The following is a 44545-nucleotide window of genomic DNA, read 5'->3' as shown; positions in this document are numbered from 1 at the left end:
TCTGGCTAATTGGTGTATGTATGGTTGAGACGGTATTTCATAATGCGTGGTAGGTTGTTTTTGCAAGCAGAAGACGGCATACGAACATTAAAGAGTAGAATTCCACGAGCTAAAATCCATTCAATATCAGTTAAACAACACAGTTGACTATATTATAATAAGTGACTCAAGAGAAAAGAAATATACATATAAAGCCAACGGACAGAAATCGAGCACACATGAATGTACCAACAAACGCCATTTCATCTCCTACTACAACAACACCCCTAGATGAGCAAGACAATAGTACCAACTCAGACGAATCTTGTGTCCATACGGATGAACTTCCTTCGTTATATAAGCTCTTACCCCTTGATGAACAGGGAAATCTTGAACACCTTGATCCAGAAACGGCGCTTGAGCGATTTATAAACTGGGCAGAGGATTCGGGCAAAGCACTCTGGGATCATCAAGAAGAGGCGCTTTTAGACCTTGCAAGCGGCAACCACGTTATTTTAGGAACGCCTACTGGTTCGGGAAAATCGATGGTTGCCCTTGGAATGTGTTATTTTACCTTAGTTCAAAATGGTGTCATGTACTATACCGCTCCTATAAAAGCACTGGTAAGCGAAAAGTTTTTTGAACTTACTGCCCTCTTTGGCAAAGACTTAGTAGGTATGATTACCGGTGACGTTGTTATCAATAGCGAAGCTCCTCTTATTTGTTGTACGGCAGAAATTCTTGCGTATGACGCTTTGCGTTTTGGATCGAGCTCTGATATTTCGGCAGTGTGTATGGACGAATTTCACTACTATGCCGATAAAGACCGTGGCTGGGCGTGGCAAGTACCTCTGCTTACCCTTCCGCATACACAGTTTCTCCTTATGAGCGCCACACTTGGCAATATGAGCGCGCTCTCAGCACGTTTGGAGCGCATGACCAAAAGACACGTTGACGCGGTGCTCAATGCCCCTCGTCCTGTACCTCTGCGCTTTGCCTACGCTACTACATCCTTAGAAGCAAGTGTTAAGGTAGCCTTGCAAGCACAAGAAGCTCCTTTGTATATTGTGCATTTTGCACAAAGCGAGGCCGAAAAAAGCGCTCGTGCGCTTGCCAATTTTGGTATTTCTACCAAAGAGGAGCGCGAAAAAATCAAAACATTTTTGCAAAACGTTCGTTTTACCACGTCATATGGTAAATCGCTTAAACACTTGCTCACATGTGGGGTTGGCATACATCATGCAGGAATGTTGCCACGCTACAGACTTTTGGTAGAAAAACTTGCGCAACAAGGACTCTTACCAGTTATCTGCGGAACAGATACCTTAGGCGTTGGAATCAATGTTCCAATCCATACCGTGATTTTTAACTCGCTCACTAAATTTGACGGACGGCACCTGCGCCATCTGAATGCGCGAGAATTCCATCAAATTGCAGGTAGAGCAGGTAGGTGCGGTTTTGATACCGAAGGCGTGGTGCAGGCGCAGGCAACGGTGTATGAAATCGAACGCCTTAAAGCACAGGCAAAGGCGCAAGGCGATCCTAAAAAACTTAGACGCATAAAAGCGCCTTCTCAACCAGCAGGATTTTTGAGTTGGAGCGAAAAAACGTTTCACAAGCTTATTGAAAGTTCTCCAGAAGAGCTGCGCGCACATCTTAAAATATCGCATGCACTTGTACTTGCAGAAGTTATGCAACAAGGCCACGCTTTTCGCCGCATTGTATTTCTCATTATGAATTCGTTTATCCCCGATGAAGAAAAAACTCAGCTTTTGGGAAGAACGCAGGAAATTTTTGCGACGCTTCTTGATTCGGGCGTTATTGAACAGGTTTGTCAGGATTTTGATTCTAATGTAACAGAAGTGACAGATAAAGCAGACGCGACAGGCATGGCAGACACAACGAGCGCAACAGACGTAACGGATGTAACAGACGCACTAAGCGCAACGGACGCAGCATATAAAGAAGATGACCTTGACACAAACCCGCTTTTTGCGCGCGTAGCCGAGCCCAAACGCTGGATACAAGCTACCTATAAACCCACCATTGAAATCCCCGAGGATTTTGCTCTTAATCAGCCACTTGCGCCATTTGTTCTTGCGGCGCTTGAATTATTAGATCCTTTAAGTCCAAGTTATGCACTTGATGTTGTTTCTCTTGCTGAGTCGGCGCTTGATAATCCACCGCAAATTATGAAAGCATTGCTTAAAAAGGCAAAAAACGAGGCTATGAGCCGTATGAAGGCAGAAGGTATCGAATACGAAGAGCGGCTGGAGCGCCTCGAAGACGTAAGCTACGAAAAGCCTTTAGAATCGCTTATCAAAACTGCCTATGAAAATTATAGTGCTCAAGTACCCTGGGCGCGTGATTTTGCGCCTATGCCAAAATCTATCGTAAGAAATATGCTTGAAACAGCATGCGATTTTAAAACCTATGTGCACGTTGTAGGCATCATTAAAAATGAAGGAACGCTGCTTAGATACTTATCAGACGTATGGCGATTTTTAGCGAAAACAATTCCTGAGTCCAAGCTTGATGATAAACTCCACGATATTATTTCATGGCTTCACGTACTCATTAGTACAACCGACTCGTCGTTACTTGATGAATGGCAAGGTAACAGCCTTATACACGCAGCTGAGCCGCCGCGTATGCCTCAAACGCAAGATCTCGTCCCCGATAGACGCGGACTTATGATCTTTATTCACAATGCTTTGTTCCAGCGCGTTGTTAAAGCCGCTCAACATGATGCTTCGGCTTTAGGCGAACTCGACGGCGCATGGGGCTGGCACGCGCGACAATGGACGCGTGTATTGGACGAATTTTATGAGGCTCACGACCAAATAGAGCTTACTGCAGACGCTCGATCAAACACCTATTGTACCTTTGACACCACGGACGAAAAATTGGGCACGTGGTGCGTGCGTCAAATGTTTTTGGATAGCGACGGTGATTGCGACTTTGGTATGAGTGCAGATATCGATATAGCACAAACGCTCGACACAGCAGATCTTGTATGTACGCGCTATTGCGCGGGTAACATTGATGACCTTTTGGAAGACGAACAAAACGCAAGTTAAGAGCATGACTAAATTGCGCGTATCAGCCAAGAACACGTGTTTATTATGACACGCTCGCCCATTTACGAATTTTTAATGTATGCGCATAGAAGATGTGTATAGAACAATCGAATAAGGAAATAGAAACTATGTACCTAAGGAAAGGTAACGTAAGTCATGTTTTTAGGAGGAACACATGTCTCTTATCGGAAAAGAAATTGGCGATTTTTCAGTACAGGCTTATCAAAACGATACATTTTCGGTAGTTACCAAAAATGATGTTATCGGCAAAGACAAAGACGGCAATGAAAAATGGTCATTGTTCTTCTTCTATCCTGCAGACTTTTCATTTGTATGCCCTACCGAGCTTGAAGAGCTTGCCGAAGAATATGATAATTTCAAAAAAGCTCACTGCGAAATTTATTCCGTTTCATGTGACTCTCACTTTGTTCACAAAGCATGGCACGATCACTCAGATCGTGTAAGCAAAGTGCAATATCCTATGCTTGCAGACCCTGCCTGCGTTCTTGCACGCGACTTTGACGTGTTAATTGAAGAAAGTGGTTTAGCAGAGCGCGGAGCATTTATCGTAGATCCTGACGGTAAAATTCAGGTATACGAAGTGACTTCGGGAAGCATTGGACGCGAGGCAAAAGAATTACTCCGCTTGCTGGAGGCTGCACAATTTGTACGCGCTCATGGTGACCAAGTATGTCCTGCAAAATGGCAACCCGGCGAAGATACGCTTAAGCCAAGCCTTGACTTAGTTGGGCAACTTTAATCGCGTGTAAAGAGCTTATATTCGCTCGCATACTCAGTAAAAGCCCGTTGCAGTTGCGCGGGCTTTTATCGTAGTTTTAAGGATAGCTCGATTTCAAATCACCAAATTGCAAACCGCTTGATATTAACCGCTTGATATTAACCGCTTGATTTCAAACTGCACGATTTCAAACCACGCTTGCTTAAGTATTACCTCGTTACACGCATAACGACCATATTTTGCACTGAAAGGATTGTCATGGATCAAAATAAACATGCTCTAAACGACGCTCTACCAAACAATACGACACAATCTAATACACCACAGCTTGACACGCTCTACGACGCAATTATTGTAGGTGGAGGACCTGCTGGATTAACTGCAGGTATTTACCTCGCGCGCGCTCGGTATCGCGTCTTAATTGTTGAGAAAAAGCAATTTGGTGGGCAAATCACCATTACCAACGAAGTTGTTAATTATCCTGGCGTTGAGCGCATAAGCGGAAAGGCACTCACCGATACTATGCGCCGTCAAGCAGAATCTTTTGGCGCTGAGCTTATGCTTGCAGAAGTAACTCGCATTGAATCAGACGGCGACATAAAAATTGTACATACCACCAAAGGCGATTTCTCAACCTTGAGCATTCTTTTGGCAATTGGTTCTGCACCTCGAAAAATTGGATTCCCTGGTGAAGAGAGGTTCCAAGGTCACGGCGTTGCATATTGTGCAACCTGCGATGGTGAATTCTTTACGGGCAAAGACGTCTTTGTGGTAGGTGGAGGCTTTGCTGCTGCCGAAGAAAGTGTATTTCTTACCAAATATGCAAAGCACGTACATATTCTTATTCGCGAGGATGATTTTACCTGCGCTGCAGCCTCTACCGATGCGGCGCGCGCAAACGAAAAAATTACCATCCATACCAATACCGAAGTGGCCGAACTCACCGGTGATACCATGCCTTCTAAATTGGTAACTAAAAATAATAAAACTGGTGAGCTTCATACCTATGAAGCTGCGCCAAACGATACCTTTGGTGTCTTTGTTCTTGCAGGGTACGCGCCCGAAACACAACTTATGCGCGATATTGTGAACTTAGACGCACGAGGAAACATCATCACCAATGCCCAAAAGCAAACAAGCGCTGCAGGTATCTATGCTGCAGGTGATGTATGCGTTAAAGATTTGCGCCAAGTGGTAACCGCAACAGGTGAAGCCGCAATTGCAGCTACCGAAATGGAGCGCACGATTGTAAACCAACAAAAGAAAACAGGCCTTATTCCTCGTCGTCCATCAACGCGTGTAAATGATATGCAACAACAACATGACACAGGCGCTACCGATACATCTACAGCAAAAGCAAACGCTCTCTTTGACGCTGATATGGTTGAGCAACTCAAAGGCTTGTGTGCACGCATGGAGCGCTCGGTAATTCTGCGTCTTGCGCTTGATGAAACAAACCTCTCTCAAGAATTGCGCGCATATTGCACAGAATTGCATAAGATTTCGTCCAAAATACAAGTGGAGATCCTTCCTCAAGAGCAAGCAAACAAAGAAGCATATCTTCCCTGCGTACACGTATGCAATGACCAAGGCGAAGATAGCGGACTGGCGTTTCACGGCGTTCCTGGAGGTCACGAATTTACCTCATTTATGCTTGGTTTGTATAATGTTGCAGGCCCTGGTCAAAAACTTACTGACGAGCAAAAACACGCTATTGCTGCATTAGGTGCCACCAACGTAAAAATTCTTGCAAGTCTTAGCTGCACCATGTGTCCAGATACCGTAGTTGCTGCCCAGCATATTGCTGCATGTAATTCTTCTGTTTCGGTTGACGTATACGACATTGCTCACTACCCTGAACTTAAAGCACAATATAACGTTATGAGCGTACCGTGCATTGTGGTAAATGATCGTGATAACGTTGCGTTTGGTCGAAAAGACATTGATGCCATGCTTGAGCTTATGCGCTCCTAACAAAGACATGTTACGCACAACACCTTGTTCGCGGTATGTAATCAGCAAGCGCTTTTTGCGCAGGTTTGTTAATCAAGCGCGTTAATCAAACGCGTCCAATTGAGCTGTCTTGAATTTTGAACTATCTACCACTCAAAGGTTTGGTAAAACAGCAAGGCACGCTTTTGAGCATTACAGGCGCTCAAGAAAGGATTACCTATGAGTTCTACCATTAAACTTGTAGCAAGTGATATGGACGGCACATTTTTACGAGATAACAAAGAGTTTGATGAGCCTCGTTTTAAGCGCATTCTTCATCGCATGACACAACAAGGTGCACGCTTTGTTTTGGCAAGTGGTAACCAGTATATTCAGCTTAAACAGTCTTTCCCTGGCTATGCAGACACACTTTCATATGTAGCCGAAAATGGCGGATATGTTGTTGATTCGGGCGAGCTGATTTATACCGCTCATTTGGACGAAAAAGATCTACGTGCCATTTACAATACCGTTATGCCCGACCCCAATTTGTACACTATTTTTTGTGGAGAACACGCGTCGTACATAGAAAAACGCCATGCAACGCCAGAATTTATAGGATTGGTAAAATATTATTTTCCATCTCTTGAAATTGTTGATAATCTTTTAGAGATCAACGATAACATTCTTAAAGCGTGCGAAGTTATGCAACCCGACGATACCGACTCGTATTATCAGATGCTGCGCGCACAGCTTCCCTCACACATTATTCCTACTACAAGTGGTCACGGGTCTATTGACCTTATTTTAACAGGTATAAATAAAGCGTTTGGAATAGATTTACTGGTAAAACGCTGGAATATTACGCCTGAAGAATGTATTGCATTTGGCGACGCTGCAAACGATATAGAAATGCTTTCGTATGTAGGCTGCGGATATGCGATGGCAAACGCTATGGACGGAATAGCTGATTATGCTCAAAAACAAGCACCGTCAAATAATGAGGATGGTGTCCTTGAGGTTCTTGACAAGCTTTTTTAGGCACACAATACGCGAGTTCATCTTGTAACGCGCGCTTGAGGACAGGCTCTTTTTACGAACTTTTTGCACTCGTGTGTAAAAAGTTCTTTTTTTGATATAAATGTGATATCATATTCATATCGGTTAGACAGCGTTATAAGCAATATAACAACGTCATTGATAACTTTGCGAGAAAGGATCTGAGATGACGCAAGAAAAAGAGATAAAAACGCTCAACGGATGGATAGTTGTACCTTTTGTGATTGCAGGCTATGCGCTTGCACTTTATGCCCTCATACAGTTTATATTGGAGGCCATTCAAGCAGACAAGCTTCAGCAAATGCCTTCATTCGCATCCTTGTGTATTGCACTTGTGCTCTTAGTTGCTACGTTTATAGTAAACTTGGGGCTTTTTTCACTCCAACCTGGACAAGCGCGTATATGTATCCTCTTTGGAAACTATAAAGGAACGGTAAAAACAGACGGCTTGCATTTTGTAAATCCGTTCTTTGCGCGCAGCTTAAGCTCATCAGTAGAATATAAAGCATACAATCTATCAGAATCTAATAGCAATTCCTCGTCATCTAACGAGCAAGTAAAAGTTCGTAAAACAACTATTTCACTTAGAGCACGCACACTTACGGGCGATCGTCTTAAAGTAAATGACAAGATGGGAAATCCCATAGAAATTGCAACTGTTATTGTTTGGCGTGTTGTTGATACAGCTAAAGCCGTATTTGATGTGGATAATTACGATGCATATGTAGACATGCAAACCGAAACAGCAGTTCGTCACGTTGCAAGCTTATATGCCTATGACCACATGGAAGATGATGATGACACCAACACCGCTATTACGCTTCGCTCCAATATCGAAGATGTATCGCAAAGACTTCGCCAAGAACTAAGCGCTAAGCTTGCTCCAGCAGGCGTAACAGTTGAAGACGCTCGACTCACACACCTTGCATACGCACCAGAAATTGCGCAGGCAATGCTTCGTCGTCAGCAAGCAGAGGCAGTTATTGCTGCTCGTAAGAAGATTGTAGAAGGTGCGGTATCCATGGTTAACATGGCGCTTACCTCTCTTGCAGAAGAAGGCGTAGTTGCGTTTGATGATGATAAAAAAGCAGCTATGGCAAGCAATCTTATGGTAGTTCTTTGTGGCGAATCAGAAACCCAACCCGTGCTGAATACAGGATCGCTGTATCAATAGTAAATCTGGTGTATACCGCTTAAGAAATTGATTGCTTGGTACTATTTGGACAAACACGATCAATAAACGGATATGCACACATGCAGGTACAAGATATCCCACTGTATTAACTGTCACAAACACGAAAGCTCAAGGCATATGGCAATAAGAAAGCAATATCCCTTACGCATACACCCCGATATATGGAATGCGCTCGAAATTTGGTCGCGTGATGAAATGAGAAGCGTTAACGGACAAATTGAATGGATATTATGCGACAGCCTTAAACGCGCAAAACGATGGCCACCTCACAAACGAGAGTTAGGCGATGGACACACAACAAACGAGGGCAAGTCCACCTAAGAGGCCCATGTAAGCGTGATGGAGTATGAACAAAAATAAGGCTTTGGAGTAATCCAAAGCCTTATTATGTAGTTACATATTGTGTAGTAACTAAACTATATAGGAGCTCTCAACATACGTGCTTATTGTGCGCTTGCGGCAGCAGCATTAGACATGCCGCGCTCTTCGGTGGGTTTAAGCCTATTTTTAATCGAAGAAACAATAAGGAATATCACAATTCCAATAACAGCAGCTACAACAATTGCTCCACCAGGACGAACATCTTCAAAGTACGAGAAAATAAGTCCTACCATCGTGTAAATGATGCCCAAAATTACAGACAACACGCAGGTTTGGAAGTATGAGCGGCTGATAATAAGCGCAGTTGCAACGGGAAGTGCAACAAGAGATACAACCAAAAGAGCGCCTACAACTTTACAAGCTAAACCAATCATAATGGCCGCAAGCAGTGTAAATACACCATTTACCAGCGCAACTTTTACTCCAGCAATACGAGCAAGCGTTACATCAATAGCCAGGTCTAAAAGACCTGCATAACAAATAATGCTCACCAAAAGCGTTGCCACAAAAACAACTGCGGTGCTTATAAGATCAACAACCGTTACCGCAGAAACCGAACCAAACAAATACGATTCAAACGTATTTCCACCAGGTGCAAAGTCGGCAAGTACAACTGCCATACCAAGCCCTGCGCTCATAATTACTGCAACCGACATATCGCCAAACTGAGGCATTTTTGCACGAATTCCTTCTATAAAGAATCCTGCAACAATACACGTACATACCGCACCAATAACGGGGTCAAATCCAAAAATCAAGCCTAAACCAACACCCATAAGCGAAACATGCGACAGTGCGTCTGAAACCATTGACGTTTTGCGGTTGATCATCACGATACCAATAAGCGGCAAGGCAATAGCAAGCATAAGACCCGCAGCAAGCGTTCGGCGCATAAATTCAAATTGAAAAATTGAAAGAAGATCAAACATGAGCTATCCTTCCTGAATTAATACGGTAGGTTGCATCAAAGTTAATATGACGTGATACAAGTTCAAGTTCGTGAGAAACCAAAACAGCAGTAATATTGCGCTCTTGTGTAACTGTTTCCAAAAGATCCAAAAAGCGAACTTTACTCTCGTTATCAACGCCTGCCGTTGGCTCGTCCAAAATCAAAAGACGTGGATCATTGATGAGTGCACGTGTAATCATAACGCGCTGCTGCAATCCACCAGAAAGCTCGTTAAATGGCGTGCGAACATATTTTTTCAAACCCATGTCAACTAAGGCCTTTTCTGCGCGTTCAAAATGCTTTTTTCCGGGGAATTTAACAGGGCCAAACGAGCGATATAAATTGATAGCCACCATTTCTCTACAGGTAGTAGGAAACGCGACTTTATTCATAACGCTGTTTTGAGGAACGTAACCAATATCCTTAAAGTCTTTAATTGAGTTAATTGCATTTCCAAATAATTTAACGCTTCCTTCAAAATGCTTAAGCTCGCCAAGCAAAACTTTCAAAAGCGTCGATTTACCCGAACCATTTTCTCCAGTTATACAAATAAATTGTCCCTCGTCAACACAAAGATTGACATCTTTGAGCACCAACTCGGATGTATATCCAAAATTGAGGTTCGAAACATCTATTATGTGCATGAACCCTCCTTAGGCTTCAAACAATTGTGTACCAAACGTGCAAATAGATACGCTAAACAAGTGACTGATATATCTTTTCAACGTTGTCTTTCATGATTTCAACGTAGCCGTTCATCTCGGCACCTTGCTCTTCGCTTACGTACTCCATCGAAGCCAGTGGCACCGCCTGACCGCCAATTTCTTCGGCAACAGTATCGGCACCTTTAGACGATGCTCCAAGCTCGTAAAATACAGTGGTTACATTGTGTCGATGGCAAAAATCAACTGCCTTACGAACAGTTTTAAGCGCTGGTGCCTCGGTAGAGGTAAGTCCTTGCAACGGAAAATGTTTAATGTCCAGATCTCTGCACAGATACGAATATGCATTATGCGTTACCACAAATTCGCGGCGCGTAAGAGGCTTAAATTTCTCCTTATACTGCGCACCCAATTCGGTAAGACGAGAAACAACATCAAGCTTATTCTTACGGTATTCCTCTTTATTGGCAGGATACATATCGCAAAGTTTGTCATGAATAGCTGCACAATACTGTTTAGCATTCATAAATGAAATCCATGAGTGAGGATCATAGGTAATTTTGTCGGTACCCGATGAAGAACCTTCCATCAGCGGCGTTACTTTAATTTCGTCACCATTTTCTGATTCAACTAAACGATACGATAACAAATCGGCACTCGCTCTATCAGAGAGCACAATCCAACTTGCGTCTTCGGGCAGGGTAAATCCAATATATCCGCTCTCGTGACCCATCTCAAGTGCATACACTTTACCGTCTTCAACATCAATTGTTTTATGCTGGGCAATAACCTCGCCTTTTTGCTGCATAATCTGACGGCCGCGTTTTACCAAATCTGCAAGTGGGGTAGATTCGTCTGCCTTAAAGAACGCAACACGCATAATGTCTTGGTGCGTGTGGCCAAATTCAAAACCGTACGTACCGCTTCTTACGCCAAGACGCGCTATGTACTGAAATTCTCCCATTGCAGCACCACCACGATAGGTAATTAAGTCAATACCATCAGAAAGCGTTAATACAGGTAAATTGGGCAAGTTGTCACGAACTTGATCAATCCAGTGTTCCATATTGGCACCATTTACCACGAGGAGATCGGCTTCGCTTAAATCGCGCAAGCCCTTTGGCGTTGGCTCCCAAACATGAGGGTCTTTATTAGGTGGCATAAATGAATGCAGTTCAACCGTATCTTGAGCAACTTCGCGAACTAAGTCAAATACGGGATAAAAAGACGCATAAATAACGGGTTTAGCATGCGATCTTCTGCGGCATGCGCCCAACATGCTTGCGCCAAGCGTAGCGGAACAGGCGCCAGCACAAAGGCCCAAAAATTCTCTTCTTGAATATCTCATACGATTTGATACTCCATATAGGTAAGCAAAAAGTCCCCGCAAATGCGAGGACTTTTAGAAATTATTAAATCAAATTTACTCTTTAACCTCGTCGGCAATTTGATCCATCGTGCTGTTTGGTTTAACAAATGTTGGGAACCAACCGTCTTTCTTAAAGAGTTCATCAGCATTCTTACCATAGCGCATGTGGAAGTGAACAAGCTCTTCCTCACCGTGAACAGGCATCATGAGCAGTACAGGATATTTAGCATCTTTATCTTCTGCTTCAAAGACATCCCACTCAAGTTCCTTACCACCGTGTTGAACTTTCTTGGAGTCTTTAAACTTATAGGTAACTTTACCGATTTCTTTTCCGCCCTTGTCTTTAAAGCCATCAAGGAAGGTGATGGTGTCACCCTTGATCTCAAGACCACCAAAGTCTGAATGACGACGCTCTTTAAGCTCTTTCTTAATGTCCTCAGGTGACTTACCTGCTTCTTTTGCCTTCTCAGCATAAGCGGAATCAAGCTCTTTATCATCAAGATACTTGCTAAAGTCATTCCAAGTGCCTTCCCAGCCCTTGAGATCCTTTACCGCTTCTTTTTTATCAGCAGATGCACTTTGAGATTGCTCGGTCTCAGCGTTTTGAGATTGTGCTTTAGGAGCGCTTTGTTGTCCTGCGCAACCAAAAATAGAAAATGCTAAGCCCACGGAAAGAGCCGAAGCTGCAATAGTACCAAACTTGTTCATGCAAACCTCCAGACAACGAGTGGTTATAGAGAAAACGATTTCAAACACGCTTTGTAGCTCTGTAAATACGTGTTAACCACTGCTAACTTTTTGAATCGATGTTATTGTACAACAAAGTTATATTCAGTTAACTTTCAGCTTCCATTTTATGCAATTTGGGCTCATCGGCAATCTTACCAATATGGCAATCCCCTCTTGTTTTCGCTGTTAGCTTAGATATTTATTCGATTTACGGCAGTGAGTTAGCTATTATGTAGGTATTGTGAGAGCGCGTTTTGACTCTATGAGCTTATAAGGCGCTACGTTGTTGCGCACATATTCTTGTTACAATACGTAATGCTTATGGTTCGCGTACACAGCACTTATCGCGTACACAGCGCATACGTTATTGAACACGCACGAGATGAAGAGAACAAACATGAAGCATATCCTGCTTATTGCCACAGGAGGCACCATAGCCTCTCAACCCATGGCAGAAGGTCTTACTCCCACACTTTCGGGAGAAGAGCTTGCACGCTATGTACCACAGCTTAAAGATATTTGCACGTTTAAGACTACACAGCTTATGAATATTGATTCAACTAATATGCTGCCCGAGCACTGGTTGCAAATTGCACGCTGCATTAAAGATGCCTACGATGATTTTGATGCATTTATCGTGCTGCACGGCACCGATACCATGGCATATACCGCAGCCGCACTATCTTATCTTATTCAAAACAGTCCCAAGCCTATTGTGCTTACTGGTTCGCAGCAGCCTATGACAGGTGCTTTTACCGATGCAAAACTTAATCTTTATCAGGCAGCACTTTTTGCGTGCGATGATAATTCCTACGATGTTAATGTGGTATTTGGCGGATCCGTTATGTGCGGAACACGTGCGTGTAAGCAAAAAACCATGAGCTATAATGCGTTTACCAGCATAAATTATCCCTTGATTGCTATGATTCGCGCAAATAAAATTGTACGACACAGCTCTTGCAACCAAAAACCCCAAGAACACAGAAGTGCTTTGCAATTAGCCTTATCCACACCGCATGCACCAATGGCATCGGAATGTAGCAACTACAAGACATCGCAAGAAGGTGCGTACTCATGTGTGCGCTTTTATGAGAATCTTAACGATCGCGTTATGTGTCTAAGACTTACCCCAGGGCTTAAACCCAACATTTTTGACGCGCTTGCTAAAGAGTATGATGCACTTATTCTAGAAACATTTGGTATAGGCGGCATTCCCAATTCTCATCAACATAATTTTGCGGCTGCGCTTAAAGACTGGATAGAGCAAGGTAAAACGCTTGTACTTACCACACAAGTTGCTGAAGAAGGTTTAGATTTAGGCGTATACGAAGTTGGACAAGCATTTGCTCATAACGAAGGTGTTCTACGTGGTGCTGATATGACCACCGAGGCGCTGCTGGCTAAAACTATGTGGGTATTAGGACAAGCTCACACGCAAGACGAAATCAAACGCCTGTTTTATACACCTATTAATCACGACCGTGTGCAAGAATAAGAGCTCATTTCTATAGGTAATGAGCAAAAGGGCTTAAGATATAAACTTTCCAAAAGCTTACAACTAAAAAGCGTGCACGCTCTTTCGAGACATGCACGTTTAATAACAATCTTTATGTACATCACATTCAGATACGCATTACCACTAACGCTTTAAGCATACAAACGTTATATATGTAACTTTGTACCCGTCATGCGATTAGTACATTCCGCCACCTTGCTGACCTGAAGCAGCTGCGCGAGAGATAGCTTCTTCAATAGAAGTATCTTTTGGCTCGTCTGAAATAGTAGCCTCGGTAATAAGAATCAACGAAGCAACTGAAGATGCATTTTGCAAGGTAGTACGGGTAACCTTAACTGGGTCAAGAACGCCCATCTTAATCATGTCGCCCCACTCGCCATTAGCAGAGTTAAGGCCTTCACCTGCAGGAAGGTTAGAAATCTTCTCAACTACAACTGAACCTTCATAACCGGCGTTGGTAGCAATCTTTTTAACAGGAGCCATCAAAGCTTTGCGGATGATGTCAACACCAAGTTGTTCATCGGCTTCTGAAGTTTTAACGTTATCAAGAGCTGCTGCAGCTTGCAAGAATGCAACACCACCACCAGCTACAATACCTTCTTCTACAGCTGCACGAGTTGCTTGAAGAGCGTCTTCAATACGGCTCTTGATTTCTTTAAGCTCTGCTTCGGTAGCTGCGCCAACTTTAATAACAGCTACACCGCCAGCAAGTTTAGCCTTGCGCTCTTGAAGCTTTTCTTTGTCAAAGTCAGAAGTAGTATTTTCAAGCTCATTATTGATTTGTGCAACACGCTCATTGATAGCATCTTTAGAACCTGCGCCATCAACAATGGTTGTATTGTCTTTCGTGATCTTAACTGACTTAGCGCGACCAAGCATCTCGGCTGTTACATCGGTAAGCTCTACGCCAAGCTCTTTCATAGCTGCCTGACCACCAGTAAGAACAGCAATATCTTCGAGCATACGCTTACGACGGTCACCATAACCAGGAGCCTTAACAGCGCATACGGTAAGCGTACCACGGAGCTTGTTAAGAATGAGCGTTGCCAATGCTTCGCCGTCTACATCTTCTGCAATGATAAGAAGAGGTGAACCGCTCTTTTGGATGCCCTCAAGAACAGGAAGAATATCTTGAATGTTAGAGATCTTTTGATCGGTCATCAAGATGTAAGGATTCTTGAGCTCGGCAGTCATGGTGTCATTGTTGGTTGCAAAGTAAGGTGAAATGTATCCCTTATCAAATTGCATACCCTCAACGGTATCGATATCAATACCAAAGGTTTGAGAATCTTCTACGGTAATAACGCCGTCTTTACCAACAACTTCCATAGCGTCGGCAATTTTGTTACCAATTTCGGAGTCTACTGCAGAAATTGTTCCAACAGAAGCAATTTGCTCTTTAGTAGAAACTGCCTTAGAAGCACTCTTCATTTCTTCTACAGCAGCATTAACAGCTTTTACAATACCGCGACGAATGGCAATGGGGTTTGCACCTGCAGCAACGTTGCGCAAGCCTTCGTTTACAATAACTTGAGCAAGAAGCGTTGCTGTGGTAGTACCGTCACCTACGGTATCATTGGTTTTTGTAGCAACTTCTTTAACAAGCTGTGCGCCCATGTTTTCGATAGGATCTTTAAGTTCTACTTCCTTTGCAACGGTTACACCATCGTTGGTAATGGTAGGAGCACCGTAAGAACGCTGAAGCGCAACGTAGCGACCCTTAGGTCCAAGGGTGGTGGTTACAGCGTCAGCAAGTGTATTTACACCGTGAGCAAGTTTGGCACGAGCATCGGTACCAAAAACAATATCTTTAGCCATTGAGCTTTTCCTTTCAATTTAAGATACTACTTTTCGCAGGTACATCATGTGTTTTTGCTACTTGAGCAGATATGTGCCTGCATGTGTTTATAAGAATTTACTTACTCGCACAAAATTGCATAGATGTCATCGCTGCGAAGCAACAGATATGTTTCGCCATCGATTTTAACTTCATTACCGCCAAATTTGCCGTAATAAACTTGATCTCCCACTTTAACGTCTAAAGCAATGCGCTCGCCTTTGTCGTTTAACTTACCAGCGCCAACTGCAACAACTTCACCACGTTGAGGCTTTTCTTGTGCACCGCTTGAAATATACAATCCCGAAGATGTTTTTTCTTCTTTTGGAGCGGGCTTAACTAAAACTCGGTCAGCCAAAGGCTTAAGTGTCATGATATGAACCTCCTTTTGTATGCACAACATACGTGCAAGGAACCTAATACAAATTTGAGGATGAACAAATGAAGTATTGCAACTTGCTCATCAACTATTAGAAAGCATACCCATATTTTTTTTCTTATACAAGAGGAATAACAAAATCTTAATAAGTACACTTAGATTTTCTTATTGTCTTCACAACAGTAAAACTCATACTGGCTTGTGCGAATTGCTAAGATTAAACCTGTAGATACTCCTGCACACACCACGAACTAATCTTTTAAGCGCGCAAGATTTGCACGTTGATAGAGCCCCGCGTCCATAAATCCTTGCGAGCGATAATACTTGCGTGTTCCAATCGAAGAAATAACATTTATCGATGTATAGCCTGCTTCGCGTGCAATAGATTTTGCACGACTAATAAGTTGCTTACCCAAACCATGGTGCTGAGCCGTTCCAGCATGACCTTCGATTTGAGCCGTTGTGCCGTATACGTGGACCTCTCTAATCATTGCCTCATGGGGCAAAATAGGAAAATGTTCACATGCGCAATATTTGTCAAGCGCAGACCTATGCGGAAGAGAAAGCCTCAAAAAGCCTGCTATACGGTTATGGTCATCAACCCACTGCAAAAAATACTCGGTAGAAACGTTTGTAGCATACGGAACAACTTCCATATGAAGCGTGCGCGGATCAAGTATGCTTGTTGCAATTTCGCGCATACGAATTTCGCAAGGTTGCGTAGTGCTTTGTGCAATTTTTTGTTCTACTAACTGACGCAAATTACCTTTTTTATTGCCCGAAATAATATCGGTAGACGAAATGTCTCTGATCATACGCGAAATACGCGTAAAACATGGCGTTGCCAGCACATCGCTTACCAGCACATCTACCAGCTCTTCTTCGGTGTATGCCTGCCAAAGACCACGCTCATAGCATGCTTTTAGTCGAGCAGAATCTACCAACACACACGGATAGAGTTTTACTTCATCGGGCAAATACAAGCTGTCATGCACCAACATTTTGAAGTCTTTTTTATCGATTTCTGGCGTTGAGCCCAACAGATTAACCATTGCATGCACATGAATCTTAAATCCAAATAAACGCAGCAGCTCAAAGGCTTGCTTTATATCATCAAGTGAGCCTTTGCGTAAATTACGTTGACGAATTTCTTCGTTGAGCACCTGAATACCCATTTGAACTTTGGTACAACCAAGCGCGCGCATAAGGTAGAGATGTTCAACGTTTATGGTATCGGGTCGCGTTTCGATAACAAGGCCAACTACACGATGATGTGCGCCTTCGTTTATACGCTGCTGTTCGCGAACTTCATCCATAGAAGCTCGCTGAAATACGGCTGCTTTAACCCAAGCTGCGCGAGCTGTATATGCTGCACTAAATGCCTCATTATAGGTAAGTTTTCCTGCGTCAATATCGTGTTGAGTTTGCTCATAATGAATTTCACGAGCGTGCGGGTCAAAGCGCAAACCACAACGCTCGTACCGTGCGACAATGTTATTTCTTTCTTGCTGTGTTGCGTAGCCCATATTGAGCGCGCGAAAAACTTCGCGGATGAACCAGCACTGATATGCTGTAGGATATTCGCTCCATGTTCCGCCTAAAATAATAATTTCTATTTTATCGGTTGGATGACCCATATTCACCAGCGCTTGTAGGCGCAAGGTTGTTTGTAAAAATGGATCGAATAAACACTGCTCTGCACGCTGGCAAGCAGGTTCTCGGCTCATATAACTTTTTGGCATACGAATATCGCTTGGACAAAAAATACAATTTGAGCTGCATGGCCATGGTTTGGTAAGAAGCGTAATAGTAGCCACGCCCGAAGCAGAGCGTCTGGGCTTTATACGCAACGTTTGAATAAGTTTTTGTTCTGTTTCATCGGTTACGCCCCAAGATTTCCAGAGCTGGTGTTCATAATGCTTAACTTCCATATACCGAGGAATAAGCTGCTTTTTTGACGTTTGTTCTTCGTGCGCGGTAATCCCACGGTTACATTCGTTAAGAAATGCATTGAGCTGAACAGACGTAAGCGCGCCTGTTTTCTCAACGCGCTTGATAAGCTTAAGAAGAACATCGTCAATTTGTGGCGTGTTATGATATATGTATTCTGGTGCAGTAGTCATAGTATTAGTGTAGCGCATATGCTGAGCATATGAGAGCAACAGATGTGCCTGCGAGAAAAAACACCAAGCACCAACAAGCTTGATTCCGTGTAGAACATTTGCACACAAAAGATAGAGCGAGCAGAAAGAACGGAAAGAAAGAGCATTGAACAAACAAACCATGCAAACATTGGCTAGTCTTACCAATGACTTTTACAACAAGGAAGCTCAGTCGTTTTCTGATACGCGCACCCGTCCATGGGATGGATGGACATATGCAATGGATTACCTGCTCAAACACGGTTTGCTAACGTTTGGTAACAACAAGGTATCGGTTGCACCAACACTATTTGAACAAACACCGTTAACACAAACACATCTTTGTGACTGCATTGATGTGGCATGCGGAAACCTGAGATTCTTAGATTTTCTCATCAACTACCTGCACAACAATAAAGGTTACCCCAATGCAGGCACCAAGGGTGCGCTATCTTACATTGGCATTGACAAACAATCAGCACTTACACAACTTGGCATGCAAAAGCTCTCGCATACGCTTACACAGCATGCATGCGTAACTATTCATACCACAGATGTGTTATCACGACTCATGGAAGAACATGACCCCTTAGCAGAGCTTACACATACCACAAGCCTCATGGTATGCTTTGGCTTTATGCATCATATTCCCAGCTTTAAGCTTAGACAAACGTTTCTCTCAACACTTTGTAAGCATGTGCGCGAGGGCGGCATTATCGTGCTTTCGTTTTGGTGTTTTGACAACACCGAACAAGGACGCACCAAAGCGCAAGCGCAAACGAAAGAGGCTCTATGCGCGCTGGCGGCACAACAAAGATATACGCTTGACGTGCGCGAGCTAGAAAACAACGATTACCTGCTTGGATGGAAGCATACGCAAGGCGTTATGCGCTATGCCCATAGCTTTTCTGAACAAGAAGTATTCAACCTTATAGCCAACACAGCAACGCTTAAACTTCTTACGTATTGGTATGCCGATGGCAAAGACAAACATTCAAATTTGTATGTTATTGCACAAAACGTTACAGCTACACATTAAGCGGCATGCATACAAGCACGCGCAGCGCAGACAACACTAAAAAACGATATATGCCTATTCGCCTTACATCTATTCATCTTGTTGATGATTATTTATCCAAGCCCACGTAGGCAGCCATGCAGATGTTCGCGGATCAACTAAATCCATGTGATCGACATCTGCAACAATATGTGCATCAACATGCCCATACAACTCAGGTGCCGAAATATAATCAAGCGTGTGCGTAAGAGCAATCTCGGGGTCTTGTGCACCATGCACAATAAGTGTAGGAACAGACGGACACGATTGATAACGAGGAGATGCACTTTTAAGCAACTCCTGCGTTGCGTTTGAACCAAAATATTTCTCCGCAGCCCTATCCCCTTTTCCTTCTTCATAGATTCGTGCAGCATCGGTAACAGGTGCAAGCGCAACCACCACATCAAACAGGTGAGACGCCAAAAGAACAAGCTCTCCGCCTACTGAATGGCCAAGCGCCACAAGCTGTGAATGAGGGTAGCGTTTACGAAGAAAAGAAATTGCATGCTGTACATCTAGAAGTGGCTGTGGCCAGGCTCCATGTGCACCACGACGATATTCCACACATACAACTGTTTCTTGTCTATCAATAAGCCATTTAGCAACATCTAAGCGGCGGTGGCAATCGATATTTTGTCTCCAATACCCGCCATGCACAATAACAAGTACGCGTTGAGGCTGATTATGTGCATGCGTATCGGCTAAGTTGGATGAATCATAGATGTCAACAAAGCAATCAGGATCATCATCGTAATAGACGGTATGTGCCTTATCAAGCAGCTCTTTAATAACCGCAGGATCTGTTGGTGGATGGATTTTCATACTACCCTCTCCTTAAGTGACACAAATGTATAGCACACCCTTGCAGCAAACTTGCCACAAGGGTGTATACATGTTGTAAATACTAAGCACAAACTAGCACGCAAGCCATGCAAGCGCAGCTACAACTGCAGCTTCAAAACCACGATCAAGCGTTGGCTGTAAATCGGGCGCAAAATGCGGGCTATGGTTTGCAGGAGCATTATTCATATCCGCAAAGCCTCCCAGCGTCCAAAATGTATAGGGACAACCCCATTCATCAGGGATATAAGAAAAGTCTTCCGATACGCTTTGCGGTTCGCCTTGCAATGATTGCTTAGCAAAATACGAGGTAAATGCTTCTTGAACGCGCTCGGTGGTGTCTTTGTCATTGCTTGTAAGAGGTCCTCTATCAAAATATTCAATATCGGGCGCAATCGTGCAACCTGCCGCCTCGCATTCTGCACGAACAATGCGCTCAATTGCTGCAAAAAGGCGCTTTTCAAGCTCGGCATTATAGGTTCTGGTATTAAGCAATAAGACTGCATCATCAGGTATGATATTCGCTTTATTTCCTGCCGATACAGAACCAATGGTAAGCACGACACGTTCATCTGAGGGCATCTCGCGCGACACAATAGTTTGCAAACGCATAATCACACTTGCTGCTAAAACAATTGGATCGATTCCTAGTTCGGGCATACTACCGTGAGAACCCTTACCATGTAAGGTAATGCGAATAGAGTATGCTGCCGAGAAAAATGCCCCTACTTTTGTTGCCACACAGCCTCCTGGCAGTGTAGGCATAACGTGCTGACCTAAATACACATCGGGCTTGGTAAACTGTGTACATAAGCCCTCGCGAATCATAGACAACGCACCTTGACCTACTTCTTCGGCAGGTTGAAATACGCCAAGATAGGTTCCTTTCCAAGCGTCTTTATGCACACTCAGCGCTTTAAGTGCAGAAAGCAGGCTCATAATATGAAAGTCGTGACCACACGCATGCATGGTGGGAACACGGGCACCAGTTGTACTGTCTTGTACGGTATACGTAGATGCATAGGGTTTTTGTGACGCTTCTTTAACAGGCAGACCATCAATATCGGCACGCATAGCAACACACGCGCCCTCGCCATTTTGGATACGCGCTACAAGTCCCGTTTTACCAATACGAGTTACCTCAATATGTGAGGCCTGTAACTCATCATATATCCGCTGAGATGTCCACACTTCTTGAAACGCCGGCTCGGGATGTTGATGAAACTCTTTATACAAGGCAACGCGCGCGTCCCTTGTTTGATCAAGCCCGCTTAATACCTGCGAAGCACTGGCTTTTACCTGCGATTTTGTAGGTAATGCTTGAGTAGTTGTATGAGTGTTAGATGTCATAATAACTTCGATTCACGTCACATGTGTTAGGCGACTAGAGCGTATGCAAGTCTCATAAAAACGTCTGGTAAACCACCAAGAGCTGATGCAACTTTAAGCGGCTTTGTGCTCAAACCAAGCACAGAACACAAAGCCACGTATCTGAGTTGTTTTTGCTGCTCTAGTCTGTACTGACCTAGACTTTTATACTGCTCTAGACTTTTGTACTGCTCTAGACTTTTGTACTGCTCTAGACTTTTGTACTGCTCTAGTCTTCTTGATTGTCTTGACGAGAAGAAATTTGAGTTTGAAGCAGTGCAACAAAATCATCAAACGCATATTGCTTGGTGATGTTGGTACGATCTCGTACCGAAATATTGCCCGCTTGAGCCTCTTGCTCGCCTACGATAAGCATGTAGGGAACGCGGTCAATTGAGCGCGCCTCGCGAATCTTATAGCCAATTTTTTCATCGCGATCGTCCAGCTTTACTCTAATCTTAAGATCGCGCAGCTTCTGCGTAAGTTCGCGTGCATATGCGCGCGTTTTTTCGGAAACTGGCAAAACTTTTACCTGCAAAGGTGCCAGCCATACAGGGAATTTACCCTCGTACTGCTCAATAAGCATACCAATAAAACGCTCAAACGAACCAAAGCCTGCGCGGTGAATCATAATTGGACGCTTCTTTTGACCGTCTTTGTCAACATATTCAAGGTTAAAGTTGTGTGGGAATTGGAAGTCAAGCTGAATAGTTCCACATTGCCACGTACGACCTAAGCAGTCTTTAAGATGGAAGTCGATTTTTGGCCCATAAAAAGCGCCGTCGCCCTCGTTAATCGTATACTCAAGACCCATAGTTTCCAAAGCGTTGCGCAAACCGTCTTCTGCGGTTTTCCAATCCTCATCTGAACCCATAGAATTTTCGGGGCGTGTAGACAGCTCAACTTTATACGGAAATCCAAATTGCTTGTAGTATGCGGTAATAAGGTGCGTAACCTCTGCAACTTCATCACAAATTTGATCGGGACGAATAAAGAGGTGCGCATCATCCTGCGTAAACTCACGAACGCGGAACAAGCCGTGAAGCGTACCTTTAAGCTCGTGACGGTGATCAAGACCTGCCTCTGCCAATTTAAGCGGCAAATCACGATACGAACGAGGTTTGTTCATATATACCAAGCATGCACCTGGGCAGTTCATAGGCTTAATGGCAAAATCTTCTTCGTCAATTTTTGTGGTGTACATATTTTCTTTGTAGTGATCCCAGTGACCAGATGTTTCCCACAATTTACGCGAAAGGATAACAGGTGTTTGAATTTGCTCGTAACCAAATTTTTCTTGCATTTCTTGCCAATAGTTCATAAGGGCATTGCGGATACGCATACCATTGGGCAACCAAAACGGAAAACCAGGACCTGCTTCGTTGACCATAAACAGATCCATTTCGCGACCAATCTTTCTGTGGTCACGTTTTTCTGCTTCTGCCATAAGGCGTTCATGCTCGGCAAGCTCTTCTTTTGTTACAAATGCAACACCGGATATACGGGTAAGCATTTCGTTATCACTATTAGCTTTCCAATATGCACCCGAAACTCCCGTAAGCTTAAAAGCCTTTGCCATCTTGGTGTAGCACACATGCGGGCCTGTGCACATATCAACGTATTCACCTTGCTTATAGAAGGTAAGACGTGTGTCCTCAGGAAAATCGCCAATATGTTCTACCTTAAATTTCTCGCCACGCTCTTCAAGAAAAGCAATTGCTTGGGCGCGTGGCAATTCAAAAGTTTCAACTTTGAGATTCTCTTTTGAGATTTTTTTCATTTCTGCCTCAAGAGCAGGTAAATCATCTTCACTGATTTTTACGCCCTCGGGGAATTCCATATCATAATAAAATCCTGTCTCGGTTGCAGGACCATATGCAAAGTGAGCCTGGGGATATAAACGTTTAACTGCCTGTGCCAACATATGTGCACATGAATGACGAATAACGTGCTCTTCCATGTCTTTAGGACATTCTTCCACGCGTCCATCGTTATAGAGAATCTTCATACTCTGCCTTTCCGCAGACAAGCATCCACAACATGCTTTTACTGCTTAAGCGAACTGTATAGGTACACATGCTGATTTACCGTTCAAACAATAGTATGTATGGCTTACGCTCTATTGGCTTGTACTATCAAAAAATTGCTACGTACGACAACTACGTAACAAACATTTTTGACAAAACCCATTGCAATAAAAGGATTGTTGTACATGCAAACGGTAAGCAAACATGTATTCGTATTGCGAGTTTATCACAAGTCATGTGCTTTACGTCTTAAATACTCACTCGTATAAGGTACCTCCACATTGCATGATATGCTTACCTAACATGACAGTGGTTACTAAACACTGCGTACTTTAGGGAGGTTTTCATGAATTTTATGCACAGCATTTCTTCTGAAGATATTTTTCGCGCTCATCACAGCTTTGTTGATGAACGCGCAAATCAAGTTGCAAAAAATGCAGCAAGTTCTAACGGTGTACGAAAAGCAGCGCGCGTGCCCGAGGGCGTTGCACAAAATACGCTTGATTTTGATATCGAAGTAACGCAAGGAAAGCGCTGCAATCAACAACGTTCTGGACGTTGTTGGATGTTTGCGTCACTCAATACCATGCGCTACCGCATTATCAAAAAGTATAATCTTGATACCTTTGAGCTTTCGCAAGCATATCCCCTCTTTTGGGACAAAATGGAAAAAAGTAACTGGTTTTTGGAGAACATCATCGACACCGTTGACGAAGATCTGCACGGTCGTCTTGTTTCATTTTTGCTCACCGACCCTATTGGCGATGGTGGTCAATGGGATATGTTTAAGAGCTTGGTAAAAAAATATGGTGTTTGCCCCAAGGAAGCTATGCCCGAAACAGCAAATTCGTGCAATACATCAGACATGGATCGCTATTTAACTCGTTATTTGCGTGGTTGTGCGCATAATTTACGTGAAACGCACGAAGCAGGAGCTACAGACGAAGACCTCTACGAGATGAAAAAAGAGATGATGAACAACGTTTATCATTTGCTTTCCATTTGTTTGGGTGAGCCTCCTGTAACGTTTGACGTTCGCATGCGCGATAAAGAGCACAAGCTTGTACTCTCAGGAACATTTACACCACATGAATTTTTCAAGCGTGCTGTTGACATGAATCTTGATGATTATATTTCTCTTATTTCGGCACCAACTGCAGATAAACCGTTTGGTCATACCTACACGGTTTCTCGTTTGGGCAATGTTTGGGAAGACCATGGTGTGCGCTATCTCAATTTGGAGCCGTCCGAGCTTAAGCGTGTAGCTATTGCCCAGCTAAGCGATAACTTGCCCGTGTGGTTTGGTTGCGATGTGGCGCAATCATACTTGCGCGATGAAGGTATGATGGATCTTGGCGCACTTGATGTAGATGCGTTATTTGGCTTTGAGGTTGAAGGCTGCATGGATAAAGCTACACGCCTTGATTACGCAGAATCACTGATGACTCATGCTATGGTGCTTGAAGGTGTTCGTTTAGACGAAAACAAAAAGCCTGTTATGTGGAAAGTTGAAAACAGCTGGGGTAAAGACCACGGTCGTGACGGCTTTGATACCTTGTCGGATGCATGGTTTGACGAATATGTGTATCAGGTTGTTGTAGACATCAAGTATTTAACTGCCGAACAAAGAGCTGTATTTGAGCAAGAAGAAGCACGCGTACTTGAGCCGTGGGATCCTATGGGCTCACTTGCACGATAGTTTGTATGATAGCTTGTGCGCGCCTACTTGCGCGATAGCTTGCACGATAGTTTGCGGTCCTATTCATGTATACGCAGCACTTGCATAAGCGTGACATCCTAACAGGATATCTTCATTCTTTTCTGATTTTTGTATATGGGCACATCGAGAACATGACGATGTGCCCATATTATTCACATGTTGAACACACACAAAAAATCCTTTAGGAAATATTTAGTTGCTCATGTAAACTATTTTTCCTAGTGTAAAGCAAACGATCCAGATAAGGATGAACATGAAAAATATACACCGAATTGGAGCAGTTATCGCAGGTTTAGCTCTTGCATATCCGGCACCGCTTGCTATGGCAGCTACTAAGAGCGCGACAGACAATCAAGCACAAGCTATCGTTGCCTCACAGACAGCACGAGCTGTTACTCAAGATGAGGTTAACCAAGCACAAAAAAAGCTTGAAGATGCCAACAATAAAGTACTGCAAACACAAAAAGAGCTTAAGGATGCTCAAGGAAAACTTGATGGTGCTCAAAAAGATTTAGCAGAAAAGCAAAAGCTTGCTCAAACTGCTGAGGAAGAAAATAAGCAACTTCCTGCGGTTGATGAAGCTGAGTTGAAAAAAGAACAGGGCGAATTAGACACGCTCAAAGCAGCACAAGAGCAGGCGAAAAACGACAAAGATGCCGCCGATAATGATGTGAAAACAAAAGAGGAAGCCCACACAGCGCTCGCAGAGAAAAAAGATAAAACCCAAAAAGACCACGAGACAACCGTAGAAGCTGGTAAAAAGCTTGCAAGTGATAAAAACGATGCGCAGGAAAAAGTAACTCAAACTACAAAAGCTTTAGAAGAAAAAGTTAAAGAGCACGAAACTAAGCTGAATAAGATTCAAGAAGAACTTGAACAAAAAACGAACGAGTTCAACGCTCTTGAGCAAGATAAAACTTCTAAAGAAACCGAACTCAAAGCAAAAGAAGCTGCGCTGCAAAAACAAGAAGACATTTCAAAAGCAAAAGATACAGAAGCAAAACAAGCCGAAGCTCAACTGCAAACATTGAATGCTAAAACGGCTGGATTAAATCAGAAAAAACAGCAAGCAGACACAAAAGTTTCTGACATAGAAAATGGTCGCGATAATACTGGTGCAAAGCTTGTGGATGCACAAAAAGAGCAGAGGCAAGCACAGCAAGCAATAGACACCAATAAGAAGGACATTCAAACACAAACACAAAAGAAAACAGATGCTGAAGAGGCAAAACGTCTGGCAGATGTAGAAGTTAATAAACTTAAGCCAAACGTTGAAAGTCTAAAAAAGGATGTCCAAACGGCTAAGTTTAAAGCCAACTTCAAGAAGGCAGTTAAACAGCAAAAAGAGACCGAGCTCACTCAAGCACAAGAAAAAGCAAATCAAGAAAAGCAGCCACTTGAAGCAGCAAAGAATAAAGCAGACGCCAAACTTGCAGACCTTGCTCAACAAGTAGAGGAAAATGCGCGTCTTGCGGCTCAACAACTTGCAGACGCAAATGAAGCAAGCACCCAAGAGGCAGAAGCCGCACGTCAGCTAGAAGAAGCTAAAACCACGGCACAGACTGCGCAAACTACGCTTGAACAAAAATCACAAGCATACAAGGATAAAAAAGACACTGTTGACGAAATGCAGGATAGATTTAAAACTAAAGCTGCTGCTCAAAAGAAAGAAGATTTTGCTAAAAAAGATGCTGTAGAAGCTCAAACAACACTTGATACGCTGAATCAAACAATAACAGCTAAAACTGCGGAACTCGAGACTGCAAAACAGGCTGCAACGCAAGCGCAAACCGCTTTTGAGCAAATTAAACAGCAGGCACAAGCTCAACAAGCACAAACTCAGCAAAACCAACAGCACCAACCAGACCAGAACGGCAAACAAAGTCAAGGCGCAGCAGATGGAAAGCATGATGGCAATAACGACAAACACACAACTAACAAGTCGTCTCAACCTAAACACATGAGCAGCTCTCCCAAAACGGCGGATGCAACTTCCATTTCGCTTGGTTTTGGTCTGCTTTCGCTTGGTATGAGTGCAATAAGCTTGGGTCTTATGAAAAAACGCAAAAAGTAATCAAATTGCTTGCTTACACACTATGCGCAACTTGTAACGCAACAATCGCTCATGGGCAGCTTTTTGGTTAATGCGATATGTAAATTTTTATCCACCCTTTGCTAGACAAAGGGTGGATTTTTATAGAAAAGATATTCAAAGCGCAGGAATCTTTTCTATCATACCCATGTATCAATCACCGCAGCAACTCTATGCACCATAACTCTTAAGAACGTGTTTGTTCGTTCAATCATGCATACCACAAACAAATATAACCACGCATATTTTCTAGCATTTTTTTGTTATATCTATGATGTGCGAATTAAACCCGCCAAACTAGAGCATTCTTAACTATGCACCTTTACCGTGTAAAGGACTTTTTAACGAAAGGATGCTCGCTTGTCTCAACAAACCTCTTCGAGTACGTTTACGCATGAGCTCAATCAATCTCACGCACATACGCATGACACCACCGCAGACTCTCAGCAAGAACCTGCAGATGAAATGAACGCACACTCTCAGCAAGAGCCCGCGGCGGCTATGAACGTAAAGCCTCACCAAGAACCTGTACAACCTAAGAGCGCAAACCATCCTCATCAATCCATTTATACGCGCGATGTAATTTTGGTTATGGCAGCATCGTTTTTCTTTATGTTTTCTACTATGCTGGTAACGCCGCTCATTAATGGCTACGCCCTTACGCTTGGCGTAAGCGCAGTTATTGCCGGAATCATTACCGGATCAATGAGCGTAGTTTCTCTTTTCTTGCGTCCTATAGCCGGAAACATTACCGACCGTTTTTCTAAGTATCGGCTATCTTGTATTGCAGGAGTGCTTATTTTTATAGGTGTTGTTGGCTATTGTATTGCTCCTAACGGATTTTGGCTTATTATCTTTAGACTTATTAACGGTGCGGGTTTTGTGCTTGCAACAGTATGTATGACTACGTGGTTAGGTTTTCTTGTTCCGCGTAATCACGTGGGCGAGGCTATGGGCTTTTACGGGCTTATGAATGCTCTTGCTATGGCAATCGCTCCTGCAGTTGGAATTTATTTTTATAAAATTATCGGCTACCGAGAAGCCCTTATGTTAGCAGCTGGTGCCGCATTCATCATGCTAATTGTTATCCAATTTGTAAGCAATCACGCATATCCTTTTGTACAACAAAAAAGCTGCGCGGACTCTACAAACGCGTGTTCTACTAAATCAAAAGCGCCGTGGAAAAACGTTAAGATCCTTCAAAAAGACGCGTTTCCTATTACGTTATTTATGATTTGTTTTTCTATACCCTACTTTGCAACGCAAGCCGATTTGGTTGAATACGTGGCGGACGCGTCACTTGAAGTATCAAGCGGTCTATTCTTTATAATATACGCAATTGCGCTGCTCATCATACGTATTGTCTTCAAAAAATACTTTGATTTAGTAAGGTTTGGCATATGGTTTTGGATAAGCACCATTGCTATGGCAGGATATTTGCTTATGATGTCGTTTATGTCTAACGACATTCTTATGAGTATTGCCGCGATTTTGTTATCAATTGGATACGGCGTTATTTATTCGGTAAACCAATCAACTGCCATGATGCTCGCTCCTCGAAGCGAACAAGGTCTTGCAAGTTCAACATTTTATATTGGTCTTGATATTGGCATGGCTACAGCACCAATGATTGGCGGTGTATTGGCAACGTGTGTTCCTCACGCACTATTTTTCCCTGCTATGCTTGTGTTATTGCCGCTTGCTTGTATGGTATATGGGTGCTATCACACGCGTTTGAATAACGCTATTAATCACGATTAACGCACCATCAGCTAAAACCGCCAGCAGCCAAAGCCCGCAACAAGCAGCGCGCTCTAATCTTGAGCCAAGCTTGGATAAGACGTAGCTGCAGGGTCATCGTAACCGTGTTCAAGGGTAAAACGATACAGTTTTTCTCGACGTGCAAGAATTTCTTGGCGCGCAGTTTCCCATAACGGTTTTGCACAGCCGTGAACCGACGCTCTTTGTGCATTAAGAATTTGTAACGCATGAGCTGCAAGCGCAAATCTATCCATCTGGTTCATATGAAGCATATCAAAAAACGTTGTTGTTGAACCTAAGTCTTGATAGCCGTGTACGTAAAAATTACTACTATGAGGACGACCCCATATGAGGCGATATATGGTTCCTACATACGCGTGAAACGCAAACAAAACGGGTTTATCGGCTGAAAAGAGCTCAGTAAACTCCTCGTCGGTAAGCGCGTCATCATTTTCTTCATGCCTTTGAAGCGCGCATAAATTAAGCACATTCACAAACTTAAAATGAACACCTTGACGGCGCAGTATATCTGCAGCTGCTAAAGTTTCGATAGTAGGAACATCACCGCAGGTTGCAAGTACCAAATCAAAGTTGCCGTGCGCGTCTGTATGCGATGCCCACGTCCATTCAAGCGCACCACGTGCAAGTTCCGAACGTGCTTCGTCAAGCGTAAGCCAAACAGGAATTTGCTGCTTTCCTGCAAATATCACATTGACGCAATCGGTGGCAGTGTAGGCTTGTTGCGCCACCGCCAACAAAAGATTGGCGTCACATGGGTAATATATATGTACAACATGCTCGTTATTACAAGATTTATTCAGAAGCGTGTCCACAATGCCTGGATCTTGATGCGTAAAGCCGTTATGTTCCTGACGCCAAACGTGAGAGGTAAGTAAAATATTGAGCGAAGAAATGGGCTTGCGCCAAGAAACCTCACGTCTTAGCGCTTCAAGCCACTTAATATGTTGGCTGATCATAGAGGCTGTAATCTGCGCAAACGCCTCATAGCTCACCCAAATTCCATGACGACCTGTAAGCACATAGCCTTCCAATAAACCTTCGCACTGGTGCTCGGAAAGTTGCTCAATAACACTACCAGTTTGCGAAAGTTCTCCGTCATTTTCGAGGTCTTTATCTTTGTCCACATACCATTGTTTTTGAGTTGCACGATAAATTGACTGAAAACGATTAGAGGCAATCTCATCGGGACCAAATACACGAAACATCTGTGGATTGTTTTGCAAAAGCTTGGCGGTATACAAACCAAGTACATACGTTGGAGAAGCACACAGCGTTCCTCGCTGCGATGTGTCAACTGCCATTTTGCAGGAATCAAGTGACGAAAGCGTAAGCGCGCGACGAATACGTCCTGCGTCTGCACAAGGGTTGGAACCTATCCGCAGGTCACCTTGTGGCAAAATACGAGTAACTTGCTTAGATAGGGTACCATCTTTTTCAAAAATCTCTTGTGGACGATACGAAGACATCCACGCACAAAAATCATCAAAATGCGTGAGCGTTTCGTCTGCCCCGGCAAATGGTACCTGATGAGAACGCCAAGAGTCTTCAAACTTTTGACCATCAATATATGTTGGACACGTCCATCCCTTTGGGGTTTTAAAAATAAGCACGGGATATGCTGGCCGCTCGTAAAAGCCCTGCTTTGCACGCTCTTTGATTGAGCAGAGCTCAGCAAAAATTTCTTCAAATAACGCTACAAAGCGTTTATGAATTGACAATGCGTCTTCTTCATCAAAACCTGCAACAAACGTATATGGACGATATCCCATACCTTTAAAATAATCATCGCGTTCCTGCAGTGAAACACGCGCCAAAATGGACGGATTTGAAATTTTGTAACCATTGAGGTGCACAATTGGCAATACGAGGCCATCAGTTTGTGGATTTATAAATTTATTGGTTTGCCAACTTGCAGCTAAAGGTCCTGTTTCGCACTCGCCGTCGCCAATAATGGGAATTGCCAACAGCGAGGGATTATCCAAAACAGCACCATACGCGTGGGAAAGAACATAGCCGAGCTCTCCCCCTTCGTGAATTGAGCCTGGCGTATGCGGACCATGGTTAGAAGGAAAGCCCAAAGGAAATGAATACGCGCGACAAAGCCGCTCCAAACCTTGCTCATTTTGAGGAATGTCGGGATACACTGCCGATAGGCTACCATCGATAAAAGCCTCTGCATTTCCTGCAGGTCCACCATGACCTGGTCCCATAAGTACAACCGTGTTTTGACCATGATCACGAATAAGCCGATTGATGTGCGCATACAAGAAATTAAGCCCGGGAATGGTTCCCCAATGCCCCATAAGCCTATGCTTTATGTCGCGTGGGCTTAAGCCGCCCTTCATCAAAGGATTGCTGAAAAGATAGATTTGACCTGCGCTTATATAATTTGCACATCGCCAATACGCGTCAAGTGACGCTATGGTTTGCGACGACGAACACTCCTGTTTACGTATGCCGAGCGGCTTATACCAAGGTGTTCCAAGCACGGGCTGAGCCAAATCTTTCCCCTCCTTTTACAACAACAAACGCTTTTAGCACCATACGCTTTTAAGCAAAAACTTAAAATTCTACTCACAAAAATAGATGCCTTGCAACAAACACCGCGCGCAAAGGCGCTGATAGTAGGTATCAATCAGCAAATGCTAAGCATCAGCCGCAAATGCACTACACAAAACAGCACACGACAGACGCAAAACCGCAGCTGTTAGACGTCACAACCGCAGCGCATTGCAACGTATGGATATATAAGAAATATTATACGTATTAGCAGACCAAGATGAGAAGTTCTCACATACGCCTCATAACAAGGGTGCCCACTACAAATTTTGAACACTTGCCTTTTCTACCAACACGGGATTAAGCATAATATCAAAAGGAGCACGTGCGGCGTCCTCATCGCATGCGTTGGCTTCATCGCATGCGTTGCTCTTATCGTGTTTGGCAACACATACCCGTTTAAGCATGGTATCAAACGACGCTTGAGCCAACTCAGAAACGTTTTGCTCAACAGAAGTTAAGGCAGGCTCAAACAGCGCGTCAGCTGCAGAGTTGTCGTAACTTACAACCGAATAATCGCGCGGAACTCGCAAGTTTGTTTGATATAAATAGCGAAGCAGTCCTAAAGCAATATTATCGCTACTTGCAAACACAGCCGTTGCACCAAGATGTGCCAACGCATGAGAGGCATTGTATGCATCTTCGATATAATATCTGCTTGGCAAAATCAAAGAATCATCAAAAGCAACACCATATTCTTGCAGCGCGCGCTTATAGCCATTAAGGCGCCTTTGACCCGTTAGGGAATCTGCGTTAATAAGCGCTGCAATGCGGCGGTGATTATGAGCAAGTAAGTAATGCGTGGCAAGATAGCCGCCTAATTCATTATTGAAGTACACCTTATCGCACGCAAGACCAGCAATAGTACGGTCAACCATAACGTAAGGAACGCTTAAGTGCAGAAGCGTTTGCTTGAACTCTTCGGTAGCAGATAGTTCATCAGAAGAAATAATAAAAATGCCATCTACGCCGCGCTGAATCAAAAGCGAAACAAGCTCGCTATCATGCGTGGAACTTTCATCTGAATTGGTGATAAACAAGGCATAACCATTTTCGCGACACTTAAGTTCAAGATGTTTAGCAAACGACGAGAAAAATCGGCTCTCAATATTAGGAACAATAAGACCCAAGGTGTGCGAGTGTTGAGTAACCAAACTCCGTGCAATTTGATTGGGTTGGTAGTGATTTTGGCGCGCAATGTCTAAAATAAGACGACGTTTTTCATCGCTTACCCGAACATCGCGGCCGTTAAGGAGCAGCGAAACCACCGTAATAGAAACGCCTGCTTGCTCGGCAATATCTTTAAGACGCAATTTCTTTGCCATAGAGTTCCCACATTCTTGGTATGCCTACCTGTTGACTTTCATGCAGTCAATTAACTCGTTTGTATAGTATAGCTGTTATAGGATAGCTTGTATATCGTCTGGGATAACACCTATACGCTATACAATACGAATTGAGTGGTCAGTATGGATAAAGATTTAGTTTGCGTTGATTCCAAAACTTAGCCGAACACGTAGCCTAACATTACAGGGCGGCGCGGACAAAAAGCAGGATGGTTTGGCACTTGGCACACATCGAGTATGTAGCACAAGAAATAGAAATTTCATCTGTTTATCGCTTGACAACGTATACCGTTCGTATCATAGTCGTATTAAAAGGAGCTGATACTATGGCAACAAGTCCTACTCAAATTCGTATTGATAGTACTGTCAAAAAAGACGCAAATGAACTGTTTAGCGAACTCGGCATCGATATGTCAAGTGCTGTAAACATTTTCTTGCGCCAGTGCATTTTGCGTGGCGGCCTTCCATTTAAAGTAGAAGTCCCAAAGTATAATGCCGAAACACTGGCTGCTATGCAAGAAGCACGCGATATCATGTCAGGTAAAATTCAGGCAACATCCTATAGCACCACAGATGAGCTTTTGAAAGCTCTCAATGCGGAGGATTAGGGCATATGCTTAAACTTCAAGCAACTTCTAAGTTTCGCAAGGACTACAAGCGGATTAAAAAGCGAGGCCTTGATATATCTTCACTTCAAGAGGTGCTTGACAAACTCTGTGCTGGGGAAACACTAGACCTAAAACACAAAGACCACGCTCTTGCTGGATCTTACCAAGGGTTTAGAGAATGTCACATTCAGCCAGACTGGCTTTTAATCTACGTTGTTAGCGAAGACGAGCTTATTCTTGTTGCTTCCCGTACGGGTAGCCATGCAGACCTGTTTAACATGTAAATGACCATCTAACTTGAGGTGGTCATTTTTGTTATGCCAGCGATCTCCACGCTTAGCATGAATTTTAGAGTGACAAGATTTGCATAGAGAAATAAGATTATTCCTCTCATGCGTTCCGCCTTCAGCAATCGGTTTAATATGATGAACCTGCTCAACAGAAACAAGCACACGGTTCTTAAAGCAAAGCTCGCAGAAAGGATGCTCTTTCACATAAGAATCCCGCACTTTCTGCCATGCTCTGCCGTAACGCTTGTGAGCATTATAAGGACGCTCGTATTTTTCGTAGCGTCTGCTCTCTTGTTTTAAGTGTTCCTCACAAAACCTGCCATCAGTTAGGTTCGGACAGCCTTGATAAGAACACGGTCTTTTAGGTTTTCTTGGCAAGACTTATCCTCCTTTCAGCAAGCTTGCGCGTATTATATAATTAGTAGGACAAAACAGTTCATGGAGTAGATGTAATGAAAAAATGTAAAACCGTAGCAAATATCCTTTGGGCATTAGGTGTTTTCTCATTACTTTTAGTGATTTTAGAAGAAAGTAACATTACGCATTTTCTTCCCATATACTTAGTCCATAAGCCTACAACTACAGAGCAAATTAACCTATCCAATACGCTAACGCTATCCATTTGCTGTATAGGCTATCTTCTTTTAGGCATATCACTAGTTCTTAAAATCGTTACCGCTACATCAACAAAGAAACTGCCTCAAACTAACAAGCCAATATATATAAAGATCATACTTATCTCATTAAAAGTAGTAGCAGTCATTTTCACACTGCTCATAATTGCCTTCTCCTTATTATTTGCTTTCTTTTCCTTCCTAATTTTAGTTGTTGATTTTAATACTCCGCAATAAGTAACTCGAAATAAGAAGGAGTTCACAGCATTAAAATGCTATGAACCCTTTTTGTCCTATAGCTCTAAAAAGGGCGACTCACCGCCGCCCTCATCGTTAATATTCTGTGCTCAATAGAAAATCTGCAATGTGCATACTCTTGATGCCTTGGTAATTGCCTCCGGCAAATTCATCGGTTCTCAAAACATACTTCGGATAGTTATCCCGGATTTCCAGCAGTCGTTCATATTCACGCTTTTCTGTTTTTTTGGATTTGATCTCCTGTGTTACCTGTACATACAACCGGTCATTCTGCTTCTTCGCCACAAAATCGACTTCACCATCCGGTGTTTTCCCAATCGTCACGGTATATCCTCGTCTGCAAAGCTCCAGATACACCACATTTTCCAGACTGGATGCGACGCTGTCCGGTGTATAGCCCAGCACGCTGTAACGCAAAGCGGTATCAGCAAGATAAAACTTCTCCTGCGTTTTCAGAATCTCCTTTCCGCGCAGGTCGTAGCGAGAGCAACGATGAAGAAGATACGCTTTCTCCAACTTTTCCAGATAGCTGTACACCGTTTCATTGTCGATAGAACGATGCTCCGATTTCAGATAATCCGAAATTGATTTTGCTGAGAAAGAATTTCCCACATTCGCAAATGTGTACCGAACCACCCTTTCCAGCTGGTCGATTTTACGAATCTGATTTCTCTTTACGATATCCGAAAAAATCGTGGAATTATAGATGTCCCGGACAATCGTATAAACCTCATCCTGTGAATACTCTTGCAGGTGTGTTGCAGGGAAGCCACCCAAGCGGATATAGTCCGCCAATTCAGCATGGATATCCTTTACCTGTGTATACTGCTTTTTGAATTCCAGATATTCCTGAAACGAAAGCGTATAGATACGGAAGGAAACATATCGTCCGGTCAGGTAAGTCGCAATTTCTGAAGACATCATTCTAGAATTGGAGCCTGTCACATAAAGGTCAACATCATAATCCGTTGCCAGGGAGTTTACTACTTTCTCCCAGCCTTCAATCTCCTGAATCTCATCCAGAAAGAGATACGTTCTCCCAGTTGGATTTAGCTTTTCTTTGACAGCCTTGAACATCTCCTTCGCTGTCATATCCTCATAATCCATGGAATCGAAACGCATACTGACAATTCGCTCAGACGGAATGCCATACTCCTGTTGCAGCTTCTCCATAATCATTTTAAGAACTGTGGATTTTCCGCAGCGGCGAACACCCGTCAACACTTTTACAAAAGGTGTGTCGGTGTATGCCACAATCTTATTGACGTAGAGCGGTCTGTTTATCATAAGAACCACCTCCATGGTGTTATGATACCGCAAGCGCATAAAAAATCAATAGGTTTTGCGATTATAAACCGCAGCTTCTATTGATTTCTACTGACTTTTTCGAATTGTGCCGAATGCCGTTTCCTTTCAGTTTCAGAGTGCTTCAGTTTAACCAAAAAGTCCAGAAAGCAGCGGCACCAAAGCCGTGCCGATCAGTGCCACGTATCGCCGCTGCGACAATAACAACAAATGGCAGCTACGGCTGGGTAGATGAGAAAAAGTATCGGTACTAGCCCCATCATATGTTTAGTACTTAGCCCCGTTCAAGATGTCCACTCCCAGAATCATGGAATTAATAAAATAAGTTTAGATCATCTAACTGTCAAGCTATTTGCCAGGCTTGTTTGCCAGGCTTGTGGGAAACAGTTATACGTCAGAAATGATAATGTCCCGAAATGGTAGAATCATGCTACTGCCTTAGCTAAACGTGGGCACGCTTCAAAAACATGCGCAATTCTGGTACACGCGCCGCAAACGCGCCGCCAAAACACACCACCAATGCTGCAATACCACTAAGACAAATATAGGCAAATAGCTGCGCTAAACTAAGAGAAACGCCTGCGTCAAAAAAAAGAGCGCATGCATGTGCAAAGCAAAAAGAACACCATACGCTGCAGGAGAAATTTTTCTAACTCTATGATACACATTTGTGCGCACAATAGAAATATACTTGAGAATCACCCCCGCGCATGCGGGAATTACCTCGGCAAATAACGGCATTGCAACCTTACAGCGCGAACACCCCCGCGCATGCGGGAATTACCTTCGCGCAAGCACTCGGGCTCGCTTTTTTCGTGGATCACCCCAGTACATGCGGAAATCACGCATAGATACCCTTATATTATGCATCTTTTCAGCGTAAAGATCACTTTTGTACTCACTTTACTATAACACTTGTTCCCTGCCCAAAAGCCCATTCGCCCTTTCCATATCCAGAACATAATCACAAGTAACATTTAAAAATTCAAAATCATGCGAAGCGATAAAAATTATTCGCTGTTCATTTCTCAACCCTCTGATGCAGTCAGAAACGGCGAGCATATTTTTGTAATCCATGCCGCTTGTCGGCTCGTCGAAAAACATAAAATCAGCCTCATCGATAATGCCAACTGCAACCGCCACCCGCTGCTTTTGACCGCCGGATAAGCTCATCGGATGCACCGTCTTATATGGCAACAAGTTCAGACTGCTCAGCACAGAATCGATTTCTGTCTCAGGTACGCGGGTATTTTTTAGCCGCAGTTCTGTTTCCACTGCCTCGGTAAACAATTGCGCATTGACATCCTGCATAACCAGATAAGAGCGGCGCAGTCTGGCCCGCTTGTTCAAAATCTGCCCTGCGTAATATACAGATTCCCGCGATTTTTTAAGCACCCCGATCAGAGCTTTCAAAAACGTTGTTTTGCCAGAGCCATTACGGCCGATAATGCCGTAAATACAATTATTTTTAAAATACAGATCTTCAAGCTCCAGCCCTGAAGTCGGAGTGAAGGCAATATTCATTTCTTTAATATATAGTTCGCCAGTTGCGGGGCAAGGCTGCAGCTTAATACTTTCCGGTTTTTTGTCGCGTAGCCCAGCCGCATGCAAGTCGTTTGAAGCAAGGCGGCTAAACTCCTCTTTAGTGTAGATTTTGGCAATCTCTCCCCCCTTAAGAAGGACTAAACGGTCGAAAAGTCCGTTCAAATAATAAAGACGATGTTCGGCAATTACTAACGCGATTTTTTCCGCGCGAAGGGTCTCGAGCATTTGCCGGAGCACGTCGATATATCGGTGATCCAAGTTGGAGGTTGGCTCATCAAGCAAAATGAATTTACAGCCAGAGATATAAGCGCTGGCCAGACACAGAACCTGTTTTTCCCCGCCGGATAGTTCAAAAATGCTGCGGTTGAGCAAAGCCTTAATCGGGAAAAGCTTGAGCAATTTGTCAAGACGGCGATCCATTTCTGCCCGCTCCAAGCCGATATTTTCCAAAAAGAACAGCAGCTCCTGGGTAGTATTAACATTAAAGAAATGGGTCTTAGGATTTTGAAAAACGCAGGCCACCAGCTCAGAAATTTGATACGTCTCCAGGGTTCCTACATCAGCGTCGTCAACGGTCACACAGCCTTTTGTCCTCGTGTTGGCGTATTTCTCGCCCAAACCGTTAATGGCATTTAAAAGTGTCGATTTACCGCTCCCACTTTCACCGGTCAGCACGACGCACTCCCCGTCCTCAATTTGTAAATTAAGGTGTTTCAGCACCGGCGTGTCACTGTAGGAAACGGTTAAGTCTTCAATTTTGATCATAGAAGCACGCCTCCCGCAAGCAGAAGCAGGGCCAAGGCGGGATAGATAAAATCGATCAGCCGGAACTTAATTGCAAAATACCTAGTTTTTTTGCCCGGAGCCTCGATGGCTTTGCACTCTGCTGCTTTTGCAATATCATCGGCGATATTCGTCGACAAAATCAACAACGGAACGAAAACATATTCAGCATATTTCAGAAAATTTTTCCGAGAAACGCCCCTTATTTTCATCGCCATTTTTATGTTGGCCTTTTCTTCCTGGAAAGATGGGAAAAAGCGGAACATGACTGCTAGTGGAATTGACACCTGCTGAGGAATTTTTAACAAACCCAAAGAGCTGATAATCGAGCTCACATCTGATGTTTTAATCAGAAGATTCCCGGCCAAATAAGGCAAAAAGAACATGCGGACGAGCAAGGCCAGACCAAGGCTCATTTTTAGCAGGGCGGGCAGCTTTTCCAAGTCGGGAAAGCTCGGCACAAGTGTCAGTACCGTATATATGAAAAAAACCTTTATGGCGTACATGCGATACCCGTTGATAAAGAAAAGCAAGCTCAAAAAAGCCGCCAGCAAAATCTCGGTATGAACCACATGAAAGACAGTGAAGCTCATGAGGATCAACACGAGAAATTTGCTGATAGGGTTAGGGTTAAGGGCTGATTCCCGATAAACGAACATTAGATAAGACCTGCCCGAATAAAGTGCTTTTTAAGAATTTTTTTGCCCAATAAAGCTCCTATCAGGCCACCGACAAAGGCGCCAAGAAAGACGAGAGCCAAGTTCGGATAGGTTATCAATTCTGCCAAGGCTGGCCCATAACTATCGCCCATCATTTTACACATTTGAAGATATTTTTCACGCGCCAAGACCATTTGACTTAGGCTACCGCCGATCCACATGGAAAAAACGGCGTAAGATAACATGTTGTATTTTAGGCTGCGGTAGTTTCCCAATTTGCGGATCAGTTCCGCGATCACAAGTATTATCGCCGCTACGACAATAACAACATACGTGTGCCCCCCAAGCAGCATAATTACGGGCATAATGAGGCCAAAAATAGCCAAAGCCATTGGTTTCGGCACTTTGGCCATGAAAAGGAGCACTAAGGGACCGCAGATAATGGCAGCTACGGCAGGGTAGATGAGAAAGAGTATCGGTACTACCCCCATCATACCGACAGCAAACATCATGACAAGGTATATGACAGCATATACCCCGATCAGGACGAGATCTTTTAATTCCAGCTTATTGCTGATTTTTTGATTATTCATAATTCCTCCTATTACATATTTTTTCGAGTGCTAACGTTTAGTACACAAAATCTTCCGCAGCCTTCGTTTTTTCAATAAGTCGGGCATAGCTTGGGGACGTTTTTAAAAGTTCATGATGGCGACCGATTTGCTCTACCCTTCCGTTATGCAAAACCACAATCTCATCCGCATTTTCAATGGACTTCATGCGGTGGGAAATAATGATTACCGTCTTTTCGGCAATCAATTTATTCAATGAGCACTGAATCTTTCTTTCGTTGTCCACATCCAAACTTGAAGCGATTTCGTCGAGGATCAGAATGGGCGCATCCTTTAAAAAGGCCCTAGCAATGGATATTCTTTGCCTTTCTCCGCCGGAAAGCTGTTCACCGTTTTCGCCAATGGTCGTGGCAAATCCGTCCTTCAGCTCATTGATAAAGTCGCAGTTGGCGAGGCGAGCCGCTTCCTTAACCTCTTCATCCGTGGCGGTTTGTCGACCGATGCGGATGTTTTCCATAATCGTGGTATTGAACAGTTTTACATCCTGAAAAACGATTGATATATTGCGATAAAGACTTTCGGTCGATACTTGCTTTATGTTTTCCCCACCGATCAAAACCTCACCCTTATCAAAATCATACAAGCGTGAAATAAGGCGCAGCAGCGTCGTTTTTCCGCAGCCGGACTCACCAACCAGAGCCGTCACCTTGCCTTGCGGTGCCGAGAAACTTACCCCGTCCAAGACTTTCTTCCGTCCATCGTAGGAAAAATCCAAATTTTTCACATCAATGTCGAACCGCGAAAATTGTGTATCCCGGCCGGGCATCACCTTAGCTTGGCGAATTTCATTGATCCGTTTGACTGCTGAATCGACATAATATATTTCCATGAAAAATTCCATATTCGCATCGACAACATCCTTTATTTTTATTGTGGCTAAAAGGTAGCCAAGCAGGTACAACAAAGAAATTTCCCCGCGCTGTAAAAGAAGCACGCCGACAAGAATAGTCAGAGCCAAAGAAAAGTAAGAAAATATCCTTGAAAACAACATTATCAGTCCATTACCACTTTCCGTTTGCCATCGAATCTTCTCTGAATCATCCAGACGGGTATAGAGCTTAGCCTTGATTTTTTCCGATATGTTGAAAGCCGTTATTTCTTTTGCTAGCTCGATACGCTCCTGAAAGGCCTCGGAATTGCGTCGCAGGCGGACATAGAACTTATCAAACAAACGTTTTGAGGTGTTTTTGGCCAATAGAATCAGCAAAAATGACAGCAAAGTCGGACCTACGGCTGCCAACGTCATCTTCCAGCTTCCCAGCAGCATCAAAATCGTCATCAACGGCATAAAAAAGGCAAAGCCGATGGCAGCTGGCACCGCATGGCTGCAAGCATGCTCGATACTCGCCACATCAGCCATGATACTCTGCGACAGATCGGACAAATCATGGGTATAGAAGTAGGACATCTCCAATTCGGATAATTTCTTCGCTATACCTATCCGTAAATTGGCTGACTCTTTATAGGTTTCGTTATATTGCAAGTCGTACTCCCGGTTCAAAAGAAAGAACATGACAACCAAGGTCAGAACCGCAGCACAAAGATAGAAACCAGTTGATCTAACATGATGCAAAAGCAGTTGATCCAGCCAAAGCATGAGTATAAATGCCGGGAAAAGGTTAATAACAAAAACAAAGAAGCTGGCTATCCCGGCTTTAAGAACCCCTTTTGCGCCTTGATCTGTAAGGGCAAAATTACGCATGAGAAATTGTTTCATCACTGACCCTCCATTCATTCGCCGCAGTATACATATTGTAAAGTTGCTTATATTTCCCTTCGCGTGCCATTAATTCGTCATGTGACCCTCTTCCGGCAATTTTGCCGTCTTCGACCAGTAAAATCTCGTCTACGCCTTTGATGGCAGACAGACGATGTGCAATCATAACCACCGTTTTGCCGTGCATCAAATGCTTAAAGGCCTTTTGCAACTCATGTTCATTATCCGGATCTACCGAGGCCGAAGCCTCATCCATAATGACAATCGGTGAATCTTTCAAAATTGCTCTGGCAATCGCCACCCGTTGCGCCTCACCGCCGGAAAGCCGAATCCCGTCGCTGCCGACGCGGGTTTGTTCATGCTGTTCCAAACTAGCCAAAAGGCTGTCCAGTCCAGCCAATGACATGGCCCGCATGATTTCATCGTGTGTAGCATTTTCCCGCGCCATGGCGACATTATTATAAATAGTGTCGCTGAATAGCTTACTGTCTTGGAAAACAAAGGAAATTTCCCTGATTAAAGCTTCCTGTGTGTATTCTTCTACTCTTTTGCCGCCAATCAAAATTTCGCCATCTTTAATGTTGTAGTAGGCACAAATAAGCTTAGCGATAGTCGATTTACCGGAACCGGAAGCCCCAACCAAGGCATAAATTTTGCCTTGATCCAGTTTGAACGAAAGATTTTCCAGAACATTTTTGTCGGCATAAGCAAAGGTTACATTTTTAAATTCAATGGAATGGTCGGCAAAAGTCGTAACGTGCCCGAATGAAATTTCATCTTCGGCCATTTGCGCGTACAATTTTTCCAGGGTGTCGACGGCATAATTCCCCTGAAACATATCCATATTTACGTACATAACCTGCATCATGGCGGCGAACATCAGGCCGGACAAGAACAAGGTCATCACCAAATCCAGTGCAAGAAGCCGTGGGTCACCCAAGGCCGATAGACAAAAAACCGTCGGAATGGTCAATATGGCCAACAACCCGAAAAATATGCACTGATAAATCACATACGGCTTTTTGCATTTCTGCGAATATTTGTAAGCGTAGTCCGAGTATTCGTGTACCAGCTTAAAAAGTTTTTTCATTGAACTGACTGAAACGCCGAAAATTTTAATAACAGAAATGCCGCGGATGTATTCTACCGTTTCCCCGGATAATTTATCCAACGCTTCCTGATAAACTTTCATGAAATCGCTGCCGCCCATCATCGACATTAAAATTGCAACCGCCACCAGCGTCAAAACGAGGATACACACTCCCACACGCACGTTGATGCTAAAACCTAAAGCAAGTATAATGACAGGCGTTAACATAGCTTTGGTATTGTCCGGTATCATATGGGCCACAATTTTGTGTGTCAAAGCGGTGTTGTCATCAATAACTTTGCGAACCGTACCCGACGGGTGAGTGTCGAAAAAACGGAAACCAGCCTTACTCAGACCCTCTACCCCACGTTTCTTGAGATTGGTTTCCAAGCGAAATCCGACACGGTGGGCCAACAAAATGGCAAAGAAGTATAGTATGTTTCCAGCTAGAATAAATGCCGCAATCTTGACGGCAAACGTTGCTGCCGCAGCCATATTCGCTTCGAGTACCAATTCCCTGAGGAAGCCGTAAATTAAATAGTACCCGTAATTAATCAGTAAACAGGATAAGACCGATCCCAAAATAGCTATGTATACCAACGGCATCATCGCCGGCACATAAGCCAATAATTTTTTATAGACTTTCATATTGCCTCCTCTGTTCTTGCCCGTTATTACTCTTTTATGTTCAATGCTTTTTCTTCGACCTCTGACCTCGGCCGTTCTAAATCTCGGCAATTCTGAGTATCGACCGTTGTAAGTCCAGACAGTTATCCTACTGCAGCAGAATCATTCGAAACATAGTTCTAATCAAGTCATGATGTTCATGTACCGTTTTAGACCCGCTCAAGATGTTCACTCCCAGAATCATGGAATTAATAAAAAAGCCGAGGAATTCCGTCCGTTCCGCTGGTACTTTGAGTTCAGGCAGATTAACATCCATTGCCGCAAATGAATCTATGGTTATACGCTCCAATTGCCCATAAATTTCCTCCAGTTTGGCATTCCTTTTTTTGGCCAACAGGAATTCGACGTAAACACTTGACAAGATAGTGGTGTCGCTTACTTTCTTAGTAAGTTCTTCGGCAATAAAATCAGTTTCCGCTGTCTTGCCCAGAGGTAACGAGCTTTTTATCACAGTGTTACGATAAGCGATACCGTCGAGCATCATGTCGTAGATAACATCAGTCGTACTTTTGTAATAATGGTAAAAACCGCCCTTAGATAAGCCGCTTTCGCGGATCAAATCTTCCATAGTTGTATGCGCGAAGCCTTTGGCCACAAAAACTCGCGCGGCTGCTTCTTTGATAGATTTTTTTCTTTCTTCGGCTGATAATCTCTTATTCCTGCCCATAAACCCTCACTACCGACTGTTGCGTCTATAAGAGGATTATAAGTTAGCTTATTCTAACTGTCAAGGTGTTTGCCAGGCTTGTGGGAAACAGTTATACGTCAGAAATGATAATGTCTTGGTATAACACAAATGAAAAGTCCCGATATGGTAGAATCATTATTCCTGAATTTACTTTATCGGAGGACTTCCTTATCACAAAGGTAATATCATCAATGAACTAACAAAAGAAATAGTCTTTACATGTCAATTCTTAAAAGCACACACCCCCTAAATCAAAAACACACACTCTTGTCTAAATAGCACACACCCCTAAAACCAAAAAAGACACCCCATAAAAAGAAAAAATCCAGCGTCAATTCACGCTGGATTTTCATTCACGTTTTTCTGTTTCGTCAGCCTACAATAAACCCTTATTTACAGTGTTCTTCTAAGCAACAACCGCCAAACTTCGTATCATTTCCTGTAGATACATCTCGGACAGCCTTGATTGATAAGAACATGGTCTTTTAGGTTTTCTTGGCAAGACTTATCCTCCCTTTCCAAGTAAGATAAATTAACGTAAAATGAGTGAAAAATAGTCTGTCTATGACAGTAGTCATCTGCTTTGCTATATAAATTTAAGGAGGTTGTAATGAAGAAATCTATGTATCAAGCTATACGATTATTCCTTTTTTCATTATTACTCCCTCTTTTAGGACTAATCCTTAACTCACTTAGATTGTTTAATCCAGAAATTGTTTATGACTCACCTGTTTTATTTATCGGTATAGCTCACGTATTTGGTTTAACAACACTTGTCCTTTACTCAATCATCGTCAATCAAAAAACACTCGAAAACTTAGGAGTTTGTAAACCCATTGCCATAGCGCTTATCGCACCAGCCATTGATTTATTGATATTACAAGAGTCTCCTCAACAATTGGGTAGTAGCTGGATTTACTTATACATTACG

At 43.4% G+C, this 44545-nt stretch carries 35 protein-coding genes; 15 read left to right on the top strand and 20 right to left on the bottom strand.

All coding sequences use genetic code 11. The annotated features are described in order from the left end of the window. Positions 1-218 precede the first annotated feature (218 nt). From AC5GD6_RS03620 to AC5GD6_RS03595, 6 genes are all read left to right on the top strand, one after another. Entirely contained in the window at positions 219-3059 is a 2841-nt protein-coding gene (locus AC5GD6_RS03620; RefSeq protein WP_491846258.1) for a DEAD/DEAH box helicase, read from the top strand. A gap of 175 nt (positions 3060-3234) precedes the next feature. After that, positions 3235-3819: an alkyl hydroperoxide reductase subunit C gene (ahpC, locus tag AC5GD6_RS03615; RefSeq protein WP_006303389.1), complete on the top strand. Its 585-nt coding sequence runs from the start codon at positions 3235-3237 to the stop codon at positions 3817-3819. 237 nt (positions 3820-4056) lie between these two features. Continuing rightward, entirely contained in the window at positions 4057-5772 is a 1716-nt protein-coding gene (locus tag AC5GD6_RS03610; RefSeq protein WP_491846257.1) for an FAD-dependent oxidoreductase, read from the top strand. Positions 5773-5970: 198 nt separating this feature from the next. Beyond that, on the top strand, positions 5971-6771 hold the full coding sequence (locus tag AC5GD6_RS03605) for a Cof-type HAD-IIB family hydrolase (RefSeq protein ID WP_276791355.1): 801 nt from the start codon (positions 5971-5973) through the stop codon (positions 6769-6771). A gap of 184 nt (positions 6772-6955) precedes the next feature. Further along, the gene (locus AC5GD6_RS03600) at positions 6956-7963 is read left to right on the top strand and encodes an SPFH domain-containing protein (RefSeq protein ID WP_491846256.1); all 1008 of its coding nucleotides are present in this window, start codon (positions 6956-6958) and stop codon (positions 7961-7963) included. Positions 7964-8101: 138 nt separating this feature from the next. After that, entirely contained in the window at positions 8102-8305 is a 204-nt protein-coding gene (locus tag AC5GD6_RS03595; RefSeq protein ID WP_082734868.1) for a type II toxin-antitoxin system antitoxin, read from the top strand. A gap of 122 nt (positions 8306-8427) precedes the next feature. On the opposite strand, the gene AC5GD6_RS03590 is transcribed toward AC5GD6_RS03595, so the two are convergent. From AC5GD6_RS03590 to AC5GD6_RS03575, 4 genes are all read right to left on the bottom strand, one after another. Then, positions 8428-9294 (bottom strand): metal ABC transporter permease, encoded by an 867-nt coding sequence (locus AC5GD6_RS03590; protein ID WP_061103145.1) that lies wholly within the window; start codon positions 9292-9294, stop codon positions 8428-8430. Beyond that, positions 9287-9958, bottom strand: a complete 672-nt coding sequence (locus AC5GD6_RS03585) for a metal ABC transporter ATP-binding protein (protein ID WP_416429142.1) — start codon at positions 9956-9958, stop codon at positions 9287-9289. Before AC5GD6_RS03585 ends, AC5GD6_RS03590 begins: the two co-directional genes overlap by 8 nt. A gap of 52 nt (positions 9959-10010) precedes the next feature. After that, positions 10011-11324: a metal ABC transporter solute-binding protein, Zn/Mn family gene (locus AC5GD6_RS03580; protein WP_491846255.1), complete on the bottom strand. Its 1314-nt coding sequence runs from the start codon at positions 11322-11324 to the stop codon at positions 10011-10013. A gap of 75 nt (positions 11325-11399) precedes the next feature. Further along, the gene (locus AC5GD6_RS03575) at positions 11400-12053 is read right to left on the bottom strand and encodes a ZinT/AdcA family metal-binding protein (RefSeq protein ID WP_464359632.1); all 654 of its coding nucleotides are present in this window, start codon (positions 12051-12053) and stop codon (positions 11400-11402) included. 418 nt (positions 12054-12471) lie between these two features. On the opposite strand from AC5GD6_RS03575, the gene AC5GD6_RS03570 reads away from it, so the two are divergent. Next, a complete protein-coding gene (locus AC5GD6_RS03570; RefSeq protein ID WP_491846254.1) occupies positions 12472-13569 on the top strand; it encodes an asparaginase in 1098 nt (365 codons plus the stop codon). Between the two features lie 198 nt (positions 13570-13767). Here AC5GD6_RS03570 and groL read toward each other — a convergent pair whose 3' ends face one another. The 3 genes from groL to AC5GD6_RS03555 form a co-directional block, all read right to left on the bottom strand. Then, positions 13768-15408 carry a chaperonin GroEL gene (gene groL / locus AC5GD6_RS03565; protein ID WP_048596256.1) on the bottom strand — a complete coding sequence of 547 codons (1641 nt, stop codon included), beginning with the start codon at positions 15406-15408 and terminating at the stop codon, positions 13768-13770. Positions 15409-15509: 101 nt separating this feature from the next. After that, on the bottom strand, positions 15510-15800 hold the full coding sequence (locus AC5GD6_RS03560) for a co-chaperone GroES (protein WP_035434662.1): 291 nt from the start codon (positions 15798-15800) through the stop codon (positions 15510-15512). Between the two features lie 257 nt (positions 15801-16057). Continuing rightward, positions 16058-17929 (bottom strand): elongator complex protein 3, encoded by a 1872-nt coding sequence (locus AC5GD6_RS03555; protein ID WP_491846253.1) that lies wholly within the window; start codon positions 17927-17929, stop codon positions 16058-16060. Positions 17930-18074: 145 nt separating this feature from the next. On the opposite strand from AC5GD6_RS03555, the gene AC5GD6_RS03550 reads away from it, so the two are divergent. Beyond that, positions 18075-18986, top strand: a complete 912-nt coding sequence (locus AC5GD6_RS03550; RefSeq protein WP_420027479.1) for a class I SAM-dependent methyltransferase — start codon at positions 18075-18077, stop codon at positions 18984-18986. 69 nt (positions 18987-19055) lie between these two features. Here the strand turns inward: AC5GD6_RS03550 and AC5GD6_RS03545 are convergent, their stop codons facing one another. The 3 genes from AC5GD6_RS03545 to thrS form a co-directional block, all read right to left on the bottom strand. Further along, positions 19056-19826, bottom strand: coding sequence for an alpha/beta hydrolase (locus AC5GD6_RS03545; protein ID WP_311444544.1), 771 nt, complete (start codon positions 19824-19826; stop codon positions 19056-19058). A 93-nt stretch (positions 19827-19919) separates the two neighbouring features. Continuing rightward, positions 19920-21194 (bottom strand): amidohydrolase, encoded by a 1275-nt coding sequence (locus AC5GD6_RS03540; RefSeq protein WP_491846252.1) that lies wholly within the window; start codon positions 21192-21194, stop codon positions 19920-19922. A 247-nt stretch (positions 21195-21441) separates the two neighbouring features. Beyond that, entirely contained in the window at positions 21442-23220 is a 1779-nt protein-coding gene (gene thrS, locus AC5GD6_RS03535) for a threonine--tRNA ligase (RefSeq protein WP_491846251.1), read from the bottom strand. Positions 23221-23585: 365 nt separating this feature from the next. Here thrS and AC5GD6_RS03530 point away from each other — a divergent pair, with 365 nt between their 5' ends. From AC5GD6_RS03530 to AC5GD6_RS03520, 3 genes are all read left to right on the top strand, one after another. Next, positions 23586-24938, top strand: coding sequence for a C1 family peptidase (locus tag AC5GD6_RS03530; protein ID WP_491846250.1), 1353 nt, complete (start codon positions 23586-23588; stop codon positions 24936-24938). Positions 24939-25212: 274 nt separating this feature from the next. Next, on the top strand, positions 25213-27033 hold the full coding sequence (locus AC5GD6_RS03525) for a hypothetical protein (protein ID WP_491846249.1): 1821 nt from the start codon (positions 25213-25215) through the stop codon (positions 27031-27033). A gap of 378 nt (positions 27034-27411) precedes the next feature. Continuing rightward, positions 27412-28812, top strand: coding sequence for an MFS transporter (locus tag AC5GD6_RS03520; RefSeq protein ID WP_491846248.1), 1401 nt, complete (start codon positions 27412-27414; stop codon positions 28810-28812). A gap of 53 nt (positions 28813-28865) precedes the next feature. On the opposite strand, the gene AC5GD6_RS03515 is transcribed toward AC5GD6_RS03520, so the two are convergent. After that, complete coding sequence (locus AC5GD6_RS03515; protein ID WP_491846247.1) at positions 28866-31334, bottom strand: phosphoketolase family protein; 2469 nt, start codon at positions 31332-31334, stop codon at positions 28866-28868. Positions 31335-31652: 318 nt separating this feature from the next. Beyond that, positions 31653-32717, bottom strand: a complete 1065-nt coding sequence (locus AC5GD6_RS03510; protein WP_491846246.1) for a LacI family DNA-binding transcriptional regulator — start codon at positions 32715-32717, stop codon at positions 31653-31655. 347 nt (positions 32718-33064) lie between these two features. Here AC5GD6_RS03510 and AC5GD6_RS03505 point away from each other — a divergent pair, with 347 nt between their 5' ends. Both AC5GD6_RS03505 and AC5GD6_RS03500 read left to right on the top strand, forming a co-directional pair. After that, positions 33065-33346 (top strand): type II toxin-antitoxin system RelB/DinJ family antitoxin, encoded by a 282-nt coding sequence (locus tag AC5GD6_RS03505; RefSeq protein ID WP_303869294.1) that lies wholly within the window; start codon positions 33065-33067, stop codon positions 33344-33346. Positions 33347-33351: 5 nt separating this feature from the next. Continuing rightward, positions 33352-33630, top strand: coding sequence for a type II toxin-antitoxin system YafQ family toxin (locus AC5GD6_RS03500; RefSeq protein ID WP_303869297.1), 279 nt, complete (start codon positions 33352-33354; stop codon positions 33628-33630). Here AC5GD6_RS03500 and AC5GD6_RS03495 read toward each other — a convergent pair. Further along, complete coding sequence (locus AC5GD6_RS03495; protein ID WP_491846245.1) at positions 33550-34014, bottom strand: HNH endonuclease; 465 nt, start codon at positions 34012-34014, stop codon at positions 33550-33552. The two genes, AC5GD6_RS03500 and AC5GD6_RS03495, sit on opposite strands and share 81 nt — an antisense overlap. A gap of 74 nt (positions 34015-34088) precedes the next feature. Here AC5GD6_RS03495 and AC5GD6_RS03490 point away from each other — a divergent pair, with 74 nt between their 5' ends. Further along, positions 34089-34487 carry a hypothetical protein gene (locus AC5GD6_RS03490; RefSeq protein ID WP_303869299.1) on the top strand — a complete coding sequence of 133 codons (399 nt, stop codon included), beginning with the start codon at positions 34089-34091 and terminating at the stop codon, positions 34485-34487. 96 nt (positions 34488-34583) lie between these two features. Here AC5GD6_RS03490 and AC5GD6_RS03485 read toward each other — a convergent pair whose 3' ends face one another. The 7 genes from AC5GD6_RS03485 to AC5GD6_RS03455 form a co-directional block, all read right to left on the bottom strand. After that, positions 34584-35795: an ATP-binding protein gene (locus AC5GD6_RS03485; protein WP_416448014.1), complete on the bottom strand. Its 1212-nt coding sequence runs from the start codon at positions 35793-35795 to the stop codon at positions 34584-34586. 924 nt (positions 35796-36719) lie between these two features. Next, positions 36720-38123 carry an ABC transporter ATP-binding protein gene (locus AC5GD6_RS03480; RefSeq protein WP_420027491.1) on the bottom strand — a complete coding sequence of 468 codons (1404 nt, stop codon included), beginning with the start codon at positions 38121-38123 and terminating at the stop codon, positions 36720-36722. Then, positions 38120-38800, bottom strand: a complete 681-nt coding sequence (locus tag AC5GD6_RS03475) for an energy-coupling factor transporter transmembrane component T (RefSeq protein ID WP_061102574.1) — start codon at positions 38798-38800, stop codon at positions 38120-38122. The genes AC5GD6_RS03480 and AC5GD6_RS03475 overlap by 4 nt, the downstream gene beginning before the upstream one ends. Then, entirely contained in the window at positions 38800-39393 is a 594-nt protein-coding gene (locus AC5GD6_RS03470) for an MptD family putative ECF transporter S component (RefSeq protein ID WP_006303432.1), read from the bottom strand. Before AC5GD6_RS03470 ends, AC5GD6_RS03475 begins: the two co-directional genes overlap by 1 nt. Before the next feature lie 37 nt (positions 39394-39430). Next, on the bottom strand, positions 39431-41149 hold the full coding sequence (locus AC5GD6_RS03465) for an ABC transporter ATP-binding protein (protein ID WP_416428719.1): 1719 nt from the start codon (positions 41147-41149) through the stop codon (positions 39431-39433). Then, positions 41127-42887 (bottom strand): ABC transporter ATP-binding protein, encoded by a 1761-nt coding sequence (locus AC5GD6_RS03460; RefSeq protein ID WP_491846244.1) that lies wholly within the window; start codon positions 42885-42887, stop codon positions 41127-41129. Before AC5GD6_RS03460 ends, AC5GD6_RS03465 begins: the two co-directional genes overlap by 23 nt. Positions 42888-43014: 127 nt before the next feature. Beyond that, the gene (locus tag AC5GD6_RS03455; protein ID WP_491846243.1) at positions 43015-43593 is read right to left on the bottom strand and encodes a TetR/AcrR family transcriptional regulator; all 579 of its coding nucleotides are present in this window, start codon (positions 43591-43593) and stop codon (positions 43015-43017) included. 631 nt (positions 43594-44224) lie between these two features. On the opposite strand from AC5GD6_RS03455, the gene AC5GD6_RS03450 reads away from it, so the two are divergent. Further along, a partial coding sequence (locus AC5GD6_RS03450; RefSeq protein ID WP_491846242.1) for a hypothetical protein occupies positions 44225-44545 on the top strand: 321 nt, incomplete at its 3' end.

Source organism: Fannyhessea sp. (genome assembly GCF_986145555.1).
This window is presented reverse-complemented; position numbering and strand designations above follow the sequence as displayed.

Bases quoted from the DNA above. Each gene is read 5' to 3' on its own strand.
- AC5GD6_RS03620 (WP_491846258.1), top strand. From the start codon at position 219: ATGAATGTACCAACAAACGCCATTTCATCTCCTACTACAACAACACCC.
- ahpC (WP_006303389.1), top strand. From the start codon at position 3,235: ATGTCTCTTATCGGAAAAGAAATTGGCGATTTTTCAGTACAGGCTTAT.
- AC5GD6_RS03610 (WP_491846257.1), top strand. From the start codon at position 4,057: ATGGATCAAAATAAACATGCTCTAAACGACGCTCTACCAAACAATACG.
- AC5GD6_RS03605 (WP_276791355.1), top strand. From the start codon at position 5,971: ATGAGTTCTACCATTAAACTTGTAGCAAGTGATATGGACGGCACATTT.
- AC5GD6_RS03600 (WP_491846256.1), top strand. From the start codon at position 6,956: ATGACGCAAGAAAAAGAGATAAAAACGCTCAACGGATGGATAGTTGTA.
- AC5GD6_RS03595 (WP_082734868.1), top strand. From the start codon at position 8,102: ATGGCAATAAGAAAGCAATATCCCTTACGCATACACCCCGATATATGG.
- AC5GD6_RS03590 (WP_061103145.1), bottom strand. From the start codon at position 9,294: ATGTTTGATCTTCTTTCAATTTTTCAATTTGAATTTATGCGCCGAACG.
- AC5GD6_RS03585 (WP_416429142.1), bottom strand. From the start codon at position 9,958: ATGCACATAATAGATGTTTCGAACCTCAATTTTGGATATACATCCGAG.
- AC5GD6_RS03580 (WP_491846255.1), bottom strand. From the start codon at position 11,324: ATGAGATATTCAAGAAGAGAATTTTTGGGCCTTTGTGCTGGCGCCTGT.
- AC5GD6_RS03575 (WP_464359632.1), bottom strand. From the start codon at position 12,053: ATGAACAAGTTTGGTACTATTGCAGCTTCGGCTCTTTCCGTGGGCTTA.
- AC5GD6_RS03570 (WP_491846254.1), top strand. From the start codon at position 12,472: ATGAAGCATATCCTGCTTATTGCCACAGGAGGCACCATAGCCTCTCAA.
- groL (WP_048596256.1), bottom strand. From the start codon at position 15,408: ATGGCTAAAGATATTGTTTTTGGTACCGATGCTCGTGCCAAACTTGCT.
- AC5GD6_RS03560 (WP_035434662.1), bottom strand. From the start codon at position 15,800: ATGACACTTAAGCCTTTGGCTGACCGAGTTTTAGTTAAGCCCGCTCCA.
- AC5GD6_RS03555 (WP_491846253.1), bottom strand. From the start codon at position 17,929: ATGACTACTGCACCAGAATACATATATCATAACACGCCACAAATTGAC.
- AC5GD6_RS03545 (WP_311444544.1), bottom strand. From the start codon at position 19,826: ATGAAAATCCATCCACCAACAGATCCTGCGGTTATTAAAGAGCTGCTT.
- AC5GD6_RS03540 (WP_491846252.1), bottom strand. From the start codon at position 21,194: ATGACATCTAACACTCATACAACTACTCAAGCATTACCTACAAAATCG.
- thrS (WP_491846251.1), bottom strand. From the start codon at position 23,220: ATGAAGATTCTCTATAACGATGGACGCGTGGAAGAATGTCCTAAAGAC.
- AC5GD6_RS03530 (WP_491846250.1), top strand. From the start codon at position 23,586: ATGAATTTTATGCACAGCATTTCTTCTGAAGATATTTTTCGCGCTCAT.
- AC5GD6_RS03525 (WP_491846249.1), top strand. From the start codon at position 25,213: ATGAAAAATATACACCGAATTGGAGCAGTTATCGCAGGTTTAGCTCTT.
- AC5GD6_RS03510 (WP_491846246.1), bottom strand. From the start codon at position 32,717: ATGGCAAAGAAATTGCGTCTTAAAGATATTGCCGAGCAAGCAGGCGTT.
- AC5GD6_RS03505 (WP_303869294.1), top strand. From the start codon at position 33,065: ATGGCAACAAGTCCTACTCAAATTCGTATTGATAGTACTGTCAAAAAA.
- AC5GD6_RS03500 (WP_303869297.1), top strand. From the start codon at position 33,352: ATGCTTAAACTTCAAGCAACTTCTAAGTTTCGCAAGGACTACAAGCGG.
- AC5GD6_RS03490 (WP_303869299.1), top strand. From the start codon at position 34,089: ATGAAAAAATGTAAAACCGTAGCAAATATCCTTTGGGCATTAGGTGTT.
- AC5GD6_RS03485 (WP_416448014.1), bottom strand. From the start codon at position 35,795: ATGATAAACAGACCGCTCTACGTCAATAAGATTGTGGCATACACCGAC.
- AC5GD6_RS03480 (WP_420027491.1), bottom strand. From the start codon at position 38,123: ATGATCAAAATTGAAGACTTAACCGTTTCCTACAGTGACACGCCGGTG.
- AC5GD6_RS03475 (WP_061102574.1), bottom strand. From the start codon at position 38,800: ATGTTCGTTTATCGGGAATCAGCCCTTAACCCTAACCCTATCAGCAAA.
- AC5GD6_RS03470 (WP_006303432.1), bottom strand. From the start codon at position 39,393: ATGAATAATCAAAAAATCAGCAATAAGCTGGAATTAAAAGATCTCGTC.
- AC5GD6_RS03465 (WP_416428719.1), bottom strand. From the start codon at position 41,149: ATGAAACAATTTCTCATGCGTAATTTTGCCCTTACAGATCAAGGCGCA.
- AC5GD6_RS03460 (WP_491846244.1), bottom strand. From the start codon at position 42,887: ATGAAAGTCTATAAAAAATTATTGGCTTATGTGCCGGCGATGATGCCG.
- AC5GD6_RS03455 (WP_491846243.1), bottom strand. From the start codon at position 43,593: ATGGGCAGGAATAAGAGATTATCAGCCGAAGAAAGAAAAAAATCTATC.